Raw genomic sequence first — 57,671 nt, forward strand, 5'->3', positions numbered from 1 at the left:
TTAAATTATCATTATTACATCAAAAAAGCCATCCATTCCGCAGAACAGATAGCTTAATAATCCAGCTATACCAATTTAAATTGCAATTTAGGCAATTTTATTTATCAGTACTACTTGAAAAAGAACCACTATTCTTATCTTAAAACTATTTTAATTGACCGTTGATGATCGATACGAATTAATAACTTTTTCTTTGGAGTTCCAGAAAAAGACCTTAACAACACCATCAATTTTACTTTTGGGAACAAAACCATAATAGCGGCTATCGTTTGAATCTTTTCGATTATCGCCTAAAACAAAATATTCATTTTGCGGTACTTTGAAACTTTTTCCAGTCCCTAAAGTAACACCTTTGGCTTCACTTAACTGAGTTGATAAATGCAAGGTTCCCGAGGTTCTTTGTTTTTTAGTAATGTAACCCTGCGGCATCTTTTTACCATTAACATATAACTGACCATCATTACGATACTCAATCGTATCACCAGGCATACCGATGACTCTTTTAACATATTTCGTATTTTTTTGAATTGTTGGATTGTTGTGATCAATACCATATGCGTTAAAAACGACAACACTGTTGTGCTTGATTTTAGCAGGTTTTAAAAGCATTACCCGTTCATTGTTTTGCAAATTAGGATACATTGAAGTTCCATCTACTTTAACAAATCCAAACAAAAACTGCTTAACGACTAACGCAATCAATAGACCAACTATGACCGGTATTATCCAACTCATTATATTTTTAAAAGTTTGCAACCTTATCCCTCATTTTTTCATCATTTATTATATTATAACTTGAAAACTCTGCTTTTTAACGAATCTTCTGAACTTTCTCAGTTAAATTACTTTTCTTGGCATCAATTTTCTTTAAACTAATGAGATAAGTTGCAAATAGGCCACAAAATATTCCTTCATATAACAAAAACCAACCATTTTTCACATAAATAAATGGCATTAACATTGTTATCACATTTAAGCAGACTTTTATAAAAAATGGTCGCTGGTAAAAAAGAATTAAATTGCTGATCAGTGCAAGTACTCCAAAAGCAACTATTGCAATTGCTAAGAAAATAATTATGATAAAAATATCTGAACTATTGGCAATTTTTTCGGCTTGTTTTTCAGGAAACCCTTGATGAACATACAAGTTCACCATTATTCTAAAATAAGTGTCGTTTAAAACATATAATAATCCTGCTGCTCCAACGGCAATATTAAAGAAACGATTCACTAACTTCAACTCCCCTTTATTGAACTTTCGTGGTTGGTTCAACCGAATTATCGAAAGCTCAGATATTTACTAGAGAAATTATATACTAACTAAAAATAGAATAGTAACACTTATGCTTAAACTTTAAAAAAACTTCAGTAAAGCAATTAAATTATTAATTATCGGCCTCCATATGATAAATATTAAGTAAATATTGATGACTTAAAAGCTGTTCTTGACAATTATCATTGTCTTTTAAATTAATTTCATAAATATTGGTTGCTTTCGAGTTCAAGGTCGGCAAAATACGTCGCCAATCGATTCGCCCTTGACCAAGTGGTAAACTGTCATGTTTCAATCCCATTGAATCAACCAAATGGTAGTGGACAATAGAAGACTTCAAATTTTGCAATGAATCGATCAACTGTTCATTATTTCCCTGTAATTTTATAAAGCAATGACTAGTATCAAATGCCAGTCGATAATGATGATCAATAATTTCTTGTTCTTCGGCTTGCCCACCAAAATAAAAAATTGGTGAAATTGAATTTTCAAACATGATATGTTGTTGACCTAATTGGGCAAAATAATCTAATTTTTGAAAGACCTTTTCTCTAGCAATTGCCAAAGAGGGATATAAGTCAATCATTTTTTGGGTATGACGCAAATAAGAGCCATGAACTAAGGTTTGAACATTCAGATCAAATGAAAGCTGTAATAAATCATTTGTGCTTTTGTCAATAAATTTTACCAAATCAGGAAAAACCGTTTGTGGTGCAACTAGTTCGGTAAATTCTCCTTGATAACGCATTGGATGATGTAAAACAATCTTGGAAGTCGCAACTGCTTGAACTAACTGAATTGCCTCTTTTAGTCGCTTCAAGCCAGACTGGGTAAAATCATTTTCAGCTGTAAAAAATTCAAAGACTTCCGGTTTATATTGCAAACGATCATTTAGCTGATTAGGGATCGTTCCGCCCTTTAAACCAAGTTGCGGCCTTTTTATTTGCAAAGACACTTCTCTCACCTGCTTGATTAATTTAAATTCAAATAAAAACTGAGACGTTATAAAGCCTCAGTTTAATGATCCTGTTAATTATAATTTATCAATATCTTCCATCCAAGCTAAAGCAATTGCTTTTTCGCCAAGGTGGGTCCCAATCACTGGGCCAAAATAGCTAATATCAACTGGATATGCTGGATACTTTTCAGTTAATTTTTCCTGCCACTGGATAGCAGCCGGTTCATCATTGGCATGAATAACAATCAATCTTAAAGGATAATCAATTGTTTGCCGCTCGTTTTCGAATAACTCTTCAGCACGTTTAATAGCTTTTTTCATTGAGCGAACCTTTTCAAAGGCAACAATCTTATGTGAATGACGGTCAAAAGTTAATAATGGCTTAATTTTAAGTACACTTCCAATAAAAGCTGAAGCATTTGAAAGACGCCCGCCACGGACTAAGTTTTGTAAATCATCAACGATAAAAACTTCATTGGTCGTAGCACGTAATTGCTCAAGTTTTTTGATGACCGTATCTGGATCTAATCCTTGTTTAACCATTTTGGTAGCTGCTAAAACCAAATTTCCCATCACCATGACTGTGATTTGTGAATCAAAAGGAATTAACCGAGTATTTTTGACTTCTGCAGCGACTGTCTGCAGAGTTTGGACAAAACCAGAAATAGTACTTGCTAAATGAATACTAATAACAGCTTCATAGCCTTCATCACCTAATTTTTCATAAAAATTAATCAGCTCACCAATTGAAGGTTGGGAAGTACTCGGAAAAGATGAGGAAGCCTTTAACTTTTTGTAAAACTCATCACTAGTAATGTCGATACCTTCCTGATAAACTTGATTGTCAATAATTACAGGAATTGGAATAACCTTAATGTCATTTTCTTCAACCTGTTGTTTAGTTAAATATGCCGTACTGTCAGTGACAACAGCAATCTTCATAAATTTACACCCACTTTTACTAATACTGAATAAGCATAACATAAAAACAAAAATTCAACCACTTAGCGCCACCTTGGCTGGTTCAGTCTAATCGTTCTAAACTATGCGATAAACGATTTAACAAAATTTGCAACATATCTTGTTCTTCAACTGACCAATGACGAAAAAGCTGATCTGCAAACATCTTTAACTCAGTTTGCAGCTGTTGAACTGCACTTTCTCCTTTTTCAGTACTAACATAATTGATTTTTTTGCGCCCACCATGACTTTTGCCAGCTGTTAAATGGTCAATAAACTTTTTAGCTGAAAGCCTTGAAAGTTGACGACTCAGCGTTGATACATTTAATTGTGTTAGTTCTGCTAACTTTTCCTGAGTTTGATTACCATTGATTATTTTGATCAGCAACTGCCATTCGGCGATCGTCAGACCATAATTATGAACTATTTTCTTTAAAGCATCATAATACTGCTTTTGAATAACTAATAAGCTATCTAAACATGACCGCATAGAATCTCCCCATTTCAAGAAAACTGCTCTGTAGTGAAAAATGCATTATGCAAAATACATATTCATTATGAAATAAAAATTGAAGAATATCAATAGTTATGATTAATTTTGCGCTTTCAAACGATAAAATGTAAAATAAATGTTAGAACAAAAAATGAAAGAGGGTTGGCAAAGTAATGCCTTTTGATGGCCTTTTTACCCATGCAATGGTGAGTGAACTAAAGCAACATATTCTGCATGGTCGAATTACTAAGATTTCACAACCATATCCGAACGAAGTAATTATAACTTTGCGAGCTCAGCGACATAATTATCCACTTTTACTGTCAGCTCATCCAAATTACGCTCGCGTTCAAATTACCAAGATTCCTTATGATAACCCACCAGTTCCAACTAATTTTACTATGAAGTTGCGGAAATATCTTGATGGTGCGGTGTTATTGAATATTAGTCAGTTGGAAAATGATCGGGTAATCAATTTTGATTTAACGGCTCGCAATGAGCTCGGTGATGCCTTTGCACTGCGCCTTAGTGTTGAAATTATGGGGCGCCACAGCAATGTAATTTTGATTGATCCTCAGCAAAACAAAATTCTTGACGCCATTAAGCATATCGGACCCAGTCAAAATCGTTACCGGATGCTACTTCCGGGAGCTGAATATCTTGCTCCACCGCAACAAGACAAAAGCAATCCGTTTATTGAAGCAAGCAAAAATGGCCAATACCTAACTTTAGTCGCTAACTATCCTAATCGGGATGTTTTAGCCAAACAGTTGCAAATCACTTACCAAGGTTTTGGTCGTGAACACGCACTCTATTTTGCTGATCAGCTACATCAAGCTCAAAGCAACGCTGAACTCCAACAGATTTGGCAAAATTGCTTGCAGCAAGTCAATTGTCCAACGCCCGTCATTGTTAAAGATTCAAAAATTTTCTTTTCTTGCTTTGCTTATTCACCAAAATATGTAATTAAACAAATGTCTTCATTAAGTGAATTATTAGATGAATTTTATCAACAAAAAGCGACCCATGACCGGGTACATCAACTGGGCGGTCAGTTGATTGACGTAATTAAAAATCATTTGCATAAAGATCGCAAAAAAGCCAAGAAGTTAGCACAAGCTTTGCAGACTAGTCAGCAAGCTGACCAATATCGAATAAAAGGAGAAATCCTCACAACTTATCTTAATCAAGTTAAACGTGGCGAACAACAAATTGAATTACCAAATTATTATGATCAGCTAAAACCCTTGCAGATTCAATTAGCACCTAGCCTGTCTCCCGCTAAAAATGCTCAAAAGTACTTTAAAAAATATCAAAAACTAAAAAGCTCAGTTGCTTATGTGTCCAAACAATTAGACTTAACTAACGAGGAAATTGATTATCTGGAAGGAATTCAAACGCAAATTGAGTTAGCAAAGCCACAAGATCTGCCAGGAATTAAAACTGAACTGCAGGAACAGGGATATTTAAAACTACCGAAAAAAGAAAAAAAGCAGAAAAATCACCAATCGAAAAGTCAGCCAGAAAAGTTTTATGCATCTGACCAAACGCAGATCTTGGTTGGGAAAAATAATTTGCAAAATGACCAATTAACCTTAAAAACAGCCGCAAAATCTGACATTTGGCTGCATGCTAAAAATGTCCCTGGCTCACATGTGATCATTCACGCTTCTCAGCCTAGTCAAACCACTTTGCTTGAAGCAGCCAATTTGGCAGCCTATTTTTCAAAATCACGTGGATCAGCTACTGTCCCCGTTGATTATGTGATGGTAAAAAAAATTCGCAAACCAAACGGAGCGCGACCAGGCTTTGTAATTTATGAAGGACAAAAAACTTTATTTGTAACTCCTGATAAAGGATTAGTTGAAAAACTGCGAGAATTGAATAAGGATAATTAAAATAAGTTTTTTTGCATAATAAAATAAAAGATTGCTAGCTGAATTAACCAAATTTTCAACTAGCAATCTTTTTATTTAGTGATTGTCCTCTTGCTGCAGATCAATTAAATCAACATACGCAATTTTCCCTTGTGTTTCAGTGTCAACGACAAATGAACCATTTGAATAACGATCAGCTAATGAATGAGCAGCTAAGTTTAATTGGACTTTCTCATTTTGATCAGTCGTTATCAACCAAGCCTGATTTAAAGCGGCAACTGCTGCGAATTTTATCCGATGCGGATTTCGCTTTAATTCACGTAAGATTTGCACTCCGCGCCGTGCTCTGGAAGTTTCAGGGATTTCACTGACCTTCATGCGTTTAAAAGCTCCACGCTGAGTCAAAAGACCGATTGCTTGATCTTGAGTGACTAGCAAAACTGCGGCTAGGCAATCATCACGCAAATCCATTGCCTTAACTCCAGCAGCTTTAGCACCATTGATTGGTACCTCGGTTAATGGATAACGCAAACCATAACCCCTTTGTGAGCAGCAAAGAACTTCGAGAGCTGGTATTTTTTTAGCTGGTACATAATCAACCGTTATTAAACGATCATCCTGACCTTTTAACTTGATGGCAGTCATTGCCCGACTGCGATAAGTTCGTCCAGGTTTTAAATCCGTCAGACTAGTCAACTTAACTGCACCATTCGAAGTGGCCAATAAAAAGTAACCGGCAGTTTGCAAATTTTTAAATACCACTGCCTGCAAAATATTTTCGTTATTTGCCAAGCCAACTGTTTGTGACAAATGTTGACCCGTATCCTTCCATTTGGCATCAGGAATTTCATGAATCGGCCGATAAATCAGATTTCCATGATCGGTAAAAATCATTAAGTGATCAAGTGTATTGACCTTTTGTTGGAAAATAATTTGATCTTCTGCCTTCACCCCATTTTCTTGATCGCCAGATGCTGCAAATGAACGCAAAGAACTACGCTTCAGATAACCATCATGGCTGACTAAGACCATCACATCTTCGGCAGCCACCATCACTTCCGTATCGATTTGTAATTTTTCCACTTCTTCTTCAATCTTGGTTTTGCGCGTGGTTGCATATTCATGATCAATCGCTGTCAATTCTTTAATGATAACTTGATCGAGCTCATGCGGATCATGCAAGATTAATTGATAAGCCGTTATTTTTTGTTTCAAATCCGCGGCTTCTTGCTGCAAAGCGGTAACATCCGTATTGGTCAAGCGATATAATTGCAGCGAGACAATTGCTTCAGCCTGAGCAATTGTAAAACCATACTGGCTGACTAAATTGTCTTTGGCATCTTGTTTGTTTTGACTACTGCGGATCGTCTTGATTACTTGATCAAGAATTGACAAAGCCTTAATCAAACCAGCCACAATATGTGCTCGCTCTTGAGCTTTTTTTAAATCAAATTCTGTCCGGCGCGTGACCACTTGCTGTTGATGTTTTAAATAAGCACTTAAAATTTGTTTTAAACCGACTTGCTCAGGACGCTTATCATTAATGGCCACCATATTAAAGTTATAGGAAATTTGCAAGTCGGTATTTTTCAACAAATAATTCAAAATCCCTTGCGAATTTGCATTACGCTTAAGCTCGATTGCAATCCTTAATCCTTGACGGTCACTTTCATCACGAACTTCAGCAATTCCTTCAACTTTTTTGGTTAGTCGAACTTCATCGATTCGTTTAACTAGTTGCGCTTTATTAACTTCATACGGAATCTCCGTCACAATAATTTGTGAACGTCCACCTTTAAGATTCTCAAATTTCGTTTGAGCCCGGACAATAACTCTTCCACGACCAGTTCGGTACGCCTTAATGATCTCATCTTTTCCCTGCACAATTCCACCAGTTGGAAAATCTGGCCCCTTAACAAACTTCATTAAGTCGCGTAATTCAGCCGTTGGATGATTTAACAGATAGATCACGGCTTGAATTGTTTCATGCAAATTATGCGGCGGAATTTCAGTTGCGTAACCAGCCGAAATTCCAGTTGCACCATTAACTAGTAAATTAGGAAAACGAGCCGGTAAAACAGTTGGCTCTTCCTCAGTATCATCGAAATTCGGTACAAAATCGACTGTTTTTTTCTGGATATCACGCAACATTTCGGCAGCAATTTTACTCAAACGCGCCTCAGTATAACGCATGGCTGCTGGTGGATCGCCATCCATTGAGCCGTTATTGCCATGCATCTCAATCAGTGGCTCTCGTAGTTTCCAATTTTGACTTAAACGAACCATTGCTTCATAAATTGAACTATCACCATGGGGATGAAAGTTACCCATGACATTCCCGACTGATTTGGCTGATTTTCGGAAGACTTTATCGTAAGTATTGCCATCCTGATTCATAGCATACAAAATTCGGCGCTGAACCGGTTTTAAGCCATCACGAATATCTGGTAAAGCCCTTTCTTGAATAATGTATTTTGAATATCGACCGAAACGTTCTCCCATTACCGCTTCCAAAGAGAGTTCTTGAATCTTGCTTTCATCGGCTGCCATTAAGCTTGACCTCCTTGTTCTTGATCTTCATTTGGAATTCCATGTGCTCCTTCAACAACAGCATTGTCCAATAAACTGCCATCTTCTTCAAGAGTAAATTTAACATTTTCTTCGATCCAGCGTCTGCGTGGGGCCACTTTATCGCCCATTAATGTTGTGACTCGTTTTTCCGCAAGTGTGCCATCATCGATTCGAACTCTGACTAAGGTACGCGTAGTTGGATTCATCGTAGTTTCCCACAACTGGTCAGCATTCATTTCGCCGAGGCCCTTAAAGCGTTGCAAAGTATATCCTTGTTTTAGATCCTTTATTGCGTAATGCAATTCTTCATCAGTCCAAGCATATTTGATTAGAGTCTGCTTTTTTGCTTTCCGTTGAATTTTATATAACGGCGGCAACGCAATGTAGACCCGGCCGGCATCAATTAAAGGCCGCATATACTTGAAGAAAAAGGTCAACAGTAAAATTTGAATATGTGCTCCATCAGTATCCGCATCAGTCATGATAATGATTTTATCATAGTTAGCATCTTGCAAGTCAAAATCTGTCCCTACTCCGGCACCAATTGTATAAATCATCGTGCTGATTTCTTCGTTTTTTAAAATATCTGGCAATTTGGCTTTCTCGGTGTTTAAAACTTTTCCGCGTAATGGTAATATTGCCTGAAATTTGCGGTCTCGACCTTGCTTAGCAGATCCACCGGCTGAATCACCCTCGACCAAAAACAATTCATTGCGCTTGGCATTTTTGGATTGAGCTGGAGTCAATTTGCCAGACAGCAGTCGTTCTTTATGATGCTTTTTTTTACCTCCACGCGTTTCATCACGTGCTTTCCGAGCTGCTTCACGAGCTTCTCTGGCCTTTAAAGCTTTACGAACTAAGTCTTGAGCAAATTCACCATTTTCCAGTAAAAAGAAGCCCAATTTTTCACTGACCACATTGTCGACGATTGAACGAGCTTCTGGAGTACCTAATTTTTCTTTAGTTTGCCCTTCAAATTGTAGCAATTTCTCTGGAATTCTAATTGAGATAACAGCTGCCAATCCTTCACGAACATCGGAGCCTTCTAAATTTTTATCCTTTTCTTTTAGCAAGCCGATTTGTCGTGCATAATCATTAAAAGCTTTGGTCCAAGCTGACTTTAAACCAGCTTCATGAGTTCCGCCATCTTTGGTCCGGACATTATTGACAAAAGACATAATGTTTTCTGAATAACCGTCATTATACTGTGCGGCAACTTCAACTTCAACCTCGTCGCGGGTACCGTCAAAATACATAATTGGACCTAGAGTGTCCTTATCTTCATTCAAATATTGCACAAATTCCTTAATACCTTCTGCGTAAAGGAATTCATCTTCTTTGTCGCTACGCTCATCAGTCAAAGTGATTTTAACGCCCTTTAGCAGGAAGGCTGACTCACGTAGACGTTCTGCCAAAATATCATATTGATAATTCGTGGTCGAAAAAATCTTAGGATCTGGTTTAAAAGTAACCGTTGTCCCATTGGCAGCCTTAGTTTTACCAAGTTTCTTCAAAGTGCCTTGGGGTTGACCACCATTGGCAAAGTTTTCTTGATATGCAACTCCCTCACGAATTGTTTTAACTTTTAACCAGCTAGATAACGCATTGACGACACTCGCCCCGACTCCATGCAAACCGCCAGCAGTTTTATAACCACCCTGGCCAAATTTTCCACCAGCATGCAAAATTGTGAAAATCACTTCAACTGTTGGAATTCCTAAAGCGTGCATACCAGTTGGTAAGCCACGCCCATGATCAACTACTGTCACACTGCCATCCTGATGTAAAATAACCTTGATTTCTTTGCCAAAACCAGCTAAGGCTTCATCAACTGCATTATCCACAATTTCGTAAACCAGGTGGTGCAATCCTTTACTGTCGGTTGAACCGATGTACATTCCTGGACGTTTTCTAACAGCCTCTAGTCCCTTTAGTACCTGGATTGAGTCATCGTTATAATTGCTATTGTCCATCGTTCAAAGTCCTTTCCAATCATTTTTAACTACAGTTTAAATTCGTTAAAAAATCGTACTAACTTATTTATCATACCTTATTAGTTCTCAGAAAGTAAAGCGCATTATATTGGACTGTCGGTTTTTAAAAATAATTTTAAGTAGGAGTCCAGCAATTTAAGTGATAGAATATAATTTGATCAGTTCAAGGGAGGTTGAAACTTGGAACTTAAAATTGCAGGAATGCTGCTGATTGGATATTTGCTGGGGTCGATTCCTTCTGGCGTTTGGATTGGCAAAATTTTTTATGGCAAAGATATTCGTCAATACGGTAGTGGCAACATGGGAACAACGAATACCTTTCGGGTTCTCGGAAAAAAAGCCGGCATCATTGTTTTACTAATGGACATGCTAAAGGGGACACTAGCCGCCTGCCAACCATATCTTTTTGATGTTCGGATCAATGTTTTGATTATCGGCTGTGCGGCAGTTATCGGACATGTCTTCCCAATTTTTGCTCGTTTTAAAGGCGGCAAAGCTGTTGCAACCAGTGCTGGCATTCTGTTAGCTTACAATCCGTTTTTCTTTTTAATTGCTTGGATCATTTTCTTGACGGCTCTTTATTTAAGCAGCATGGTCAGTATTGCTAGTATGGTTGGCATGACCTTGATCACTTTATTATCTTTTTTTGTTTTTAAAGATAACATTTTGACCATCATTGCGCTTATTTTAACGATTTTTATTTTTTACCGTCACAAAGGCAATCTTAAGCGCATACGCGAAGGCAATGAAAATATTGTTCATTTTGGCCTTTATTATCAGCATTTAAAAAAACAGCATAAACTCTGAAATTGCTACGGGTTTAACTTTTAAATTTTTCTGTTGGTGACTATTTTGCAGCCGACCAAACAAAGAAGCTGAAACAAAATGTAATTGATCCGTTTAGGCCTTGTACCTAAATGGAACTTTTCAAAATACATTGAGTTTCAGCTTTTTTAGTTAGAAAATACTAATTGTAAATTTAGCAACAAATTCTTGTTGACTTGTTAATTGATGCAAGCCTCTTTTTTGAGTAAAATCACCCGTTGCTTGCCGATCATCAGCCAAACCCCACCAAGGCTCCAGACAAACAAAAGGAGCTTTAACCGGATAAGGTGACCAAATACCAACATAATCCGTAGCTGGAAGATCAAGCAAAACTCCATGTTGATGAGCACTTGTCGTTAATTCCAGAACAGTTTTTTGCTTTAGTTGATAAATCAAAGCATCATTTTTAAAAGCTTCATGTGAAAGTTTTAGACCAGCCATCCGATCCGTTTGGGCAGCCGCTGAATCTGTGTAATTGCCGACCAGCGGGATCTTTTGATAATTTCCAACTGGTTGAAACTCAACTAAATAATCATCAAAAGTTTCATCATCAGCCAAAGGAACAGTAAAGGCAGGATGTCCACCAATTGAAAACAGCATCTTTGGCTCAGCTGGGTTTTTGACCCGATAACTGACAGTTAAATGATTGGCGGTCAGTTGATAACTGATCTGCAAGTCAAAAGCAAAAGGATACACTTCTCTGGTTACCGCTGAATCTTGCAGACTAAAAGTTAGCCGATCCGCTTGTTGATCAATGACTGTAAAGTCCAAATCTCTAGCAAAACCGTGCTGATGCAGATGATAGCTTTGACCATTTAATTGGTATTGATCATCTTTCAATCGACCAACGATTGGGAATAAAATCGGTGCATGACGCCCCCAAAATTTGGGATCCGCCTGCCAAAGATACTGTTTTTGGCTTTTTTGATCGATCAAGCTCTGCAGTTCAGCGCCATGTTGACTGAAAACAGCCTTGATTTGATTATTTTCTAAACTCAGCAAATTAATTACTTCCCTTCAAAATTACAAAATATATTGAGTCAAATCTTTATCTTTAGCAATATCACCGATTTTTTGTTCAACATAAGCTTCAGTAATCGTAATTTCACCCATTTGCATATCTGGACCCTCATACAAAACGTCTTGCAACAAACGTTCCAAAATTGTATGCAAGCGCCGAGCACCGATGTTTTCATTTTCATGATTGACTTGATAAGCGATTTCAGCAATTTTATGAATGGCTTCAATTGTAAAGGTCACTTTAATATTATCAGTGCCGATCAAGGCAATATACTGCTTAACTAACGCATTATTCGGTTCAGTCAAAATTTTAACAAAATCATCAGTAGTTAACTCGTCAAGTTCAACTCTAATTGGGAAACGTCCTTGCAATTCGGCAATCAAATCACTCGGCTTGCTGTCTTGGAAAGCGCCAGAAGCAATAAACAAAATATGATCAGTTTTTACTAAACCATACTTAGTCTGGACCTGGGAACCCTCAACAATTGGTAAAATATCACGTTGTACTCCTTCACGTGAAACTTCACCGCTGTTCTTTTTAGCTTTTGAAGTAATCTTATCAATTTCGTCAATAAAGACGATTCCACTGTTTTCTGCCCGTTTAACTGCTCGTTCAGCGACATCGGCACTGTTGATCAATTCCTCAGCAATTTGACGAGCTAAAGTTTCTCGTGCTTGGGCAACCGTCATTGTCCGTTCAACCTTCCGTTTGGGTGTTAGAGCTGCCAAAGCATCGCCAACATCAATTCCCATCTGGCCTAACAAATTACTCTGATTAGAAAAGTTGTGGTTGGTATCGTCAACTTGAATTGTCACTTCACGATTTTCCAGCAAACCTTTTTTTAGTTGATCACTGACTGATAGTCGTTGATTGCGTACATCATCAGTCACATTTTCTTCAGCATTAGAATTTTCCAAAAAGTCCAAATTGCCCGATTGAATATTCCGCAACATTTGCATAAAGTTTTGCTGTGGCTGTTCTGATTGCTTTTTTTGTGCTGGAACGAGTATTTTGATCAATTTTTTATTTGCCTGTTGGACTGCCTGACCATGGATTCGATGATATTCTGCTTCTTTTTCCATTTTATAAGCAATATTTGCCAAATCACGAATCATTGATTCCACATCACGACCAACATAGCCAACCTCCGTGAACTTGGTAGCTTCAACTTTAACAAATGGTGCCGCGACAATTTTTGCCAAGCGCCGAGCGATTTCGGTCTTACCGACACCAGTTGGGCCAATCATCAAAACATTTTTCGGCGTTACTTCTTCTTGCATGGCTTTTGGCAATTGCAAACGTCGGTAGCGATTCCTTAAAGCAACCGCAATGGCTTTCTTAGCTTTGACCTGACCAATTACATAATTGTTTAATTCTTTAACGATTTCTTTGGGGGTTTTATCGATTGGATTCATTTTCGCTATCCTTTCTTTGATTAACTATAACTCTTCACCAATAATATGATGATTGGTAAAAATATCAATGTCAGCAGCAATTCCGATCGCACTTTTAGCAATCTCTAGTGCTGACATTTCACCAGCATGATCTTTTAGTGCTTTGGCTGCCGCTAAGGCAAAATTGCCACCGGAACCAATCGCCAAAATATCATCATCAGGAGTAATGACCTCGCCACTACCTGAAACCAACAATAAATCACTTTTATCCATAACGATCAACAAAGCTTCCAACTTTTGAAGTGCTTGATCACTGCGCCATTCTTGAGCTAATTCAACAGCCGCTCGTTGCAAATTGCCGCTATATTGTTCAAGCTTTTTTTCAAAACGTTCTTCCAAGTTGAATGCATCGGCAACACTACCAGCAAAACCAACTATCACTTGATCATGATAAATGCGCCGAACTTTGCGCGCTGTTCCTTTCATGATAACCTTTTCTCCCATTGTTACCTGGCCATCACCGGCCATAGCAGTGTGTCCGTTATGCCGGACAGCACAAATCGTTGTTGCATGAAATGATATGGTTGACATCTTTTTCCTCCTAAAAATGATTATGAACGTGGAAAATATTTTTGATAATCTTGTTGCAAATGCTCTTTGGTGACATGCGTATAAATTTGCGTTGTTGATAGACTGCTATGGCCTAAAAATTCCTGGACTGCCCGCAGATCAGCCCCGCGATTCAACAAATGAGTTGCAAAAGTATGCCTCAGTTCATGGGGATGGATCGTTGTCGTCAATGAGCTACGCTTGATGATCTGATTTAAAATATAAGTTATTCCGGCTGCTGTAATCGGATCGCCATGCTGATTAATAAAAACCGCTTGATGTTGCTTATGATATTTACTCATCAGCAATGAGCGAACTTGTTTTAAATAACGTTTTAATGCTTGTTCACAATAGCTGCCAAAAGGAACATAGCGATCTTTATTGCCTTTTCCATGCAGGAGCATGACCCTTAAATTAAAATCTACCTCCGTCACTTTCAAGCCAGTGCATTCACTGACCCGCATGCCAGTTGCATATAACGTTTCCAAAATTGCTCGATCACGAATATTAACCAAAGAATCACCTGCGACCGCCTTAAAAAGCTCTTGCATCTCTTTTTCATAAAAGAAGCGGGGCAGAGCACGGGGATGACGTTTTAGCTGAACATATGAAAATGGATTATCAACTACCTGTCCATTTTTTTGCAAAAAGCGATAAAACGATCGTAAACTTGAAATAATCCGTTCAATTGAAGTTGCTTGATAATGCTGATCATATAAAAAACTCATAAAAACATGGACATCCATGCGTTGCACAGCCGCTAAACTTGTTAGGCCGCCATTTTCTTTCAGGAACTTAATAAAAAGGTGCAGGTCATCAGTATATGCTTTTAAAGTTGCTGGGGAGTACTGCCGTTCAACTCGTAAATATTGTTGAAACTCTGCAATTAATTTTTCAGTCAATAGCAACACCTCGCTAACCGTAGAAAATACCTTGACCGACACTCAATAAACTTATTGTAGCATAGACTTTCGTTTCCAGAAATTAGATGAATTTAAAATTTAAATTAAATTAGCAATTTTTCTTTTAATCCCTGTTTCGATTATAGACCAAAAAGGCTGGGAAAAAGCTTCTCAACCTTTTGACAAATTTATTCTTGTTCAACGTAATCACAGTTGCTGCATTTGATTTGAACGTTATTTTTAGATTTTTTCTCGACCAGATAATGCTGACATTTTGGACAACTGCGACCAATTGGCTTATCCCACGAGACAAAATCACAATCGGGATAACGCGAGCAGCCATAAAAGATCCGATTTTTCTTTGATTTTCGTTCGATCACTTCACCTTGCTGGCATTTTGGACAAGTTACTCCAATATTTTTAACAATTGGCTTGGTATTGCGGCAATCTGGAAACCGACTGCAAGCATAAAACTTACCATAACGGCCTAGCTTGATCACCAACGGAGCCCCGCAAATATCACAGTTGATTCCAGCAGGTTCATCTTTAATTTTTACCTTAGCCATTTTATCTTGCGCTGTAGCAACTTCTTTGGAAAATGGCTGATAGAATTGGTCAATAACCTTGATCCATTGCTGCTTGCCTTCTTCGATTTCATCTAATTGGCCTTCCAAGTTAGCAGTGAACGTTACGTTCAAAATGTCAGGAAAACATTTTTCAATCATTGAATTAACAATTTCACCTAATTCAGTCGGTTCGAATTTCCGCGCTGTCAATTTAACGTAATATCTTTTTTGGATTGTACTTAAGGTTGGTGCATACGTTGATGGACGACCAACGCCATTTTCTTCTAACGTTTTGATCAAAGCTGCTTCCGTATACCGGGCTGGCGGCAAAGTAAAATGCTGATCTGGTTGATTGGTTATTAATTTGGCCGTTTGTCCTTTTTCTAAATCCGGCAGCTGATTATCCTTTCGCTTTGCGTCTGGATAAACGATTGTATAACCTGGAAATTTCATTTTTGAACCACGAGCCCGGTAAATAACTCCATTTTGTTCCAAAGTAACTGCCATTGTGTCATAAACAGCTGGTGTCATCTGACTAGCAACAAACCGTGACCAGATTAATGAATACAATCTATACTGATCACGAGTTAAATATTCCTTGATCGAATCTGGTGTTCGTTTGACTGAAGATGGTCGAATCGCTTCATGCGCGTCTTGAGCTCCTTCAGCCAATTTGCCTTTACGCGGCTTAACTGCTGCATATTCACTGCCATATGTTTCATGGATAAACTCTGCTGCTTCATGAACGGCAACATTTGAAATTCGAGTTGAGTCCGTCCGCATATAAGTGATCAACCCAACTGCTCCACCTCGGCCCAGACTTAAACCCTCATACAACTGTTGAGCAATCATCATTGTTTTTTGTGTTCTAAACTTCAAAGTATTGTTGGCTGCCTGTTGCATCGTACTGGTCGTAAATGGTAAAGCCGCAAAGCGCTGACGTTCTTTTCGATCGACCTTGGTAATTGCAAACAGTTGTTTTTGATCCAAACGAGCCAAAATTTGTTGAACATCAGCATTGTTTTTTAATTCCTGCTTCTTACCGTCGATACCATAATACTCTGCTGTAAATTGCTGGCGTTGGCTTTTGAATTTTGCTGAAATCGTCCAATATTCTTGTGGTTTGAAATTTCGAATTTCTTCTTCACGTTTAATGATCATATTTAGAGCAATTGACTGAACTCGACCAGCACTTAATCCCTTTTTGATTTTTGCCCAAAGTAACGGACTGATTGAATAACCAACCAAACGATCTAACACTCGTCGTGCTTGTTGGGCATCAACTAAATTCATATCGATTGAGCGCGGATGTTTAAAAGCACCTTTAACTGCATCTTTAGTAATTTCATTAAACACTACTCGATTATTATCATTTGGATCTAAGCCTAATAAATAAGACAAATGCCAAGCAATCGCTTCTCCCTCGCGGTCAGGATCGGCTGCTAGATAAACTTGACTAGCTTTTTTTGCTTCTTTGCGTAAATCTTTGATAACGCTGCCTTTGCCCCGAATTGAAATATAATGCGGTTCATAATTGTGATCTAAATCAACACCCATAGTACTTCTGGGTAAATCACGAACATGGCCTAAACTGGCCATTACCTTATAACTCGGACCTAAGTATTTTCCAATTGTTTTAGCCTTTGATGGTGATTCAACAATTACTAATTTTCGTTTTCGTTTTTTGGCTGTCGTTTTTTTAACTGCTTTTTTTTCGACGGTAGGCATAACCAGACTCCTTTTGTCGCAAATTTAAAAATCGGTAATCATGTTATGCTACATTTAGGCAGTTTGTCAAGTCTGAAGAAATTCTTCCCAAATATCTGCCGCAGATAAAGCCGGTCTGGCCCCAGCTGCAATCAATTCATTAGTCCCAACTGACAGCAATGAGTCAACTGGACCAGGAACCGCTAAAACATTACGATTTTCTTGCAAAGCTAAGTTAGCTGTGATCAAGCTGCCACTTTGATGACGAGCTTCAACGACTAATAAATTTTCAGCCAAACCTGCAATAATTCGGTTTCGTGCTGGAAAATGATAAGCCAAAGGTCCCTCATCACAACTATACTCACTAATTACTAAACACTGATTGGCAATTTGTTGCTGAAGCTCAAAATTTTCTCGGGGGTAATATCTTGCTAAACCTGTACCGATAATTGCAATTGTCGGGCAGCTAAATCGCAAACTTAACTGATGAACAAGTGAATCAACTCCAGCAGCCAAGCCACTAATCAAAACTACTTTTCGTTTCAGCAAGGGCAACAATAAATAATTGATAGCTCTTTTACCGTAACTTGAATTCTTTCGAGCGCCAACAACGGCTAACAAATACTTTTGTTGAACCAGATGCCAATTACCTTGAAAGAACAAAACAACCGGTGGATCATAAATTTCTTTTAATCTTGTTGGATAGGCTGCATCAAGCAAAGTAATAAAAGAACTCCTGCTTAAATTTCGATGTACCACTTGATAAGTAGCTGTTGAAAAAAGCTGTTTTAGCTGTGAGTTTGATAATTTCAGATCCGCTTTTAAAAAGCTTTGCAGATCCCATTTTTTAAAATTTCTTTGTAATAGCTTTTGAGCGGCTGCTTTGACAGTCTGTCGTGGAATTGCCGGACAGAGTCTTAAAAATAAAAGTAATTCTCTGGGTTCCAATCGATCACTTCCTTTGCTGATTAAATACGCAACAAAGGTTTGATTGAACTTTAATCGCTAAAATTTTTGGCAACTTTAGCAACTGGTGCAAAGCTTAAGCGATGAATTGGTGTAATTCCCTGATTTTTTAAGGCTGCCAAATGCTGAGCCGTACCATAACCAGCATTTTTGGCAAAGCCATAGCCAGGATAAATTTCATCATAAGATACCATCAAACGATCTCGCCAAACCTTAGCAACAATACTAGCAGCTGCCACACTGTTACTCTTAGCATCGGCTTTGATTAATTTGAGTTGCGGAATAGCTGTCTCAATTTGCATCGCATCAATAATTAATTGTTGTGGCTGAATCTTTAAATTTGCGACAGCCTTTTTCATTGCAATGCGAGTTGCCTGATAGATATTTAACTGATCAATTTGCCGATTATCAGCAATCCCTATTCCAACTGCTAAAGCTTCCGCTAAAATCTTGTGTGACAGTTTTTCTCGTAAGTGTGGACTAAGTTGCTTGGAGTCATTGACTTCTAGGATTGAAAAATCATGCGGCAAAATTACAGCCGCAGCGACGACTGGTCCAGCTAATGGCCCACGACCGACTTCATCAATCCCAGCTACCAACTGTTTGCCAGCTTGCCAAAATTTTTGCTCATAAACAAAACGCTGAGCAAATTTTTGCTGAACTGCCTGCTGTTTTTCTTGCAATCTACGAGCCTGCAGAACCAGTCTTTGAACACCAATTCGCGGATCTGCTGCTAAACTTGCTACTAATTCGGTTGAATAATGCTGTTTTAATTTGGCCTTGATCTGTTTAATTGTTAACTTATTAGCCATTATTAATGCCACTTTCAATTTCAGCTACTTTGTCTAGCGAATATCGACCTAACTTGCCTCGACGGCAATCAAAAATTATCCGTTGACTAGCCCGTTCATAATCATCTTTCATGCCTAAATTTTTAGTGATTTTTAGCAGCAGATCAGGCAAAGGCAAAGTTAAATCAGCTGGCACCAGGTGATAACGGTTCAATAAATTATTTGGTTGATCAGTTAAGAAAAAATTCAAAGCAAATAATGCAATATCATCAACAGCTACTAAGGCATCTTTGATAGCACCAGTTAATGCCAGTTTTTGACCAATTATTTGATTCTCAAATTTTGGCCATAAAATACCTGGCGTATCTAATAAATCGAGATTTTTCCCGGCTTTTAACCACTGCTGAGCTTTAGTTACACCTGGGCGATCACCAGTTTGTGCCGCTTTTTTCCCTACCAGATGATTCAGCAACGTTGATTTGCCAACATTTGGAATTCCCAAACATAATGCACGCATCCGTTTTCTTTGCAAGCCTTTTTTCTGTGCTGATTTGATCTTATCGGCTAAGAGCTGCTCAATTTTCTTTTCAAGCAGTTTAGGCTTTAAATTCAAACTGTCGATTGCAAGTGCTGGTTGTTGCTGTTGCTGATAGTAATTTAGCCAAGCTCGTGTTTCTTGTGGATCCGCTAAATCACTTTTGGTTAAAATTAATAAGCTTGGTTTATTAGCCAGTAATTCTCCAATTTGCGGATTGCGAGCAGATTCCGGCAAGCGCGCATCGGTCAACTCTAGCGCAATATCAACCAAGCGCAGATTTTCTTTAATCTGTCTGATGGCCTTTGCCATGTGACCTGGATACCACTGAATATTTTTCATGTTTAATTCCTTCCGTTTAACTAAAATTGATATAGCCACTTAAATTGATTTAAGGGCCAATAAACTAAGACAACCTTTCCTGTGACCCAACTCTTTTGAATTGGACCAATCGTACGAGAATCTTTGCTGATTCGACGATTGTCACCTAAAACAAAGTACTCATTGGCTGGGACCTTTTTAACGCCAATTAAACCCTTCAAAGAAAAATCCGAAGTGTAGTTCTCATTAGGATCAGCGGTTTCACTAGCAATAAAGAGTTCATTAATTTTTCGACCATTAATATACAAATGGTCATTATGATAATCTAAGCGATCTCCCGGGAGGCCAATAATTCGTTTAACATAGGTCACATTATTTGGAGTTTTAAAGATAACGATATCAAAGCGGCGTAGCTTATGTGGTAAGGTCACTAAAACTTCTTGCTTGGAATGCAGGGTCGGTTCCATAGAATTGCCCTCAATTTGCACAGGAATTAGTAAAAAAGATCGAACGAACAGAGCAATTAGGCCAGCCCAAAAAATCAGTGTCAGCCAATATCGCCACGGAAAATTCTTTTGCTTTTTTTGCTTTTCCAAAATGCCAACTCCTAAACAAAGTTCTGCTTGTTCTTTTTACGATTGTTACCCTCTCAAATATTATAACAATCATTTTTTGATCTAGCGACCTTTAAAAGCTTGATTTAAAAAAGTTGTGAAAATTTTAATTTCCACAACTCCTTTATTGATTATTATTTGACAGCTTCAATTGCTCGCTGATAAGCTGGATCATTTTTACTTAATTTAGTAGCAATCTTAGCTTCCAAAGCATTGACTGTTTTGGCATCTGCATTTCCAGAAACTGTCAGATTATTATCTTGCTGGAACTTTTTAACAGCTGTGGTCGTTTGATCGCTGTAATAACCATTTACATCACCTGGCTGATACCCCAGAGCTTGCAAGAGAGTCTGCAGCTTTTTAATTTGTTTTGAAACTTGTCCGTTTTGGTAAGTTTTTTTAGTATCAATCGCTGTCTGATAAGCATATTTTGGATAATCAACTTTAATGGTTGGTTGCAAACCTTTATGATTGATCCAATCGCCATCTGGAGTCAACCATTTGGCAATCGTCATCTTTAATTCAGTCTTATCACTGAACGGCAAGGTATTTTGAACTGTTCCTTTACCATAAGACTTAGTTCCAATCAATTTTGCCCCAGCAGATTGATTCAAAGCGGCTGAAAAGATCTCAGCTGCACTAGCACTGCCACTATTGATCAAGACAACTGTTTTTCCAGTAATTTTATAACCATTGTCAAACTTTGAACCAGCCTTATAAACTTGGGCGGCTCCAGTTCTTTGTTTGACTTGCAACAACGTTTTGCCATTCTTAACAAAAATCGATGACATCTTCAAAGCCTGATCCATCAATCCACCAGGATTATCACGCATATCAATAATAAATGATTTAGCACCTTTTTTCTGCAATTTTTTCAATTCAGCTTTAAATTCCTTAGCAGTATTTTCAGAAAAAGTTGAAACTTTAACATAACCAATTGTTGGCTGGTCTTTAACTAGATGACCACTGACTGTTTTGACTGGAATCGTATCACGAACTAAAGTCTTAGTGAAAGTTTCATTTCCTCGTTTGATCGTTAAGGTAACTTTTGTCCCTTTTTTGCCGCGAATTAAATTAACTGCTTTGCTAAGCGAATAGCCACTAATCTTTTTATCATTGATTTTTTCGATAATATCATTTGCCTTTAGACCGGCTTTTTTAGCTGGAGTCCCATCGATTGGTGAAATAATTTTGATCTGAGAACCACTCTTTTGAACTTCAGCACCGATGCCAGTGAAACTGCTGGAAATCGTATTATTAAGTGACTTAGTCTCTGACTTTGACATGTATTCAGAAAATGGATCACCCAATGCATCTACCATTCCATTGAGGGCACCATTAACCAACTTTTCTCGACTGACCTTCCGATAATAATTCTGATATAAAGCGGAATAAACCGTTCCAATTTTACCAAGTGAATTACTGGTTGCTTCAGCTGCTTGCAAACGTTGGTCCATATAGTAATAGACACCGCCAGATCCTAGTAGTAAACAGATTAAACTTGAAATAATGACTGTTGGCCAGCCAAACTTTTTAACTTTTTTTTGATTTTTCTTGAACATTCTCAGTTCTCCTTATGTTTTTATTGCATTTTTTCAAGGTAGCTTTCCCAAGCTTGATCAAAAATTGTCATTGAGGGCAAATAACTGCCATTTAACTCCAAATAATTGGAAATTTCCTGATAGTTTTGTGATTGTTTGGGAAAACTTTGGTCAAAAAAAGCATCATTAGCAAATTTTGCAATTGGTTCTGAACTATTGTCATTTCTTTCAGTCATTAAATACTGATAAAAGCTTTTACGAAACATTTTACCACCTTATTTTAATGGAATGTTGACCTTGAAAAGGAAGTTATTATTGCTCAAATCAATTTTTTTGGCGCGCACCGTCACTCCATGAAAGCCCTTGATTTGGCTTAAGTTTAGTCTAATTGTTTTGGCTTTGCTGTCAATCGTAACCCATTTGCCCAAGCGATAATTATTTTTAATGTAATTCAAAATAAATCCAGGTGGTGCATTTAAGGTTCCAATTGCGACTGATTTAGCATATAAAAGGATGTTGCCATCCGATGTAACGGTCGGCTCTGTATACAAAGAAAAAGAAACATTCTTTCCTAAAATCTTCGTTGTTCCTACTAAAATTGCTGCTTGATCAACATAAAACTTATATTTTAGTTTTTTATTTCTTTGCTGACGAGTCAAGTAGTAATTCATGACTGCGTTCAACTGCTTTTTATTTAATTGAACATCAACCGAGGTATGTTTGCCCAAGTTCTTGGTTGATTGAGAAACTTGTTGCTGCTCAACATTTTTTCCAGTCAATTGTTGGACTAAAAACAAACTACTTCCTAGAATTAAGGCGAGTAAAATGATAAAAGCCCATTTCCAATAATTATGTTTCTTCGAGTTTTTAGCAAAACTCCGACTCCTTTTTTTTAAATTATTATCCAAAATCAATCTCCTCTTCTTCCAAGCCAAGTTGTTTTATGTTTCATCATAGCAGTATAAAGTTTATCTGTCATATAACGATAACCCTTTAAATTAGGATGAAAGTGATCCTTTGGTGATAAATAACTATTTTTTTCCTTTTGATTATCGAGTACATGAGTTAAATCCTTATTATTTAAAACAGTGATATCAGTCACTGAATTTTTCTTAAGCTGTTTAGTTTTATGATAATATTGACCAGTAGACATTTTCTGGTCAATATTGATCAGATATGCATCTTTGGTTTGACCAACCACCTGCTTAGTAGCATTATTCCAAACGTTGGTATATTTTGTAAATTGATACATCGTTGGAAAGTAAACGTAAAACGGATTGTAAACTGAATAAACAAAAATCGGCGCCTTTGAATTGTACTGCCGAACAGTTTGCAATAATGATTTCAGCTTTTTCTGGTAAGTTTGCCGGGAACTGGTAACTGCTGAAGCAAGTTCCTGATCGGAAATGTTTGAAAAGCTTTTTTCTAAAACCTGCATCAAATCATTACCACCAACCGTCATGACAATCACATTAGCGTGCTTGATCTGTTGTTGAATCGCCGGCGTAGATTGTAAGCGATCTAATATTTGATCACTCCGATCACCCGCCTTGCCATAGTTGGAGGTCTGAACTTTAACATGCGGCAAAGTGTTCAGTTTTTCTTGAATTAAATGGACATAACCGCCTTGATCAGTCGTATCGCCAACTCCTTGAGTCAGCGAATCACCTAATCCAACCAGCTTAAGATGCCGAACTGAAACTTTTTTCACAGTTGAACTTTTGTTGGCAACTTGACTATTACTAGTTTTAGGCGTGATCGATTTTGATTGACTCAAGTAAAAAAACAATTGCCAAATTCCAAAGACCAGCAACGTGGCTAGAACCAAAGCTAAGCAGGATTTTAGAATTGATTTTATATTTTTCAAATTGCTTTCCTTTCTCTAGAATTTTATTTACCATGTTAGAATAATATTATCATAAAAAATGAACGTCGGTTAGTATAGCAAAAACTTTATTTTTAAAATAGAAATTGAGGCAATCTTAGTGAAAGTTTATTTTTTTAAAAAAGGTATTAATCATCAGTGGGTTTGGCTGGCATTTAGTCAAGGAATCTACTTAGCCGTCTTGATCAGCATTGGAATAATTTTACTGCTGAAAAGCCGTTTATCAATTTGGCTGCTTTGCGCTAGCAGTTTAATCTTAGGCTTTATTAGTTTGAATGGCATTTTTCAAATTCTCAATTACAGTCTAGCTAAAACTAGAGCAACAATTGTTTTTCAACGCTTAGCTACAATTAGTTTTTATCTATTAACTGGTAGTTTGCTATTTTACCCGACATTTTTATTGATTCCAAAGGTTCCCGGGAGTGGCTGGACTTTGTTTGGGATCGAACTTGCTTGGATAATAGCTGCAATTGTCTTAATAGCTGTCTTCAATTTGCGAGGCTCATTATTTTGGTCCTTAAGTGCTAGTTGGTTATTTTTATTAGCTTGCCTATTTACAACATTTCCTACTTGGTTGATCCTAATTGATGGACTATTACTGCAAATTGGAATATTTTTTAAGTGGCAGCAATGGCTTATAACTGGCGATTTGATCAGCAGTTTAACAGTTGCTTGCTTTTTGTTAATTTTTATGAGCTAAATCAAAAACGCCAAAGAATACTGATATTCTTCCCTGGCGTTGCTTTAACTTCAAATATTTACTCCCGCTGCTCAGTTCGACGACGATATAGTTTAAACTGATATGGATAACAATTTCGACTATTCATTTTTCCTTTTTTAGCCCAAACCAATTCAAAATTACCAGGAATTGGTGGCATTTTGACATCACCTGGAAAATCAGCCGCAATTTTGGTCACATATAACCAATTAACTTGATCGGCAAAAGCGGTAAATAAACTTGCACCACCAATTATAAAAAACAATTGGGAATTGTCCTGCAAAATTTTTTTCAGTTCTTGTTTAGTATGCACAATCGTTATTTGTGAATTTCCTGCATATTGCTGATCATATTTTTGATCATGCGTTAAAAGGTAATGGTGTCGTTGCGGTAACAGGCCTGGAAAACTCTCAAATGTTCGGCGACCCATAATGATTGGATGGTGGAGAGTTACTCGCTTAAAATGAGCCAAATCAGCTGGCAAATGCCAAGGTAATTTTCCCCGATAACCGATGTGATGCTGAACGTCTTCGGCCCAGATAAATGCTAACATTGCTCTAGTCCCCTTCTTGTTAGACAGCTACCGGTGCTTTGATTGCTGGAGCTGGTTGATAATTTTCAACTTTAATATCACTAACGTTAAATTCATCAATTTGTTGTTTATCAGGATTTAACCATAGTTTTGGTGCATCTTTTGGTTGCCGCTGCAACTGAATTTGTGCCTGTTGCAGATGATTCAAATATAAATGAGCATCACCCAGAGTATGAACAAATTCTCCAACTTGCAAACCAGTTTGTCGTGCAATTAAATGAGTTAATAAAGCATAACTGGCAATATTAAATGGCACACCTAAAAATGTATCTGCACTTCGTTGGTACAGCTGACAACTTAATTTACCTTCATTAACATAAAACTGAAATAATGTATGACAAGGAGGCAAGGCGCTTTGCGGAACATCTTCAGGATTCCACGCAGTAACGATCAAGCGCCTGGATGATGGTGTCTTGTTGATGCCATCGATCACATTTTGAATTTGATCAATCACTTGTCCATCACGCGTTTTCCAATGACGCCATTGAGCACCATAAACATCACCTAAATTCCCAAACTTTTCTGAAAATTGATCATCAGTTAAAATCCGCTGACAAAAAAGTTCTTTTTGTTTTAAGTACTCTCGTTTAAAATTTTCATCTTCCAACTGGCGCCGTCCAAAATCCGTCATATCAGGTCCATGATATGACGGACTGCTGATCCAATTTTTAAATGCCCATTCGTCCCAGATATGATTATGATGCTGCAATAAAAAACGAATATTGGTATCTCCACGCAAAAACCATAAAAGTTCACTTTTAATCAGTCCAAAAGCTACTTTCTTAGTCGTCAACAGTGGAAATCCTTGCTGCAGATCGAATCGCATTTGATAACCAAACAGACTCCGCGTACCGGTTCCTGTTCGGTCGTCTTTTTGGTGTCCGTACTCTAAAATATCTCTTAATAATTGCAAATAAGGGCCTTCAACGACCGTCATTATATTTGTCCTCCTTTGAAAAACTTAAGCAAATTGACTTAATTCGTCCCAGCGTTTCATTTTTTGGTCAATTTCTAAGTCTAATTGGTCAATTTGTTGCTGCAGATCAGCTAATTGACTAAAGTCATTCCCAGGAACTTGCGTCATTTCCTGCTTGAGTTTAGCCTTTTGTGACTCCAGTTGATCAATTTGCTCTTCTAGCTGACCATATTCGATTTTTTCAGCATAAGTCAACTTGATTTTCTTTTTTGAGACAACTTGTTCCTGTGCTTTAATCTTTTGCTTTGGCTGAGCTTTTTCTGTTTTATTGATCCTTGATTTTCTTTGCTTTAAATAGGCACTTAACATGCCTGTAAAGCGTTCCACCTGACCATTACCGGTAAAGATCAACAACTGTTCAGCAGTTTTATCAAGAAAGTAACGATCATGTGAAACTGTGATCACCGTACCTTGAAAATCCTCAAGATAGTCTTCGAGAATCGTTAAAGTCTGAATATCCAAATCATTTGTCGGCTCGTCCAACAACAATACATTAGGCTGTTGCATCAAGATTTTTAAAAGATATAATCGGCGCTGCTCACCACCAGAAAGTTTGCGGATCAGTACGCCATGCATATAACGTGGAAACAAAAAACGTTCAAGTAGCTGAACAACGCTTAAATGATTGCCATTTTTATCGGTTACTTGCTGAGCAGTCGCTTTCAAATAATCAATTACTCGTGTATCAGGAGGCAATTGAGCAAACTGTTGATGATAATAACCAACATTAACTGTTGGCCCAACAATCAACTCACCAGCATCAAGTGGCAATTGTTCAGCCAAAACATTCAGAAAACTGGTCTTTCCAGCTCCATTTGCACCAGTAATTCCAATTCTTTGGTCAGCTTGAATCAACAAGCTAAAGTCATTAATAATTGAATGTTTATCAATCTTTAAACAAGCATGTTTTAGTTCAATAACCTTTTTCCCTAATCTTTGTTGCCCAAGATTCAAATTAGCTTCAGTTTCCTCAGAGTGTTGCGAAACTCCAGCCTGCAACTGATTAAAGCGACTGATCCGTGCCTGTTGTTTGGTACTGCGAGCTTTAGCACCAGTTCTCATCCAAGCTAGTTCTTTTTTATACAATTGCTTTTGTTTATGTTCAAGTTCTGCTTTTCCAGCTACTCTTTCAGCTTTTTGACTAACATATGCTTGATAGTTACCTTCATAAATGTAGAGTTCACCATAATCTAGCTCTAAGATTTTTTGAGCAACATGATTGAGAAAGTAACGATCATGCGTCACTACCAATAACGCACCTTTGAAACCGGCTAAATATTCTTCCAACCAGTCAATTGAGGAAAAGTCCAAATGATTAGTCGGCTCATCTAAAATCAGCAAATCAGGATCTTGAATCAACACTTGAGCTAAGCCGACTCGTTTAACCTGTCCACCCGATAATTGACCAATTTTTTGATCAAGATCAGTGATTTTTAACTGAGTCAAAATTGTCTTGACTTGACTTTCAGCGTCCCAAGCAGCTAGTTGATTCATCCGTGCTTCTGCTGTTAAGTAATTCTGTTCTTTTTGCTGATCATTTGGATACTGACTATAAGCTCGCAAGGCTTGTTCATAATTTTGGGTGGCCTTAAAGATTGGTGCAGCTCCTTTAAAAATTGCGGTCATAATTGAATCCGCCACTTTCAGTTCGGGTTTTTGCTTTAAATATGCAATCCGATAGTCGTTAGGCTTGATCAAATCTCCCTGATCAGCCTGATCAACTCCCGCCAAGACGTTAAGCAGACTAGTCTTACCTGTTCCATTTACACCAATCAATCCTAAACGATCATGCTCGTTGATTATTAAGTTAAGATTTTCAAACAAGGTTTTTTCACCATATGTTTTACTTAAACTTTCAATTCGTAATGTCTGCAAATTACCACTCTTTCATTCCTTAAGAATTACTTCAAATTAGTTGCTTAGCTCGAGCCAATAAACTGTCTAATTGATTAGGCACCTTTTTCTCAACAACTTCAATTTCAAGCTGTTTTAAAATTTTACCTAATTTGGGGCCCGGTTTTAAATTAGAGTTTTTTAGTAAAATTCCACCATTAATTACCAACTCTTTGGTACTTTTAATTGGCAACTGCTGATAAATTTGTTGCAACTGAATTAAATCTAAATTGATTCCAAGCAAATTTGCAGCTTCGCCAGCTTGTTGAATGATCGGCCAACCAAACTGATAAAGCTCACTAGGTTTTAAGTCACGTTGTGTCAGCAACAATAGAACTTGTAAAATTTTTTTGGTTTCTTCAATCAACTGATTGGAGCTTTTCCAAGATTTCAAAAAGTTTCCCAGTTTGGACGGTGAAAAATTCGCCAAATAAGCAAATAATCCCCAAGCAGCTGCGGCTGTTTTGAAATTCAACTTCGGCAAGGTCAACATTCTCTGTAAAGGTACTTGATAATCTCTCATTTGTGGACAATATCGAAATAGTCCTGTTTGGATAAAGGGAGCTAAACCAAGCTGAACATCTTGACCTAGCAAAAGCTTTTGCCATTCTTCATGGATTCGTTCAACGGCAATTTTAAGCAACAATTCAGCATTTTGATCAATCGCTGCCAATGTTTGTGGTTCAATTTCAAAAGCCAGTTGACTAGCAAATCTGACGGTTCGCATCATTCTTAAAGCATCTTCATGAAACCGTTCAGCAGGAACCCCAACTGCACGAATGATTCCTGCACGCAAATCAGTTAAGCCATTAAATAAATCAATGACTTGACCAGCCGAGTCCATCGCCAAAGCATTGATCGTTAAATCACGCCGCTTTAAATCATCTTGCAATGATCTAACAAAGGTTACTTGGTCTGGGCGTCGAAAATCTTGATAACCTGATTCTGTCCTAAAAGTGGTAATTTCATAAGCAGCCGATTTAGCCAGTACAGTGACCGTCCCATGCTTAATTCCAGTATCAACCGTTCGAGAAAATATCGACTTAATCTCAGCTGGATAGGCACTGGTTGCAATATCAACATCATGCGGCTGTTTGCCTAACAACAAATCACGAACACTGCCACCAACAAAATAGGCTTCAAAACCTGCTGCTTGAATTTTGGTTAAAATTGGTAAAGCTTGCTGAAAAATGATCGGTAACTTTTCAACTATCATAGAAGATTCTCAAGTCCTACCAGCAGCTCATGCTGTTTGCTAATTTTGCTGACCGCCACTGCAACTCCCGACATGAATGAACTGCGATCAAAAGAATCCTGTCGAATAGTCAAAGCTTCACCTGGTCCACCAAATAAGACCTGCTCATGAGCTACATATCCTGGCAAACGAACACTGTGGATCCGCATGCCTTGATAATTAGCTCCCCGCGCTCCCGGCAATAATTCAGTTTCATTAGGATTTCCTTGATAGTGTTCAGAGCGAACTTCGGCAATCATTTTAGCAGTATTTAACGCTGTCCCACTCGGGGCGTCAAGCTTATTATCGTGATGCATTTCAATGATTTCAACATCTGGCAAATATTTAGCTGCTTGCTTTGCAAACTGCATTAATAAAACCGCTGAAATACCAAAATTCGGGGCAATCAAGCCACCGACTTGATTTTTTTTAGCTATCTGTTGTAATTGTGCAACTTGTTCATCCTTTAACCCAGTCGTTCCGACAACTGGTGAAATATGATGTTCTAAAGCAAATTTGACATTTTCAAAAACTGCTTTTGGCGAAGTAAAATCAATCCAAACCTCCACTTTTTGTGTATCAATGTTTGATAACTGGTGATAAGCTGGTACGTTAAGTTTTGAAAATTCACTAATTTCATTCAAATTTTTCTCAGTAGAACGGGGATCGTAAACTCCAACTAATTCAAAATCTGGGTGATCAAGCACCATTTCAACTGTTGTATGTCCCATGCGACCTTTAAAACCTGCAACTAGAATTTTTACCATAAGACCAACCTCTTTTTCAATCTTCTTTTAAAGTTTTCTTTTTCTATTCTAACAGATTTGCTGATTTTATTATAGTTACCAATTTAAAATGGATAGCATACCGAATCTGAATGTGTTATTATCTGATAGAATTCAATATTAAGGGGGCAATCATGTGGTTCAATCAAATGAAAGAATCCATTTTAAAAATTTCATCATGATCGCAGTTGGTAGCAGTTTATATGCTTTCGGCTTAGTAATGGTCAACATTGCTAATAATTTAGCAGAGGGCGGCGTAACTGGCATAACCCTTATTTTGCGTTACTGGTTCAGTATTGATCCAGCTATTTCAACTATTTTACTCAACATTCCATTAGTCATTATTGGCTATCGTTACCTAGGAAAAACGGCTTTAACATATACGATCTTTGGAATTTTTAGCTTATCTTTTTTTATTTGGCTTTGGCAACACGTTGATTTTTCAGTCAACATAGATCATGATTTATTTTTAGCTGGAATTTTAGCTGGACTGATTGGCGGCAGTGGTTCAGGAATCGTTTATCGGTTTGGCGGGACAACCGGTGGAACAGATATTGTTGCTCGAATCTTTGAAAAGCATCGTGGCGTTGCAATGGGCAAAACCCTGCTAACTTTTGATTGTGTTGTTTTAACTTTATCATTAAGCTATGTTAGTTTGCGAAAGATGATGTATACTCTTTTGGCTTCATATGTCTATTCAAAAGTCGTCAACTTTACCCTTGAAGGTGCTTATGCAGCACGGGGAGTAATCATTATCAGTAATCACCATCAAGAAATTGCCAAGGACATTATCAACGACTTAAAACGCGGTGTCAGCTATTTACAGGCAACCGGAGCTTACTCACAAGAACCGATCCAGGCAATCTACTGTGTCATCAGTCCCAATGAATTGATGGATCTGAAACATATTGTTGCTCGACATGATTCACATGCTTTTGTTTCAATTTTATCAGTTAATGAAGTGATCGGCGAGGGTTTCTCCTACGATGTAGCTAAGAAAAAGCTGATGCATTTGTAGGACGAAATTGCTGGTTTAATCGGATTTTATCGGTGGGCTTCAGTGCCTGAAAGTGCTGAAGTTTTATTTTTTGGAAAAGATGATCTATCATAAATGAAGGTTACTTTTAGAAAGGAAATGGTTTTAATGAAATATACGATTGATGTACCTATAGAACGTGACGGATTATGGTTGGACAGCAATTTGACTTATACCCAAGTTCCAGGCTGGTTAGGAAAAACAACCCGCGATTTAAAATTGTCAGTAATTAGACATTTTGCAAAAGCAGGTTCAAAAACGTTTCCCGTAATCTTTTGGTTTGCTGGTGGCGGTTGGATGGACACTGATCATAATATTTATTTACCCAATTTAGTTGACTTTGCCCGCAATGGATTTATCGTCGTTGGAGTCGAGTATCGTGACAGTAATAAAATTAATTTTCCAGGCCAATTGGAAGATGCCAAAGCTGCAATCCGTTACGTTCGAGCCAATGCTGATAAATTCCAGGCTAATCCAGAAAAATTCGTTGCCATGGGAGAATCAGCTGGTGGGCATCTAGCAAGCATGCTCGGTGTTACTAATGGTCAAAAAAGATTTGATATTGGAAATAACTTAAACGTTTCTAGTGATATCCAAGCAGCTATTCCTTGGTATGGTGTGGTTGACCCCTTAACTGCCAAACAAGGGAGTTCATCTGACGATTTTGATTTTGTTTACCGTAATTTATTGGGTGCAGAGCCCGAATCAGCTCCACAACTTGATCAACAAGCAAACCCTTTAACCTATATAAATCAACGGACAGTACCCTTTTTGATTTTACACGGCGATCAAGATGTTGTTGTTCCTGTTCAAGATAGTCAAAGACTGTATCAAAAATTAATTGATAACAAGGTCTTGGCTGATTTATATCAGATCAAAAATGCCGGTCATATGGATTTGAAATTTCTGCAGCCAACTGTTTTTAAAATTATTGCAGAGTTTCTAGCTAAGGTTCTTTGATTATTAAGCGCTGCGGTTTGGGCAGCGCTTGATTTTGTTTTGAATTTAAGTTAAGGTAAAAATGTACATTTAACAAAAAATGAGTTCAGCCCTTAGGAGGTAGCTTCCATTGAATTACCCACTGCAAAGTATTTTTGAAAATCATCTTTTTCAACAACAGTTAGCGGCCCAAACAGTTTTAAGTTATCGCCATGATTTAATTAACTTTTTTCGTTTTTTAGCAAGTAATGGTCGCCAGCCTACTGAGTTAAAGGCGATTACTGAAAGTGATTTACGAGCCTATTTTTTGGAATTAAAAAAAGCAGCTGATATCACAGCTGCAACTTATAATAAAGTTCTTTCTCATTTAAATCAATATTTTATTTTTTTGTTTCAAGCAAAACAAATTTCAACTTTACCAACACTAGGTCTTAAAAGCACTCCCGTTACCAGCAATCAACCAAATCAACTCTTTTGGAGTGATCAATTAGCTGAACTGCTAGCAAACCCTCAAATTAGTTTTTATGGACGTTTAACTCTTTTACTGACAGCGCATTTTTTTCAGTCAACAGAGTTCTTAGAAGCGGACTTTTACCAAATTTGGCAATTCGAAGCTTTAAATAACTTTGAGCGCCAATTTATGCAGCAATTCAAAGCTTTTCATCAACCACTCGCTAAAAATCAGATTTGCGAAGATCTATTTTTAAAAAGAAAAACGGATCATCATGCTCCACGTTTAACCCTGCCGGCCTTGCATAAATATTTGAAAAAAGATCAAAATTGGCTGCCATTTCCCTTTTCACCAAAAAATTTACGACGTGATGCCATTTTAAGCTTCTTGATTCGCCATCGCAATTTAACATCGCTTACCTGCTGTCGCAAGCTACACCTTGATTTAAAGTCCTTAAATTACTACCGTCTATTAAGCTATCAGCCACATGAAACCACAAGTTCTTAATTTAGAATGCTTCATTAAGTTCATTTTGCAAATCAAGCATCGTTAAATCATTCGGTTGAATCTTCAAATAATTAGCAACTGCCTTTCGAGCAAGTGGCAGATCTCCACCGCGTCTGGCTAGTAATGCCAACTCTTGCCAAAAATCTGTTTCTTGTTCAAAGTCTCTTTGAACAGAACGATAGCATTCAAGTGCTGGCTGATCGTTTTCCGAAGCGCTATATGCACGACCAAGATTCCAGACTAATTGTGAATCATTGCTCGTCTTGATAGCTTTTGTCAACAATTTGATATTTTCTTGATATTTTTTTTGAGTTTGTAAAAGATCACTTAATTCAATTAAAGCTGATAGATTATCCTCGTCAAATTTCAAGATCTGACGTAAATATTGTTCAGCTACAACTGGTTGTGACAGCTTCTGCGCCATTTTGCTAGCATGCAAATAAAGTTTACTGTTATATTGATCAACACGCAGGCCTTCTTGATCGATCAATAATGCTTGCTGCTGTTGCCCTTGTTGTTCATAAGCTTTAGCTAAATAAGGATACAAAGAAGTATAGTCCGGATTGGTTTCTCTTAACTTTTCGAAACTTTTAACTGCAGCTTCATAGCGTTTTAATTGAAGCTGCGTGAAGGCTAGCTCGAACAAAATGTCTGGATCTAAATCACGCTGATGAATCTGCTCAAGATAACCTAGCGCTTGCTCAAAATGACCAGTTTCAGCATAACAGACCCCTACTCGTTGAACTAAATTAACCTTAGCTAACTGCAACTGGCCCATTTTTAAAAGTTGCAGATAAAATGGTAATGCTGATCGGTAACGCTTAACATTGAAATATAGTTCCGCCAAACCAAAAATCACTGCTGATTCATGTGGAGCGATTCTTAAAGCTGTTAAAAGTTTTTGTTCACTGACCTCAAATAGGCCTTGTGTTTGATACAGGTCAGCTGCTACTAGTAACGAATTTAAGTAAGCTGGAGAATCAGGTCTTACCTGACTTAAATAAACCAAAGCTTGATCATCTTGCCCATTGTTGATAGCAATCTCTGCCAAGGCCGTCTTCAACTGATCTTCCTCAGGAAAACTTTTTAATAAACTTTGATAAATTTGCTTTGCCCAGTCAGAAAAACCTAATTGCTGTAACTCCTCAGCTAAATTAAATAAAAAATCCGGTTGATCATCTAAAAGCGCCAGTTGTAATTCTCGAGCAGCTAAATCAAAGTTGCCAAGCTTGATTTGCGTTAATGTTTTTTCAGAGTATGTCATTCTTATCCTCTTTTTAAGTCCAATAATTTTTAATCGATAAACAAAAAGCCGGAACACTAAATCTGTTCCGACTATTGGCGAATTGTTATGAGCTGTAAACTATTTAACAGCATCTTTCAGCGCTTTACCCGGTTTAAATGCCGGAACCTTGCTTGCAGGGATTTCAATTTCTGCACCAGTTTGTGGGTTACGGCCCTTACGAGCTGCACGATCACGAACTTCGAAATTACCAAATCCGATTAATTGAACTTTTTCGCCTTCTTTAAGTAGATCCTGGATCGTTTCCAGAACTGCATCAACAGCTGAAGTTGCATCTTTCTTTGTCAAACCAGTTTTAGTTGCAACTGTATCGATCAATTGTGCTTTGTTTGCCATGGTTTCACCTCCTCAGCTGAAGAATCCACAAATTAAGTTGTGGCTATGTGTCATTTCAAGTGAAATGACGAAACAATGACTAACAAATCATCATCTCTCTTAATAAGGTAGCATATAAACCCTAATATATCAAGGTTTATGACTCTCTTTTTAACACTTCAATTCTAAAAAAAATCTCATAAAGTTTTAAAATTTATTTTCAAAAATTATTTTGTTCAAAAGCACTTTCTATTGCCTTACTTTCGTTGTCGCTTGATCAAATGCACTGGTGTTCCTGTAAAGTCAAATGCCTCTCGCAGCTGATTTTGTAAATAACGTTCGTAAGAAAAATGCATCAAATCAGGATCGTTGACAAAAATTACAAAAGTCGGTGGTTTAACAGCCACTTGTGTCCCATAGTAAATTCTCAAACGTTTGCCATTCTCTGTTGGGGTTGGATTACGACCAACTGCGTCTAGCAAAACATCATTTAATACTGAAGATTTGATCCGCTGCTGCTGGTTGATTGAGACCTGTTTAATTAATTCCGGTAATTGACTTAAGCGTTGCTTAGTTTTAGCTGAAACAAACACGATTGGTGCATAGTCTAAGTACTGAAACTCTTGACGGATCAGTTTTTCAAACTCATTTAAAGTGTAGTTATCCTTTTTAATCAAATCCCATTTATTGACTAAAATAATGATACCTCGACCAGCTTCATGGGCATAACCAGCCACTTTCTTATCTTGCTCGCGAATACCCGTTTCAGCATCTAAAACAACTAAAACAACATCGGAACGATCAATTGCTCGCAATGCCCTTAACACTGAATATTTTTCCGTGCTTTCATAAACCTTACCCTTTTTTCTAATTCCTGCAGTATCGATCACGGTAAAACGTTCCTTATTCTCAGTTTCAAATGGTGTATCAATCGCATCACGAGTTGTTCCTTCAATTTTTGAAACAATAACTCGATTTTGTCCCAAAATGGCATTTACCAACGATGATTTACCGACATTTGGACGGCCAATCAAACTGAACTTAATACTTTGATCTAATTCCTGATGATTTTCTTTAGGAAATGCCTGACAAACCTTTTCCAACAAATCTCCAATTCCAATTCCATGAACTCCAGAAATCGGAATTGGGTCTCCAAAACCTAATGAGTAAAAATCATAAATGTCTGCACGCAATTCTGGATTATCAACTTTGTTTACAGCAACAATCACCGGTTTATCAGTTTGATAAAGAATTTGAGCAACTTTTTCATCAGCCTCAGTTACTCCCTCGCGAACACTTACAATCAAAACAATTACATCTGCTTCGTCAATCGCAATTTCCGCCTGTTCTTTGATTTGAGTCAAAAAAGGCTCATCTCCGATATCAATTCCGCCAGTGTCAATTAAGTTAAATTTCTGACCCAGCCATTCACTATGAGTATAGATGCGATCGCGGGTAACACCGGGAGTATCTTCAACAATTGAAATTCTTTCACCCGCTATTCGGTTAAAAATCGTCGACTTACCCACATTAGGCCGGCCAACAATTGCAACTACTGGATTACTCACTTACCGTTTCTCCTTTCATCAATGCTCAAAAAAACTGGCCCAAAAGAACAAATCTTTTGCACCAGTCAAAAATTTCTTCATCATCAAGAATTATTCTTGATCATCCTTATTTTTAAGTTCATTACCAACCAGATCACCTAAAGTGAACCCGGTACTTTCTTCAGGTTCATTGGCAACTGAAGACTCTGCTTTTTTAACTGCCGGTTTTTTAGTCTCACCAGCTACTGGTTTTTCTTCTAAAGCTTTAATTGATAAACCAAGCCGATGCTGCTCAGGATGAACACTCAAAACTTTGACCTTAATTTTTTCTCCAGAAGTTAAAACCTCATTTGGAGTTGCAATATGCTTATGTGAAATCTGTGAAATGTGTACCAAACCTTCAACACCAGGAAGAACTTCGACAAAAGCACCAAAACTGGTCAAACGTTTAACCGTTCCTTCAATAACATCACCCTCAGCAATCTTTTCACTGACCTGATCCCAAGGTTGTGGCAATGTTTGTTTAATAGACAATGAAACTCGTTCTTTATCAGGATCAACAGATAAAACTTTAACTTTAACTTCTTGCCCAACTTTTAAAACATCGCTTGGCTTGTCGACTCTCTCAAAAGCAATTTCTGAAACATGGACCAATCCATCAACTCCGCCTAAATCAACAAAAGCACCAAAGTTAGTTAGACGTGCTACCTTGCCTTCAACAACATCGCCAGCTGCTAATTTAGCTAACGTTTCAACCTTTTTAGCTTCACGCGCAGCCTTAACAATCTCTTTATGCGATAAAATTAAGCGATTCTCGCTTGGCTCAATTTCTATAATTTTCAACTCAAGTGTTTGGCCCTTAAACTGATTAAGATCCTCGACATAATGATCTTCAATCATTGAAGCCGGAATAAATCCACGAACACCTGCATCAACTACCAAGCCACCTTTAACAACTTGGGTAACAGGTGCTGAGATTGTTTCGCCAGCTTCATACTTTTTCTCAATTTCATCCCATACTTTGCGGGCTTCCAAACGACGTTGCGAAAGCAAATAGCTACCGCCCTCTTTATCTGAACCGATCTTTGAGATAACTACCAAATCAAAAACATCCCCAACTTTGATCTGGTTAGTAACATCCTCACCTGGTTTAACGCTTAATTCCTTAAACGGTACAACGCCTTCAACACCAGTTCCTTCGATTCCAACAATTACTTGTTTATCATCATCAAAAGCTAGAACCTCGCCTTTAACGACGTTTCCAATTTTTACTTCACTAACACTGTTTAGTGCTTCTAATAAATCTTTTTTCGAATCTGCTTCACTCATGGACCATGTCCTCCTTAACGACTAACTCTAAATACCATTTTAGCTGAAAATTGATTTAAAATCCAGTTAAAATACATTTTTCAAGCGCTTTTTACTTTTTTTTGATAATTTCCATGATTTTATCGACCACTTGATTGATCGATAAACTAGTTGTATCGACTAAAATTGCATCTTCTGCCTGCGTTAAAGGGGAAATTGCCCGTGATTCATCTTTCTTATCCCGCAAGGCAATTTCACTTTCTAGTTGCTGAAGATCCACCTTAAATCCCTTAGCCAGATCTTCACGATAGCGACGTAAAGCTCGTTCTTTAACACTCGCAACTAAGAATATTTTAACTTGCGCATTTGGCAAAACTGTGGTCCCAATATCTCGACCATCCATCACGATTCCACCATTGACTGCCAATCTCTGCTGTTTAGCAGTCAGTGCTTCGCGAACACTTATCTGGGCAGCAACAGTTGAAACATGTTTGCTAACGGTTGGTGTTCTAATTGCCTGGGTCACGTCTTCTTGATTAACCAAAACCTGTTGACCAGCTTTTTGCGGCACAAAACTAATTTCCAAATGACTTAATAATTGGGCCAACGCAGCATCATCGTCAAGAACAACTTTCTCTTTTAAGGCTGCCCAGGTTACTGCCCGGTACATTGCCCCAGTATCACAATAAATATAATTTAACTGACTAGCAATTTGCTTTGCAACGGTGCTCTTTCCAGCTGATGCCGGGCCATCAATTGCAATCTGTAACCTTGTTCTCATAAGACTAAAAATCTCCCTTAAATTAAACTCAATTATTTTACCCTAACTTTTTGACCAGGCGATAAAACAGATGAACTGGAAAGTCCTGGATTTAATTGCAAAAGTTCAGCTATCGTCAAGCCGTTGTTAGTTGCCACTCGATAAATTCCTTGACCAGACCCAACCGTTGCATAGACTGCACCTGAACTACTTGCTTCAACTGCCGAACTAGTTGAAGCTGATACTGCTGAACTCGAATCAGCTAAAGAAGTCCTGCTTTCTTCTGTTTTAGTTGAACTCGTTTCAGCACTAGACGTCTTAGTTGAACTTTCATTTGCAGCAACCGTCTGTGTACTACTTGAACTTGATCTTTTGTTGCTAGTTTGACCTTTGCTAGTCTTAGTTTTTTTATTTTTTTTAGCAGATGACTCAACTACGCCGACATTATTGTTATTATTGCTTGAAGTCTTATTAGCACTGTTTTGCGAAACGAAATAAAGTGCAACTGTCCCAATGATAACAACAATAAAGACAATTAATAATGACGTTGTTAAAACTGAATTATTTTTGATTTTTTTTCGGCTGGCAGTCCGTGAATAATTGCCATTTTCATCACGTTCATCATCAAAGCTGCGGTCCCAAGGCTTTGATTGCTGATCGTCATCCTTGTGATTCATCGTAAAGTCCCTCCTCGTGTTGTTTACCCTTTATTCTACCATAATTATTATTCCACCACTATATTAGTTTCCTGACCAATTCGCAAACAACTTCTTCAGCTGAGCTTTAAATGGAGTTAATTGTAGCACCCTTTTTTGAAAAATTGATTCTTTCTTTAACCCCAGTCGCTGCAATGGCAGATCATCTTCTGGCAGTTGGCAGCAATGTTGATCATGTTCCAGTTGACTAACATCCTCATCGAAGTAACTGCAAATAAATTTTCGCCGACATCCTTGACAAGCCAAATAAGCTTTCAAGACTGCTAACTTAGTATTCTTAGCTTGTCTTAAAGTTGCAAAAAATTTGATTAACTGAGCTGGCTGACTGCCCAGTCGCTGATAATAGGCCAATAACTGAAAGTTTTCTTCTTGAGTAGCTAAAACCCTTTGCAGTTTGGAATCCACAGAAAAAAAAGCTTTAATTTGTGATGTCGTTGGTAAAGTAGTTAAGCTTAATTGTCGCTGTAACCGAAAATCCTCGGGAGTATATAAGAGAATCGCAATGCTTTGTTGACCATCTCTACCCGCCCGGCCAATTTCCTGCAAATAAGCTGCTAAATCAGTTGGCAAATGGTAATGGATCACAAAACGAACATTTTTTTGATTAATTCCCATTCCAAAAGCACTCGTTGCACAAACAATCTCTAATTGCTGCTGCATAAACTGCTGCTGAACCGCAAATTTTTCTGCCTGCGTTAAATCAGCGTGATAGGCCGCCGCTGTTAAAGCCGTCTTTTCATTGATCAAATTCGCAATTTCTTCAGTTGCTTTACGACTATTGAAATAAATTAGGCCTGGTGTTTTAAGCTGATTGAGCAAGGAGAATAAAATTTGATTTTTCTGATCAATTGTTTTTGCTTCAAGAACTGAAAGATAAATATTAGGTCGATTAACAGAATAGCAAATAATTTTTGGCTTCGTTTCAATGAATAAACGGTGACCGATATCTTGTTTTACTTCACTAGTTGCGGTTGCTGTCAGAGCCAGCGTTAACGGATAGCTCAATTGTTGACGTAATTTACCTAGCTGTAAATAATCGGGTCGAAAGTCAGGTCCCCATTGCGAAATGCAATGCGCTTCATCAACAACGAATAAGCCCCAATCAACTTGCTTTAAAATTTGAACAGTTTGAATTTGCATGGCCATTTCTGGTGAAACAAAAACAAACCGATAATTAGCTAAATGCTCTAGTGCAAACTCTCTGTCCGATCGCTCCAGCTGTGAGTTCAAAGCGATCACTCGCTTTTCACCTAAAAATTTAAGTTCTTTGACCTGATCTTGCATTAATGAAATTAGGGGAGAAATAATTAAAACTGGACGATGCACTAACCAGCCATACATTTGATAGCATAAAGACTTGCCAGTCCCCGTTGGAAGGATCGCCAGCGTCATTTGTTTCGCTAGTAGCGCTTTCAAGGTCTCTCGTTGACCAGGCTTAAACTTTGAATATCCAAATAAATCTCTTAAAGCGGCACTTAACTTTTGATCATTCATCTATTGACTTACCTTGCTGTCTGATTTTTGTTTGTTGAATCTGGTACAGCCGAAAAGAAAAGAAATCAATTTCTCTTGGCTCAATAATTTGATAATCCCAAGTACTCGGAGCTCCTGATAATGATTCTTTCATAAATGTCAGCTGTTGCGGCACTAACAACTGCTGATAAGGGAAATTCTGACAAAAAATTGCTGCCATTAATAAATGTTCGCGAATCGTATTTATCTTTAAATGCCGTTCAACGGCAATTTTTTTGCTTGATTCTCCATTTAAAAAACGCTGATAAGTTTGCGCACAACTAGTTGGCAAAGGACTTTTTTGAAACAAACTAACTAATGCCTGCCATGGCTCACTTTGTTTACTCAAAAAAACAGCAAAGCGTAAGGCAAGATCTTCATGTAAAATTTTTAGATCTGTCACTGTCCATTTAGTTTGCTTAGCAATTTGTGTATAAGTTTGCCCAGCTACTTGATGGCCAGCAAAAAAATTGAGAAACACATCAGCCTGCTGAGCCGGTAGATTCTCTAAAAAAACATTTAATAGTTGTGGCAAATCAGTTTGTAATCTTTGATGATCAAAATGTCGCCACCACTTTTTGAACCAGCATTGAATCTGTGGCGAAGTTGCGATGACATAATAGTGCTGATTGTGATAGGACATTTCCGAAAAAGTCTGCACAACCAAAGGCAACATCTGTAACCAAGCTCGACAATTTAAGCGTTGCACTAATTGTGGTGCCTTGCGCCAATAATGTTCTGCTAAAAAGGTGGCTAAACATTGTTGACCAGCTTGCGTAAGACACAACTGCTGATCATCAATTTGCTGCAACCAGTTGTGTTGTTTTAAAATGGCTATCTGTTGATTAAAAACCACATTTTCAATTCGTGGATCAACTCCCAGCCAATCCAGCATTTGATAGCTCAAGCCCCAAAAAAGATTCGAGACCGTTTTTTTATTTGTCAAAACTTGGCGAATAACATTTGGACGCCGCGGTTGATCAATTGAAAAAAAATAAAGCAACCGGTTTGCAAGCATTATTAAAATCTCCCTGGCTTGAATTAATCTTCTAAAATAAGTATACGCTGAAATGGCTGAAACCTGCAAAAAGTAAAGCAACTATTTAAAATTATTTTTGATAATCAAACTCCTTAGCAACTTTCCCAAACTAGTGGCAAACAAAAAAGCCCAAGAAATCGACATCTTGAGCTTAATCATTGATCATTAACGGGTAATCAATGAATGATCATTTAACCAGTACCTTAACTTACTAAAAACTAACCAAAAGGCTATGCTTAACGAGACTCCCTTGATCAAATTAAAAGGAATGACCCCAAATAAGATCAGTTGGTTCAGCGGTAAAGACAACTTCATTCCCAACACGCTCATATAAAGCGGGGTGATTATCAGCCAATTGCCCAACGACAAAAAGAAAGTCAAACTTAACGTAGCTACAACAATCGACAGTAAAACTTTTTTACCCTTTAAGAAGTGTTCTGACTGAACAATTTGATACATTGGCAAACAAAAAGCCAGGGTTGCTAAAAAACTCGTCGAAACGCCAATCAAATTGCTAATTGACGGACCAGAAATCAAGAAGTAAAGCACCGAGCGAATCAAAGCTATTTCAATTCCCCCGAACGGTCCCAATAAAAACATTCCTAACAAAACTGGCAGATCAGAAAAATCAACCTTCATGTACGGAACAATTGGAATCACTGCAAAAGATAAAAACATTAACAAATAAGAAATCGCCGCCAAACAAGCAGCTAAAACATACTTTCGTGCTACAGAAACAACCATCTCAATGACCTCCGAATCGAGTTCATCTTCACGGTGCTTACTTAAAAATAAAAACTCTGCTGATCAAGGGATTGATCAACAGAGTTTATTTAATCTACCGTTAAATAAGCCCTATCTTCTTTATCCAGACTATACTGTCGGCACTGGAATCACACCAGTTCAACTACATAAAGATGTAGGTCGCGGCCTATTACCGCCGGTCGGGAGTTTCACCCTGCCCCTGAAGATAAACTACTTTTTAAATTTTTTACTCACTAAGTGTATCACAAAAAATCACACTCAGCAACCTTACTTAACTAATTTTTTTAATTGCTCAACTTCATGGTGACTTAACTGCCGATATTGACCGGGCCTTAAACCAGTTAGGTCTAAAAAGCTGTAATTTTGCCGCTTCAATTTAATAACTGGATGGCCAATTGCTGCAAACATCTTTTTGACTTGATGATTACGACCTTCATGGATCGTCAATAACCAGAGAGAAGTTTGTTTGGCCAAATTAACTGAAAACTTCTTTACTTTTGCAGATGAGGTCTTTCTGCCATCAATAATCACCCCACCACTTAATTTTTTAAGTTCTTCATTTGAAGGAATCCCCTTAATCTTTGCCAGATATGTTTTCTCAATTTTAAATTTTGGATGCATTAAATGATTAGCCAAGTCGCCATCGTTCGTCAGTAACAAAATTCCCGAGGTATCATAGTCTAAACGACCAATTGGATAAATTCGTTCCCTTACTTCAGGAAAATAGTCAGTCACAACTTTACGGCCTTTATTATCGCTGACCGCCGAAATTACCCCACGCGGTTTATAGAATAAATAATAATCTTTCTTTTGCTGCTCAATCACCCGACCATCAACTTGAATTAAATCTGCAGGTGTTACTTTGGTTCCTAACTCAGTTACAATCTTCCCATTAATTTTGACCTTTCCAGCCTTAATTAATTTTTCAGCTGCCCGGCGGGAAGCGATTCCTGCCTGAGCGATGACTTTTTGTAAACGTTCTTTAGTCAAAGTTTTCTTCCTTTTCTTTATTTTCTAATTTATTGTTAAATAACTCTAACAAATCATCGGCTTCCAAAGGCAGATCAAGTTGTTCCGCCTGCGGAAACGGTGGTAATTCATCTAAAGACTTTAAGCCAAAATGATTCAAAAAACTTTCAGTTGTCACATAAACATTTGGTCGACCAGGAACATTTAATCTGCCTTGTTTCTGAATAAGTTCTAACAGTTGCAAGCGTTTCAGAGACCCACTTGAACTTGTTCCCCGAATCTCCTCAATTTGCACCCGCGTAACTGGCTGGCGATAAGCAACTATCGCTAGCGTTTCCATTGCTGCTCGTGAAAGTGAAGCCGTATTAGGAGCAGCAAAATAAGCCCGCAACAAGGGAGCAAAAGATTTTTTAGTCACTAATCGAGCCTTTTCATGATTAAGCAAAACAAACAGACCTGCATCAGGATCCGCAGCGTATTTTTGTTGCAGAAGTTCCAGTTGTGAATAAATTGCTGGCCTCATAATACCTGTCAACTCGGCCAGCTCGCTAATCTCAATACCCTGATCACCACTAACAAATAAGAGTACCTCAATTTTTGCTAAATTAGATTCCATAATCAGCTCTCCTTAATTTGATCGGTCCTAGATCAAATTGTTGAATAACTTCAATTTTATGGCGTTTAATCAGTTCCAACAAAGCTAAAAAAGAAGTTACCAACTGTTCGATAACTATCTTTTGAGGATCAAATAATTTTCGAAAATCGACCCAACCCGATCGATTTGTAAGTAATTCTTCAATTCGACTGATTTCCTGATCGATCGTAAAATTTTCTGTTTTGACTTGTCGCGTTCGCTGCAGTTCTTTTTGTTGCTGGCGGCGAAGCAAAACTTGACCATAATATCGTTCTAATTTCGACAAACTTATCTGTTTCGGCAAAACTTGATCGACGGTCATTGGCGGTTCAGTTGCAGGCCGATTATAATATGCTTGCCGTTTTTGAGCCAACTTTTGCAATTGATCTGCAGCTAATTGAAAACATTGATGAGCAATCAGTTGATCAACTAATTCCTGACGTGGATCAACAACATCAGCTGCCGAATCTTGCAGATCTTCGTGTTTTGGTAGGAGCATCTGACTTTTAATACTCAATAAAGTAGCCGCCATCACAAAATATTCGCCAGCAATTTTAAGCGACGCAGTTTGCATTTGATTTAAATAAGCTAAATACTGCGAGGTAATTTCGGAAATCTTAATGTCATAAATGTCCATTTTATTTTGCTTAATTAAATGCAGCAACAAATCCAATGGCCCCTCAAAACTTGTTAGTTTCAAAGTAGGCTGTAATGATTCTTCTTTAAATTTCTGCATGACGTTGTTCCCATTTAGTTATCAGACTCGCTGTTTCCATACTTCCCATAACTTTTCGTTCAGGATAAAGTTGAACTAAAGCATCCAGCATTTGAAAACTGATTCCTTCCTGACGATTGGCTGGAGAAACCGAAATATGCCTGACCATTAGGATTTCTTCACTAACCTCGACTCCTAAAACACCGACAAAATCACCATGATCATTTTTCCATAAAAAAAGAACGCGGTTTTCATCTTCACAATACCAATTAAACTCAGCTTTCAAGTGTGAAATTTCTTTTAGATCTGGAATAAAAGACAACAGACCCATTGCAATTTTCTCATAGTCATTTTTATATTTATAAAGCATTTTAGACCTCCTATGGTCAACTTTCAGCTAAATCGTAAGTTCGCAAATACTTTACCATAATTTAAGAAATGAAACAAATTTTCTAAGCACGAGGATGAAATTGCTGGTAGATCCGCTGAAGCCTCTTTTTTGAAAGATGAGTATAAATCTGAGTTGTCGAGATATCTGCATGTCCCAAGAGTTCTTGAACAACCCGCAAATCTGCACCATTTTCTAAAATATGTGTTGCAAAAGAATGCCGCAAAGTATGCGGAGTAACATCTTTATCAATTCCTGCTTGCAAAACAGTTTGCTTTAAATTTTTCCAAATACCTTGTCTAGTCAGCTGTTTTCCATGAAAGTTTAAAAAAACATAACTCGATATTTGGCGTTTCAAAAGTTGTGGACGAACCACAGCTAGATATTTTGTCAACCATTTGACTGCCTGGGAGCCAATTGGAATAATCCGTTCCTTTTGCCCTTTTCCCAATGTTTGAATCAAACCCAGGTCTAAATGCAAATCGGATAATTTCAAATTGACTAATTCACTAACTCGTAAACCCGTTGCATACATGACTTCTAAAATTGCCCGATCACGCATACCTAATGGTTTATTAGTATCAGGAACCTGTAAAAGCCGTTCAATTTCTGCTAACGACAAAACTGCTGGGAGATGATACTGGCTTTTGGGAGTATCGATCAACAGCATTGGATCATGTTCAAGCAAGTTTTCTTGAACTAGATACTGAAAAAATTTACGTAAACTAGTTATCATTCGTGTGATTGAACTTGGACTTTTCGCAACTTCCATTTCAGTTTGCAAAAAAGCTAAAATCTGATTGCGAGTCACTTGCTTAAAAGTTGTAACTGATCCTTTTTGTAAATAATTTTCAAATTGTTTTAAATCGTTGCCATAGCTGACGATCGTGTTATCAGCTAAATCACGTTCAACTTTTAAATAACGCAAATAATCATTTAAAATATCACTAATTGTTGCTCACCTAATTTCAAAAAGCTCAAAGATTATCTTTTGTTTGCTGCTCTTTAGCTAAACAATCCTGACAAATCCCCATCAAAGTTAAACGATGATCCAACACTTTAAAACCAAAGCGCTCCCATACTTGTTTTTCAACATCAATTAACAGATCTTCATGAATTTCTTGAACTTTGCCGCATTTTTGACAGAGAAGATGATGGTGAAAATGACCATTATCACTTGTTCGTAAATCGTAACGTGTCATACCATCTTCAAAAGTAACACGGTTAACAATCTTCAATTCAGCTAGAACTTCTAATGTCCGATAAACTGTCGCTAACCCGATTTCCGGTTCATCTTCTTTAACCAAAGCAAACAGTTCTTCTGCGGATAGGTGGCGCGTATGATTTTTCAAAAGCGTCTTAACAGTTGCTTTGCGCTGTGGTGTCAACTTCAAGCCGGCTTGGTGAAGACTTGTTTCGATTCGTCCAAGTTCATCAGTCAATAAAGACAAAGTTATCACTTCTTTCCTGCACTTATTTTAATCAGGCTTTTAAAAACAGTTTACCATCTTTTTCAGTCACTAAACCATTTTTCATTAAGTGACCAATTGCTCGTTTGAAGCGTCCTTTACTAATTCCAAAATGTTCATTGATCTCTTGTGGCGAACTTTGATCACTAAACGGCAAAACTCCATTTTGATGCTGCAAGACACTTAAAAGCATAGCAGCATCATCACCGATTGCTTCATAAGCTCGTGGTTTCAACGATAAGTTTAAAATTCCATCAGGTCGAACTCCAATAACTCGAGCTTTAAGGATCTCACCTAAACGTGGTTCCTGATCGCGTTGAGTTGGGTGAATAAATCCTAAATAAAAATCTCTAGTGATTACCAAGGTCCCAGCTAATTTTAAACGATAAACGGTTGCTTCGACGTCTTGATTCATCATTGCTGGCAAAGCTTTAACGGAAATTTGCTGAAAAATTTCTGTTGTCGCTAATGTTCCCCACAAACGTCCTTTTTGATCAACTTTTAAAGCAATCATCAACTGGTCACCTGTTTTAGGCCACAATTGATGTAATTCCGGCAATTCATCCAAAGAAACCGCAATATCTTTATTCTCTAGACCAATATCGACAAAAACACCCAGATCACGTTTGACGGAAACTACCTTACCAAAAGCATAACGTCCCACACCAACTTGGGGAATCTGAGTCGTCATCTGCAACTGATGCTTTTCATTTTCATAAACCAAGCCACGAATCTCGGCTCCTTTTTTTAAAGCAACTGTCAATTCTTGTTTGGCAACTCGTAAAGTTTGGGCTTGTGCCTGGACAAAATACGAATCCTGATTTTGATCGATCATTTTAGCGATCACTATTTGTCCAATTAAATTACTAACCATTATGGTGTTTCCTCCGATTTTTAATTCAAGTTAAGTTGTAAAACTGAAAAAATGCAATAAGCGATCCCAGAAGCAATTACCGGTCCAGCAGCAACGCCTTGTAAAGCCACAACTCCGATGATCGTACCCAACAATAAAGCAACTGTTATTTGTGGCGAAGTAGCTAATAATGAAATTCCATGTTTTGATAAAACTGCTACTAAAATACCGCAACCGATTGCGATCCAGCCAGCCGGACTTTGAAAAACCTGTAGCAGATCACTAAAAGAGATCCGGCCAACAGCAATCGGAATTAAAATCGCAATTGAAATAATCGTTACTCCCCAGTTGATCCCCTGTTTTTCAATCAAGATCATTAATTTACCTGTTAGTGGCAAAAACTTCAAAGCCATTACGACTAAAATTGCAAAAATCAACGAAGTATTTTTTGCCAGTAATGCAATTATTAAGATCAATCCTAAAAAAAGCCAACTCTCCATTTTGTCACCTCATCATTCATTTTAACTGATATTACTCAGAAAAGCTATCTGACCTTAGTAAACAAAAAAGCCGGATCATTACTGATCCAGCTTTAATTAATTTATTTCGTTAAATCAAAACTTAAAGTGCGTTTGAAGCCCCACGGTAAACAATTCCACGACGTGAATCAACTGTGATAACTTCACCGTTCTTAATTGTCTGCGTAGCATCTTTAGCACCCACAACAACTGGGATTCCCATTGAGATCCCGACAACTGCTGCATGGGAAGTTAAGCCACCATTTTCAACAACTAAGGCGCTAGCTTTTTCAATTGCCGGCAAATAATCTTTGTCAGTTGTCTTGGTTACTAAAACGGCACCTTCAACAGCTTTTTCATTTGCTTCAGCAGCAGAAGTTGCAACAACTGCTTTACCAATAACTGTTTCATCACCAACACCTTGGCCCGAAACCAGCTTGGTACCAATTAATTGAATCTTCATCAAGTTAGTTGTTCCTTTTTCACCAACGGGAACACCAGCAGTAATCAAGATCAAATCGCCTTCTTTAGCAAAGCCTTCTTCTTTAGCTTTTTCCGTTGCCAAAGTAAACATTTCATCAGTTGATGCTGGAGCATCAGCAACAACTGGATAAACACCCCAGTTAACTGTCAAACCGCGACGTGTCCGATCATCAAAAGTAACTGCCAAAATATCAGCATCTGGACGATATTTTGAAATCATCCGAGCAGTATGACCAGACTTGGTTGCAGCAACAATCGTTTTAATTCCCAAATTATCAGCAGCTTCAGCGACTGCTCGACCAATCGCTTCAGTAACATCTGTCTTATCAAAATCGTTGATTGAGAAGCGACGATGTTCACGCAAAGCATTTTCAGCTTTAACATCGATGCGAGCCATTGTAGCAACTGATTCGACTGGATAATCACCATTAGCACTTTCACCTGAAAGCATTGTTGCATCAGTACCATCAAATACTGCATTAGCAACATCAGAGGCTTCAGCACGTGTTGGACGTGGATGCTCTTGCATCGAATCAAGCATTTGTGTAGCAGTGATAACTGGTTTACCTATAGCATTGCATTTCTTGATCAATGATTTTTGAACCAACGGAACATTTTCAGCTGGAATTTCAACACCCATATCACCACGGGCAACCATCAAACCATCTGAAACTTTAATGATCTCATCAAAGTTGTCGATACCTTCTTGTGATTCGATTTTCGGAAAGATTTGAACATGTTCCATGTGTTTCTCTTCAAGTAATTCACGAATATCAAGAACATCTTGTGGCTTACGAACAAAGCTGGCAGCGATATAGTTAATTTCGTGATCCAAACCAAAGCGAATATCATCTGAATCTTTCTTGGTAATTCCTGGCAAATTGATAGCAACACCCGGTGCATTAACACCTTTACGTGAACCAAGAACACCTTCATTTTGAACTTTGCAGACAAGTTCATTATTTTCACGATCAATCTTTTCAACTTGCATATCAATCAAGCCATCATCAAATAAAACATGACCGCCTTCGTGAACATCATCAATCAAACCTGGATAGGTAACAGCAATCTTTTCATGAGTTCCCTCAATTGAAGCATCCATTGAGATCCGTACTTCATCACCAATATGGAATTTAATGTTACCATCTTTTTGAACCGTAGTCCGGATTTCGGCACCTTTCGTATCAAGCATGATACCAACAATCTTGCCGGTAATTTTTTCAGCTTGATGAACTAAATTCAAACGTGCCAAATGTTCCTCGTGATCCCCATGTGAAAAGTTGAAACGAAAAACATTTGCTCCGGCTTCAATTAATTTGACAATTGTATCCAAATCAGAACTGGCTGGTCCAAGTGTACTTACAATCTTGGTTTTCTTCATGAATAAAATCTCTCCTTATAAAGTTTTTTAAAGATGACTTTTATGTCAATTCTTTACAGAAATTAAAGCAAAACTAAAAGCGCAACCGTTTGTTAACATCTTGCAAAGAAACATCGGTGATATGCTTATGATTTTCCAATGTATCAATGATGTCAGTTGCGACTAATTGATTATTGCGAATGCCGATTGCTAAACCGCCCTTACCTTCCAAGAGTAATTTAATGGCGTAGTCACCAAAACGACTAGCTAAAACTCGATCTTTAGCAGTTGGTTGGCCACCACGTTGAATATGACCTAAAGTAATTGCCCGGCTATCAAATTCTCCGTATTGATCAAGCTGTTTTTTAAAGTCTGCCGCAGACATTACACCTTCTGCGATAACGATCAAAGCATGATCTTTACCATTTTTCCGATTTTCTTTGATTTTTTCAGCAATTGCCTGAATATCATAATCACGTTCTGGAATAACGATCGCGTCTGCACCGGCAGATACACCAGCCCATAAAGCAATGTCTCCAGCACCACGACCCATAACTTCAACAACAAAAACCCGTTGATGAGAAGTTGCAGTATCATTAATCCGATCAAGAGCTTCAACCGCTGTGTTTACCGCTGTATCAAACCCAATCGTAAAATCAGTGCCTGGGATATCATTATCAATTGTCCCTGGAATACCAACTGAATTGAAACCATGTTGAGTCAAACGTTCAGCGCCATGGTATGAGCCATCTCCGCCGATTACAACTAAAGCATCGATCCCAAATTTTTTGAGTTGTTCGATACCCTTTAGCTGAGTTTTTTCTTCAGCAAATTCTGGAAAACGAGCTGAATACAAAATTGTACCACCCCGAGCAATGATCCCGTCCATTTTGATTGAATTCAGTTGATGAATATCACCAGCTACCAAGCCTGCAAAACCATAATTAATTCCATAGGCCTCCAATCCAGCCGACATTGCTGAACGAGCAATTGCACGAATTGCTGCGTTCATGCCAGATGAATCACCGCCGCTTGTTAAAATTCCTATGCGTTTCATTTTTTCACCCCGTGTAAATTTAATGGAACAACACATTCTCCACCGATAATATTAACACTTTTGTAATTACTTGTCTTGTAAATTTGGAAATTAAATTCAGTTTATCACAATATATTTTCAATTATTTTCATTTTTTACGACAACATTTTCTGAACCGATCAGTTGACTGATTTTTTTAGTTAATTGCAAGCTATCATTCAGCCAATAACGTTCCGACAAAACAATTTTTTTGTGGGTAGCCACCTCATAAATGATCACTGGATTAGTGCCTGGATTTTTTTTCATTAATTGCCATAATAATTGCTTTTTTTCTGCTGAAACTCCAGCTGACAATCGAATAAAAAAAATTCTTTTCATTTTTGTTTTCAAAGTTGCTGCCAAACTTAATTTAACGGCAATGATCTGCCGTCGCTGTTGATGCTCATCAACTTTGCCAGTTATTAAATAAACCTGTTCTGGAATTAAACTCGCTAATTGACGAAAAAGATTTGGAAAAATTGTTACTTCTAATTGGCCAGATTGATCTTCGCCACTTAAAAATGCCATTTGTTCACCTTTTTTTGTACGAATCTCTTTGATTTTTTTGACATACAATAAAACTTTGACTACCTGATTTGACCGCAACTGACTGACTAACGAAACTCCCTCGATTTCTGCCAGCTGCCGATATTGCTCAACTGGATGGGCTGATAAAAAAGTCCCTAAATATTCAACTTCCTTAGTGATTTTTTCACTAACTGTGAAATCGGGAACTTTCTCAATTTTAGGAGCCAGGACTGTCAGAAGTTCGACATTATTACCGCTTAGAAGAATATTATCCAGAATTTTTGACAAATTATGGATCAAGGTCGCTCGATTAAAGCCAAAGCCATCACAAGCCCCGCTATAAATCAAAGGTTGCAGGCTTTCACTTTTTAAGTACTTGACTGGCATCCGCTGCAAGAAATCTTGAAAGCTTTGATATTTACCATTTTTTCGTTCTTTTAAGATCGTCCAAACAAAATCACGACGTAATTGGCGGATTGAACCTAAACCAAACAGAATTTTCTGGTTTACCAAGCTGAAGCCAAATTGACTTCGGTTAATATTGGGTGATAAAACTTGAAGTTTCAACTGCCGAGCTTCCAAAACATATGCTCGAGTTTTTTCATGATCACCACTGACAGAGTCTAACAAGGCCGCCAAGAAAGCCGCTGGATAATGGCACTTCAAATAAGCTAGCTCAAAAGCCATTTTTGTGTAAGCAACTGCATGTGATCGATTAAAACCATAGTTGGCAAAATGTTCAATATATTCATAAACTTGCGTTGCCAATTGCTTTGAATAACCCTTTTGTTTAGCTCCCTTGATAAACTTTTCTTTTAAGTCTGAGATTTGGGCAGCTTTTTTTTTGCTCATGGCCCGTCGCAGCAGATCAGCTTGTCCTAATGAAAAACCTCCCATCACTGAAGCAACTTGCATGACTTGTTCCTGATAAACCAAAATTCCATAGGTTTTCTGTAAAATTGGTCTTAACGAATCAGCTGGATAGGTAATTGGCTCTTGCTGATGTTTGCGGGCAATAAAATGACCGATATTCTCCATTGGGCCAGGTCGAAATAAGGCATTAACCGCTGTTAGGTCTTCAAAGGATTCCGGTTGCAGCTGACGTAAAACATTACGGATTCCAGCCGATTCAAACTGAAAGATTCCATTAGTCCGAGCTTGCTTAAAAAGCTGTAAGGTTTGCGGATCCGCTAATGAAATCTGCCGTAAGTCAAACTTTGGATCAAAATCTTTTTTAACAAAATTCAAAGTTTGGTCTAAAACACTAAGATTACGCAAACCTAAAAAATCAAATTTCAACAGTCCAATCTGCTCAACAAAATCCTTGGTATACTGTGTCAACTGCATCCCATCACTGCCAACTTGTAATGGCACTAAATCAGCTAACTGCTGATCGCTTAAAATTACTCCGGCCGCATGAATGGAAAAGTGACGTGGTAAGCCTTCTAACGCACAGGCAGTTTTGAAAATTAATTGATTTTTTTCACTAATTGCTACCTGGTCGCGCAATTTTGGTGATTTTTTCCACGCATCTTTCAATTTGATTTTCAATTCATGAGGAATCAAGCGACTCCAAGTATTCATTTCAAATTGACTGGCTCCTAAAACTCGCCCAACATCGCGTAAAGCTTGGCGTGCTCCTAAAGTCCCAAAAGTAATGATTTGGGCAACGTGTTCTTGACCATACCGTTTTTGCAAATAAGCAATCACTTCTTGACGACGGGTGTCAGGCAGATCCAAATCAATATCTGGCATCTGAGCTCGTTCTTCATTAAGAAAACGTTCAAATAATAAATCATATTTTAATGGATCGACATCGGTAATTGCCAAAGCAAAAGCCACCAAAGAACCCGCTGCCGAACCCCGGCCCGGTCCAATAACGATTTTAGCTCGATGTGCAAAATTCGTCACATCCCAAACAATCAAAAAATAATCATCGAACCCCATTCGTTTGATCACTTGCAATTCATGCTCTAAGCGCTGTGCATAAACTGCTTGACGTGGATTACTTACTTCGATTTTTCTTTTTGCCAATCCTTGCTGACAAAGCTGTTTTAAATAACTAGCTGCTGTTTGACCAGTCGGCGTTGGATAATGGGGTAAATGCGGGCGTGAAAATGATAACTGAAATGATACATTTTGGCAAAGTTGTTCCAATTTTTGCAACTGTGGCTGCATCCCAGCCGTTCGATAAGTTTGAGCAACCTCATCAGCCGGCCGTAACCACTCTTTGACAGCTGGCTTTTGCAATTGCTCAGCCGGCTGTAACTTTACTCCCTGATCAATAGCCCTTAAAACTTGAAGATAAGTTTGATCGGCTGGATTTAAATATTTGACCGGCTCCAAAGCAATCGTTTCCATTTCCAGCTGGTCGGCCAAAGCCAATAGTTCTACTTTGATGTTTTGATCCAGTTGCGGACTGATACCGATTAACAAATTTTTAGGCAAAACAAGCTGCCGCCACTGAGTTAAATACTTTTTGGCGCTGACTTGATCATTTTGTTTAAGGGCTGAATTTGCTGCAGAATTCAGCGGCATTATAACATAAAGATCCTCCAAAAAACTTGCTAGCTGATCTAGCGAAAACTCTGCTTCATTGTTAGCTATCAGACGATTTTTGAGTGTCGAAATTTTCATCAAATTTTGATAACCATGATTATTCTGAGCTAGCAAAATAATTTCATTGCTACTCGTTAATTGAAGTGTTAAGCCAATCAATGGTTTGATTTTTGCCTGTTGACAAAGCTGATAAAATTTAGCTGCTCCATATAAAACATTTCGATCTGTCAAAGCAACCGCTTGGTAACCCCGTTTTTTGGCAGTTGCCACTAAATCTTCCAGTCTCAAAGGGCTTTGAAGCAAGCTATAACAACTAATGGTTTGCAAAATTCCTTGCAAAATTTTCACCCCGTTTCTCCGTTATTATAACAAGTCAGCACTAAAAAACAAAAACATTTTGAACTGTTCTAACAAATTTTGATGCCAATCAGTAATTTTTATGCTAAACTACTGTTGTACTGTGAGGTGTTAAAAATGGCAAAACAACTCGTTACTTTGTTTTGGGGTTTCATCTATGGTGAAGTTATCGGCTACATTGGCTCAGCTTTGACTGGTGCAACCTTTTCACCTTTAGCTGATGGGTTGACTGCGATGGTCATTGGCTTTGTATTAGTAAATGTCTTAAATTCCTTTATCAAGGATCCCACAGCTGATAAACGCTAAAACATGAAAAAAGAGCTTGGAAAATTTCCAAGTTCTTTTTTATTTTATTCAGTTACCAGCGGTTGGGTCGTAAACATCAACTGCTTTTCAGCATCTAAGTCAACCGTTACAATTGAATGCGGCTTAATTTTGCCAGCAATCAATTTCTTGGCAAGCGGAGTTTCGACCTCTTCGGTGATATACCGTTGCAGTGGTCGTGCTCCATAAGCTGGATCATAGCCTTGTTGGGCGATCCATTTCTTGGCTGCTGGTGAAGTTGCTAACCTAATTTCTTGATCTTCCAGCCGTTTCGACAACTGGGCAATGAATTTGTCAACGATTTTTTCAATTGCCGCTAAGTTCAATGGCGTGAACATAATAATATCATCGATCCGGTTTAAAAACTCGGGTTTAAAATGGCGCCGCGCTAACTTCATAACCGTCTGCTTGGTCTCAGGCGAAATTTCACTATTTTTAACTTGTTCCAACAGAATATCTGAACCCAAATTAGAGGTCATGATAATGATTGTATTCTTAAAATCGACTGTTCTTCCTTGACCATCTGTTAAACGACCATCATCGAAGACCTGCAATAAAATATTGAAAACATCCGGATGAGCTTTTTCGACCTCATCCAGCAAGACAATTGTGTAAGGATTTCTGCGCACGGCTTCGGTCAATTGACCGCCTTCTTCATAACCAACATAACCAGGAGCAGCCCCAACTAAACGAGAAACTGACTGTTTTTCCATATATTCACTCATATCGATCCGCACCATGTGTTTTTCTGAATCGAATAAGTTTTCAGCTAAGGCTTTGGCTAATTCAGTTTTACCAACACCAGTCGGACCCAAGAACAAAAATGTCCCCAAAGGCTGATCTGGATCCTGTAAACCAGCCCGTGCCCGCAAAACTGCATTGGCTACTGCATCAACTGCTTCATCTTGGCCAATTACCCGCTGATGCAAAGCTTGCGGAAGCTTCAGTAATTTTTCGCGTTCACTTTCAACTAGCTTAGCAACTGGAATCCCAGTTGAGCGGCTAACTACTTGAGCAATTTCATTTTCAGTGACTGATTCTTCAACTAGCCAGTTATCAGGACGTTTTGCTGCTTCTAAGTCTTGCAGTTCTTTTTCTAACTTCGGAATCGTACCATGCTGTAACTTAGCAGCTTTTTCTAAATCATAAGAATTCTCAGCTGTTTCTAGATCATGCCGCGCCTGATCCAGCTGACTCTTTTTGTCACTTATTTGTTTGATGTCTTGTTTTTCGTTTTCCCATTGCATCTTCAAAGCACTAACTTTTTCACGGGTTTCCGCCAGCTCAGTTTGCAATTCACCTAACCGTTTCTTTGAAGCTGCATCGGTTTCCTTTTTTAAAGCAGCTTCTTCAACTTCTTGGCGCATTAATTGCCGCGTTGCCTCATCCAATTCAGTTGGCATTGAATTCATCTCAACTCGGATCGTAGCACAAGCTTCATCAATCAAATCAATCGCCTTATCAGGTAAAAAGCGGTCAATAACATAACGGTTTGATAAATTTGCTGCAGCAACCAATGCATTGTCATGGATCCGCACACCATGATGGATTTCAAAGCGTTCTTTCAAGCCCCGCAAAATCGAAATTGTGTCTTCCACACTCGGTTCTTGCACCAGAACCCGTTGGAAACGCCGCGCCAAAGCCTTATCTTTTTCAAGATATTCTCGATATTCATCCAAAGTAGTAGCACCAATCAAGTGTAATTCACCCCGTGCAAGCATTGGCTTCAATAAGTTGCCAGCATCCAAACTGCCTTCTGCCTTACCGGCCCCGACAATATTGTGAACTTCATCGATGAACAGTAAAATTTGTCCAGCACTTTTCTTAACAGCTTTTAAAACTGCTTTTAAACGTTCTTCGAATTCACCTCGATATTTAGCGCCAGCAATCAAAGAACCCATGTCAAGGGAAAAAATCGTTTTATCTTTCAAGTTGTCCGGGACATCCCGACGGACGATCCTTTGGGCTAGTCCTTCAACAATCGCTGTTTTACCAACTCCCGGTTCACCAATCAAGATTGGATTATTCTTTGTCTTCCGTGACAAAATTCGGATTACATCCCTGATTTCTTCATCTCGTCCAATGATTGGATCAACTTTGTTATTGCGAACTTCTTTAACTAAATCGACACCATATTTTTCCAAAGCTTGATACTGTGTTTCTTGATTCTTGGAAGTCACGCGTTCTCCTCCTCGTATTTTTTCGACAACTTGTGCTAATTTTCGATAGGTTAATCCCTGGCGTTTAAGGTAGATCGTCAATGGATTATTAGTTAATTTCATCAAAGCTAAAATCAAGGTATCCAGAGCCAGATAATCATCATTTTGCTGTTTTCTTAGTTCATCTGCCTCTTGAAGTAAACGATACATCGCTGAACTAAGTGTTTGTCCATATTGAACTGAACCTTCCACCACCGAAATTTCATCCAATAATTGGTCGAGCTGATTTTCCAAAGCTTCGAGATCCACTTGTGCACGTTTAAACAGATCTGCTCCAAATTCGCCGGGTTGGATCAAAAATTTAAATAAATGTGGAATGTCGATTTCTTGATGATGCCGTGTTTGCGCAATCTGTTGAGCTTGAGCGATTGCTTCTTGCACCGCTGAAGTCATTTTATTATCTTCCATCTCAATTTCCTTTCTAGAATCCATCACTTAAAAATTGGTCAAATTAAATTTAACAAGTCCATTATAATCCAAACACACGTTCGTTTTAACTGTTTTGCTTGGCGATTAGTTGAATAGTTTTCAAAATAACCGCCACGGCTTGCTGCATAGTTTGAAGCGAAATAAACTCAAAACGTGAATGCATATTTTCGCCACCAGCAAATAAATTGGGTGTCGGCAAACCCATAAATGAAATCTTTGAGCCATCTGTGCCCCCGCGAACTGGAAAAATCACCGGCTTGATCTGCAAATCTTCCATTGCTTTTTTAGCCAGTTCCACAACCATTAGATCTTTTTCAATCACTTCACGCATATTGTAGTATTGATCCTGTAGGTCAATGATAACGCGTTTTTGCCCATATTCAGCATTCAGCAAACGTGCAACTTGTCGTAATAAATCTTTTCGCGCTTCAAATTTATCCCGATCATGATCACGGATAATATAAGTCATGCTAGCCTGATCGACCGTTCCAGTCAGCTGCAGTAAATGGAAAAATCCCTGGCGACCGGAAGTCTTTTCTGGAACCTCATCACTTGGCAGCTGTGCATGAAAATCAAACGCTAATTGCAATGC

Annotated in this window: 54 protein-coding genes and 1 riboswitch (1 of these 55 running past the window's edge); of the genes, 7 read left to right on the forward strand and 47 right to left on the reverse strand. The window is 38.0% G+C overall.

The features are described 5' to 3' along the window. Nucleotides 1–150: 150 nt before the first annotated feature. The 5 genes from lepB (KH893_RS04415) to KH893_RS04435 form a co-directional block, all read right to left on the reverse strand. Nucleotides 151–756: a signal peptidase I gene (gene lepB / locus KH893_RS04415; RefSeq protein ID WP_281164938.1), complete on the reverse strand. Its 606-nt coding sequence runs from the start codon at nt 754–756 to the stop codon at nt 151–153. Between the two features lie 55 nt (nt 757–811). Then, complete coding sequence (locus KH893_RS04420; RefSeq protein ID WP_281164939.1) at nt 812–1,231, reverse strand: hypothetical protein; 420 nt, start codon at nt 1,229–1,231, stop codon at nt 812–814. Nucleotides 1,232–1,385: 154 nt separating this feature from the next. After that, the gene (locus tag KH893_RS04425; protein ID WP_281164940.1) at nt 1,386–2,228 is read right to left on the reverse strand and encodes a TIM barrel protein; all 843 of its coding nucleotides are present in this window, start codon (nt 2,226–2,228) and stop codon (nt 1,386–1,388) included. Between the two features lie 78 nt (nt 2,229–2,306). Further along, complete coding sequence (locus KH893_RS04430; protein WP_281164941.1) at nt 2,307–3,173, reverse strand: DegV family protein; 867 nt, start codon at nt 3,171–3,173, stop codon at nt 2,307–2,309. Between the two features lie 82 nt (nt 3,174–3,255). Next, nucleotides 3,256–3,681: a MarR family winged helix-turn-helix transcriptional regulator gene (locus KH893_RS04435; RefSeq protein WP_281164942.1), complete on the reverse strand. Its 426-nt coding sequence runs from the start codon at nt 3,679–3,681 to the stop codon at nt 3,256–3,258. Between the two features lie 176 nt (nt 3,682–3,857). Between KH893_RS04435 and KH893_RS04440 the strand changes: the two genes are divergently transcribed. After that, on the forward strand, nt 3,858–5,582 hold the full coding sequence (locus tag KH893_RS04440; RefSeq protein WP_281164943.1) for an NFACT RNA binding domain-containing protein: 1,725 nt from the start codon (nt 3,858–3,860) through the stop codon (nt 5,580–5,582). A 75-nt stretch (nt 5,583–5,657) separates the two neighbouring features. Here the strand turns inward: KH893_RS04440 and parC are convergent, their stop codons facing one another. Both parC and parE read right to left on the reverse strand, forming a co-directional pair. Continuing rightward, nucleotides 5,658–8,111: a DNA topoisomerase IV subunit A gene (parC, locus tag KH893_RS04445; protein WP_281164944.1), complete on the reverse strand. Its 2,454-nt coding sequence runs from the start codon at nt 8,109–8,111 to the stop codon at nt 5,658–5,660. After that, nucleotides 8,111–10,105: a DNA topoisomerase IV subunit B gene (parE, locus tag KH893_RS04450; RefSeq protein ID WP_281164945.1), complete on the reverse strand. Its 1,995-nt coding sequence runs from the start codon at nt 10,103–10,105 to the stop codon at nt 8,111–8,113. Before parE ends, parC begins: the two co-directional genes overlap by 1 nt. 201 nt (nt 10,106–10,306) lie before the next feature. Here parE and plsY point away from each other — a divergent pair, with 201 nt between their 5' ends. Further along, nucleotides 10,307–10,933: a glycerol-3-phosphate 1-O-acyltransferase PlsY gene (gene plsY / locus KH893_RS04455; protein WP_281164946.1), complete on the forward strand. Its 627-nt coding sequence runs from the start codon at nt 10,307–10,309 to the stop codon at nt 10,931–10,933. Between the two features lie 150 nt (nt 10,934–11,083). Here plsY and KH893_RS04460 read toward each other — a convergent pair whose 3' ends face one another. From KH893_RS04460 to KH893_RS04520, 13 genes are all read right to left on the reverse strand, one after another. After that, nucleotides 11,084–11,953, reverse strand: coding sequence for an aldose 1-epimerase family protein (locus KH893_RS04460; RefSeq protein WP_281164947.1), 870 nt, complete (start codon nt 11,951–11,953; stop codon nt 11,084–11,086). A gap of 21 nt (nt 11,954–11,974) precedes the next feature. Further along, nucleotides 11,975–13,387, reverse strand: a complete 1,413-nt coding sequence (hslU, locus tag KH893_RS04465) for an ATP-dependent protease ATPase subunit HslU (protein WP_281164948.1) — start codon at nt 13,385–13,387, stop codon at nt 11,975–11,977. Nucleotides 13,388–13,411: 24 nt separating this feature from the next. Then, complete coding sequence (gene hslV / locus KH893_RS04470; protein WP_281164949.1) at nt 13,412–13,957, reverse strand: ATP-dependent protease subunit HslV; 546 nt, start codon at nt 13,955–13,957, stop codon at nt 13,412–13,414. A gap of 20 nt (nt 13,958–13,977) precedes the next feature. After that, nucleotides 13,978–14,877: a tyrosine recombinase XerC gene (xerC, locus tag KH893_RS04475; RefSeq protein ID WP_281164950.1), complete on the reverse strand. Its 900-nt coding sequence runs from the start codon at nt 14,875–14,877 to the stop codon at nt 13,978–13,980. 188 nt (nt 14,878–15,065) lie between these two features. Next, on the reverse strand, nt 15,066–17,171 hold the full coding sequence (gene topA / locus KH893_RS04480; protein WP_281164951.1) for a type I DNA topoisomerase: 2,106 nt from the start codon (nt 17,169–17,171) through the stop codon (nt 15,066–15,068). Between the two features lie 66 nt (nt 17,172–17,237). Continuing rightward, entirely contained in the window at nt 17,238–18,098 is an 861-nt protein-coding gene (dprA, locus tag KH893_RS04485) for a DNA-processing protein DprA (protein ID WP_281164952.1), read from the reverse strand. Between the two features lie 50 nt (nt 18,099–18,148). Beyond that, the gene (locus KH893_RS04490; protein WP_281164953.1) at nt 18,149–18,928 is read right to left on the reverse strand and encodes a ribonuclease HII; all 780 of its coding nucleotides are present in this window, start codon (nt 18,926–18,928) and stop codon (nt 18,149–18,151) included. Then, nucleotides 18,921–19,784: a ribosome biogenesis GTPase YlqF gene (ylqF, locus tag KH893_RS04495; protein WP_281164954.1), complete on the reverse strand. Its 864-nt coding sequence runs from the start codon at nt 19,782–19,784 to the stop codon at nt 18,921–18,923. Before ylqF ends, KH893_RS04490 begins: the two co-directional genes overlap by 8 nt. 20 nt (nt 19,785–19,804) lie before the next feature. Continuing rightward, entirely contained in the window at nt 19,805–20,359 is a 555-nt protein-coding gene (gene lepB, locus KH893_RS04500; RefSeq protein ID WP_281164955.1) for a signal peptidase I, read from the reverse strand. Nucleotides 20,360–20,511: 152 nt separating this feature from the next. Then, entirely contained in the window at nt 20,512–21,939 is a 1,428-nt protein-coding gene (locus tag KH893_RS04505; protein WP_281164956.1) for a S41 family peptidase, read from the reverse strand. Between the two features lie 20 nt (nt 21,940–21,959). Beyond that, on the reverse strand, nt 21,960–22,184 hold the full coding sequence (locus tag KH893_RS04510; RefSeq protein WP_010579956.1) for a YozE family protein: 225 nt from the start codon (nt 22,182–22,184) through the stop codon (nt 21,960–21,962). A gap of 9 nt (nt 22,185–22,193) precedes the next feature. Next, nucleotides 22,194–22,826: a YpmS family protein gene (locus KH893_RS04515; protein WP_281164958.1), complete on the reverse strand. Its 633-nt coding sequence runs from the start codon at nt 22,824–22,826 to the stop codon at nt 22,194–22,196. Nucleotides 22,827–22,828: 2 nt separating this feature from the next. Next, nucleotides 22,829–23,785 (reverse strand): SGNH/GDSL hydrolase family protein, encoded by a 957-nt coding sequence (locus tag KH893_RS04520; RefSeq protein ID WP_281164959.1) that lies wholly within the window; start codon nt 23,783–23,785, stop codon nt 22,829–22,831. Between the two features lie 118 nt (nt 23,786–23,903). Here KH893_RS04520 and KH893_RS04525 point away from each other — a divergent pair, with 118 nt between their 5' ends. Further along, nucleotides 23,904–24,503, forward strand: a complete 600-nt coding sequence (locus KH893_RS04525) for a hypothetical protein (protein ID WP_281164960.1) — start codon at nt 23,904–23,906, stop codon at nt 24,501–24,503. A gap of 58 nt (nt 24,504–24,561) precedes the next feature. Here the strand turns inward: KH893_RS04525 and KH893_RS04530 are convergent, their stop codons facing one another. From KH893_RS04530 to dapB, 5 genes are read right to left on the reverse strand one after another with little or no spacing between them, the layout of a single operon-like run. Next, entirely contained in the window at nt 24,562–25,074 is a 513-nt protein-coding gene (locus tag KH893_RS04530; protein ID WP_281164961.1) for a dihydrofolate reductase, read from the reverse strand. Nucleotides 25,075–25,093: 19 nt separating this feature from the next. Next, nucleotides 25,094–26,050, reverse strand: coding sequence for a thymidylate synthase (locus KH893_RS04535; protein ID WP_281164962.1), 957 nt, complete (start codon nt 26,048–26,050; stop codon nt 25,094–25,096). 24 nt (nt 26,051–26,074) lie between these two features. Next, on the reverse strand, nt 26,075–27,964 hold the full coding sequence (locus tag KH893_RS04540) for an ABC-F family ATP-binding cassette domain-containing protein (protein ID WP_281164963.1): 1,890 nt from the start codon (nt 27,962–27,964) through the stop codon (nt 26,075–26,077). Between the two features lie 31 nt (nt 27,965–27,995). Then, nucleotides 27,996–29,198 (reverse strand): CCA tRNA nucleotidyltransferase, encoded by a 1,203-nt coding sequence (locus tag KH893_RS04545; protein WP_281164964.1) that lies wholly within the window; start codon nt 29,196–29,198, stop codon nt 27,996–27,998. Continuing rightward, the gene (dapB, locus tag KH893_RS04550; RefSeq protein ID WP_281164965.1) at nt 29,195–29,983 is read right to left on the reverse strand and encodes a 4-hydroxy-tetrahydrodipicolinate reductase; all 789 of its coding nucleotides are present in this window, start codon (nt 29,981–29,983) and stop codon (nt 29,195–29,197) included. The genes KH893_RS04545 and dapB overlap by 4 nt, the downstream gene beginning before the upstream one ends. 154 nt (nt 29,984–30,137) lie before the next feature. Between dapB and KH893_RS04555 the strand changes: the two genes are divergently transcribed. The 3 genes from KH893_RS04555 to KH893_RS04565 all read left to right on the forward strand — a co-directional run bounded on the left by KH893_RS04555 (nt 30,138) and on the right by KH893_RS04565 (nt 32,934). Next, a complete protein-coding gene (locus tag KH893_RS04555; protein WP_281164966.1) occupies nt 30,138–31,019 on the forward strand; it encodes a YitT family protein in 882 nt (293 codons plus the stop codon). 126 nt (nt 31,020–31,145) lie between these two features. Next, complete coding sequence (locus KH893_RS04560; RefSeq protein ID WP_281164967.1) at nt 31,146–31,997, forward strand: alpha/beta hydrolase; 852 nt, start codon at nt 31,146–31,148, stop codon at nt 31,995–31,997. A gap of 109 nt (nt 31,998–32,106) precedes the next feature. Further along, entirely contained in the window at nt 32,107–32,934 is an 828-nt protein-coding gene (locus KH893_RS04565) for a site-specific integrase (RefSeq protein WP_281164968.1), read from the forward strand. A gap of 1 nt (nt 32,935) precedes the next feature. Here the strand turns inward: KH893_RS04565 and KH893_RS04570 are convergent, their stop codons facing one another. The 20 genes from KH893_RS04570 to dnaE all read right to left on the reverse strand — a co-directional run bounded on the left by KH893_RS04570 (nt 32,936) and on the right by dnaE (nt 54,098). After that, a complete protein-coding gene (locus tag KH893_RS04570; protein ID WP_281164969.1) occupies nt 32,936–34,198 on the reverse strand; it encodes a tetratricopeptide repeat protein in 1,263 nt (420 codons plus the stop codon). Nucleotides 34,199–34,297: 99 nt separating this feature from the next. Then, entirely contained in the window at nt 34,298–34,573 is a 276-nt protein-coding gene (locus KH893_RS04575) for an HU family DNA-binding protein (protein ID WP_281164970.1), read from the reverse strand. A 236-nt stretch (nt 34,574–34,809) separates the two neighbouring features. Next, the gene (gene der / locus KH893_RS04580; protein ID WP_281164971.1) at nt 34,810–36,120 is read right to left on the reverse strand and encodes a ribosome biogenesis GTPase Der; all 1,311 of its coding nucleotides are present in this window, start codon (nt 36,118–36,120) and stop codon (nt 34,810–34,812) included. Between the two features lie 90 nt (nt 36,121–36,210). Continuing rightward, a complete protein-coding gene (gene rpsA / locus KH893_RS04585; RefSeq protein ID WP_281164972.1) occupies nt 36,211–37,428 on the reverse strand; it encodes a 30S ribosomal protein S1 in 1,218 nt (405 codons plus the stop codon). A 91-nt stretch (nt 37,429–37,519) separates the two neighbouring features. Then, nucleotides 37,520–38,188, reverse strand: coding sequence for a (d)CMP kinase (cmk, locus tag KH893_RS04590; RefSeq protein ID WP_281164973.1), 669 nt, complete (start codon nt 38,186–38,188; stop codon nt 37,520–37,522). A gap of 32 nt (nt 38,189–38,220) precedes the next feature. After that, nucleotides 38,221–38,844: a LysM peptidoglycan-binding domain-containing protein gene (locus KH893_RS04595; RefSeq protein WP_281164974.1), complete on the reverse strand. Its 624-nt coding sequence runs from the start codon at nt 38,842–38,844 to the stop codon at nt 38,221–38,223. 63 nt (nt 38,845–38,907) lie between these two features. Continuing rightward, nucleotides 38,908–40,377 (reverse strand): RecQ family ATP-dependent DNA helicase, encoded by a 1,470-nt coding sequence (locus KH893_RS04600; RefSeq protein ID WP_281164975.1) that lies wholly within the window; start codon nt 40,375–40,377, stop codon nt 38,908–38,910. Further along, the gene (locus tag KH893_RS04605) at nt 40,370–41,413 is read right to left on the reverse strand and encodes a helix-turn-helix domain-containing protein (RefSeq protein WP_281164976.1); all 1,044 of its coding nucleotides are present in this window, start codon (nt 41,411–41,413) and stop codon (nt 40,370–40,372) included. Before KH893_RS04605 ends, KH893_RS04600 begins: the two co-directional genes overlap by 8 nt. Before the next feature lie 186 nt (nt 41,414–41,599). Beyond that, nucleotides 41,600–42,178, reverse strand: coding sequence for an ECF transporter S component (locus KH893_RS04610; protein ID WP_281164977.1), 579 nt, complete (start codon nt 42,176–42,178; stop codon nt 41,600–41,602). 109 nt (nt 42,179–42,287) lie between these two features. After that, nucleotides 42,288–42,410: riboswitch (FMN riboswitch) on the reverse strand. 56 nt (nt 42,411–42,466) lie between these two features. Continuing rightward, on the reverse strand, nt 42,467–43,189 hold the full coding sequence (locus KH893_RS04615; RefSeq protein WP_281164978.1) for a pseudouridine synthase: 723 nt from the start codon (nt 43,187–43,189) through the stop codon (nt 42,467–42,469). Then, nucleotides 43,182–43,784 (reverse strand): SMC-Scp complex subunit ScpB, encoded by a 603-nt coding sequence (gene scpB / locus KH893_RS04620; protein ID WP_281164979.1) that lies wholly within the window; start codon nt 43,782–43,784, stop codon nt 43,182–43,184. The genes KH893_RS04615 and scpB overlap by 8 nt, the downstream gene beginning before the upstream one ends. Then, nucleotides 43,774–44,538 carry a segregation and condensation protein A gene (locus KH893_RS04625; RefSeq protein ID WP_281164980.1) on the reverse strand — a complete coding sequence of 255 codons (765 nt, stop codon included), beginning with the start codon at nt 44,536–44,538 and terminating at the stop codon, nt 43,774–43,776. The genes scpB and KH893_RS04625 overlap by 11 nt, the downstream gene beginning before the upstream one ends. After that, on the reverse strand, nt 44,525–44,887 hold the full coding sequence (locus KH893_RS04630; RefSeq protein WP_281164981.1) for a GNAT family N-acetyltransferase: 363 nt from the start codon (nt 44,885–44,887) through the stop codon (nt 44,525–44,527). Before KH893_RS04630 ends, KH893_RS04625 begins: the two co-directional genes overlap by 14 nt. Nucleotides 44,888–44,969: 82 nt before the next feature. Beyond that, entirely contained in the window at nt 44,970–45,857 is an 888-nt protein-coding gene (gene xerD, locus KH893_RS04635) for a site-specific tyrosine recombinase XerD (protein ID WP_281165085.1), read from the reverse strand. A gap of 25 nt (nt 45,858–45,882) precedes the next feature. Next, entirely contained in the window at nt 45,883–46,356 is a 474-nt protein-coding gene (fur, locus tag KH893_RS04640; protein ID WP_282564707.1) for a ferric iron uptake transcriptional regulator, read from the reverse strand. 31 nt (nt 46,357–46,387) lie between these two features. Further along, nucleotides 46,388–47,248, reverse strand: a complete 861-nt coding sequence (locus tag KH893_RS04645) for a CvfB family protein (RefSeq protein WP_281164982.1) — start codon at nt 47,246–47,248, stop codon at nt 46,388–46,390. Between the two features lie 20 nt (nt 47,249–47,268). Further along, the gene (locus KH893_RS04650) at nt 47,269–47,727 is read right to left on the reverse strand and encodes a DUF441 domain-containing protein (protein WP_281164983.1); all 459 of its coding nucleotides are present in this window, start codon (nt 47,725–47,727) and stop codon (nt 47,269–47,271) included. Between the two features lie 121 nt (nt 47,728–47,848). Then, nucleotides 47,849–49,609, reverse strand: coding sequence for a pyruvate kinase (pyk, locus tag KH893_RS04655; protein ID WP_281164984.1), 1,761 nt, complete (start codon nt 49,607–49,609; stop codon nt 47,849–47,851). Nucleotides 49,610–49,682: 73 nt separating this feature from the next. Next, nucleotides 49,683–50,645, reverse strand: coding sequence for a 6-phosphofructokinase (gene pfkA / locus KH893_RS04660; RefSeq protein ID WP_281164985.1), 963 nt, complete (start codon nt 50,643–50,645; stop codon nt 49,683–49,685). 117 nt (nt 50,646–50,762) lie between these two features. Next, the gene (dnaE, locus tag KH893_RS04665; RefSeq protein WP_427859843.1) at nt 50,763–54,098 is read right to left on the reverse strand and encodes a DNA polymerase III subunit alpha; all 3,336 of its coding nucleotides are present in this window, start codon (nt 54,096–54,098) and stop codon (nt 50,763–50,765) included. A gap of 126 nt (nt 54,099–54,224) precedes the next feature. Between dnaE and KH893_RS04670 the strand changes: the two genes are divergently transcribed. Beyond that, complete coding sequence (locus KH893_RS04670; protein ID WP_281164986.1) at nt 54,225–54,413, forward strand: YjzD family protein; 189 nt, start codon at nt 54,225–54,227, stop codon at nt 54,411–54,413. Between the two features lie 44 nt (nt 54,414–54,457). On the opposite strand, the gene clpB is transcribed toward KH893_RS04670, so the two are convergent. Beyond that, nucleotides 54,458–57,058 (reverse strand): ATP-dependent chaperone ClpB, encoded by a 2,601-nt coding sequence (gene clpB, locus KH893_RS04675; RefSeq protein ID WP_281164987.1) that lies wholly within the window; start codon nt 57,056–57,058, stop codon nt 54,458–54,460. 85 nt (nt 57,059–57,143) lie between these two features. Beyond that, nucleotides 57,144–57,671, reverse strand: partial view of a peptidase T gene (gene pepT / locus KH893_RS04680; RefSeq protein WP_281164988.1) — the final stretch only. It continues 720 nt past the right edge of the window; the window shows 528 of its 1,248 coding nt (coding positions 721–1,248); the start codon falls outside the window, past its right edge — the gene reads right to left on this strand; its stop codon occupies nt 57,144–57,146.

This window comes from Liquorilactobacillus sicerae (assembly GCF_029916425.1).
In the GTDB taxonomy this organism is placed as follows: domain Bacteria; phylum Bacillota; class Bacilli; order Lactobacillales; family Lactobacillaceae; genus Liquorilactobacillus; species Liquorilactobacillus sicerae.

Coding starts and splice junctions, on each gene's coding strand:
- KH893_RS04430 (WP_281164941.1), bottom strand. CDS start 3,173: ATGAAGATTGCTGTTGTCACTGACAGTACGGCATATTTAACTAAACAA.
- KH893_RS04435 (WP_281164942.1), bottom strand. CDS start 3,681: ATGCGGTCATGTTTAGATAGCTTATTAGTTATTCAAAAGCAGTATTAT.
- KH893_RS04440 (WP_281164943.1), top strand. CDS start 3,858: ATGCCTTTTGATGGCCTTTTTACCCATGCAATGGTGAGTGAACTAAAG.
- parC (WP_281164944.1), bottom strand. CDS start 8,111: ATGGCAGCCGATGAAAGCAAGATTCAAGAACTCTCTTTGGAAGCGGTA.
- parE (WP_281164945.1), bottom strand. CDS start 10,105: ATGGACAATAGCAATTATAACGATGACTCAATCCAGGTACTAAAGGGA.
- hslU (WP_281164948.1), bottom strand. CDS start 13,387: ATGAATCCAATCGATAAAACCCCCAAAGAAATCGTTAAAGAATTAAAC.
- hslV (WP_281164949.1), bottom strand. CDS start 13,957: ATGTCAACCATATCATTTCATGCAACAACGATTTGTGCTGTCCGGCAT.
- topA (WP_281164951.1), bottom strand. CDS start 17,171: ATGCCTACCGTCGAAAAAAAAGCAGTTAAAAAAACGACAGCCAAAAAA.
- KH893_RS04490 (WP_281164953.1), bottom strand. CDS start 18,928: ATGGCTAATAAGTTAACAATTAAACAGATCAAGGCCAAATTAAAACAG.
- ylqF (WP_281164954.1), bottom strand. CDS start 19,784: ATGAAAAATATTCAGTGGTATCCAGGTCACATGGCAAAGGCCATCAGA.
- KH893_RS04505 (WP_281164956.1), bottom strand. CDS start 21,939: ATGTTCAAGAAAAATCAAAAAAAAGTTAAAAAGTTTGGCTGGCCAACA.
- KH893_RS04510 (WP_010579956.1), bottom strand. CDS start 22,184: ATGTTTCGTAAAAGCTTTTATCAGTATTTAATGACTGAAAGAAATGAC.
- KH893_RS04530 (WP_281164961.1), bottom strand. CDS start 25,074: ATGTTAGCATTTATCTGGGCCGAAGACGTTCAGCATCACATCGGTTAT.
- KH893_RS04535 (WP_281164962.1), bottom strand. CDS start 26,050: ATGACGGTCGTTGAAGGCCCTTATTTGCAATTATTAAGAGATATTTTA.
- KH893_RS04545 (WP_281164964.1), bottom strand. CDS start 29,198: ATGATAGTTGAAAAGTTACCGATCATTTTTCAGCAAGCTTTACCAATT.
- dapB (WP_281164965.1), bottom strand. CDS start 29,983: ATGGTAAAAATTCTAGTTGCAGGTTTTAAAGGTCGCATGGGACATACA.
- KH893_RS04560 (WP_281164967.1), top strand. CDS start 31,146: ATGAAATATACGATTGATGTACCTATAGAACGTGACGGATTATGGTTG.
- KH893_RS04570 (WP_281164969.1), bottom strand. CDS start 34,198: ATGACATACTCTGAAAAAACATTAACGCAAATCAAGCTTGGCAACTTT.
- KH893_RS04575 (WP_281164970.1), bottom strand. CDS start 34,573: ATGGCAAACAAAGCACAATTGATCGATACAGTTGCAACTAAAACTGGT.
- rpsA (WP_281164972.1), bottom strand. CDS start 37,428: ATGAGTGAAGCAGATTCGAAAAAAGATTTATTAGAAGCACTAAACAGT.
- cmk (WP_281164973.1), bottom strand. CDS start 38,188: ATGAGAACAAGGTTACAGATTGCAATTGATGGCCCGGCATCAGCTGGA.
- KH893_RS04595 (WP_281164974.1), bottom strand. CDS start 38,844: ATGAATCACAAGGATGACGATCAGCAATCAAAGCCTTGGGACCGCAGC.
- KH893_RS04600 (WP_281164975.1), bottom strand. CDS start 40,377: ATGAATGATCAAAAGTTAAGTGCCGCTTTAAGAGATTTATTTGGATAT.
- KH893_RS04605 (WP_281164976.1), bottom strand. CDS start 41,413: ATGCTTGCAAACCGGTTGCTTTATTTTTTTTCAATTGATCAACCGCGG.
- KH893_RS04610 (WP_281164977.1), bottom strand. CDS start 42,178: ATGGTTGTTTCTGTAGCACGAAAGTATGTTTTAGCTGCTTGTTTGGCG.
- scpB (WP_281164979.1), bottom strand. CDS start 43,784: ATGGAATCTAATTTAGCAAAAATTGAGGTACTCTTATTTGTTAGTGGT.
- KH893_RS04625 (WP_281164980.1), bottom strand. CDS start 44,538: ATGCAGAAATTTAAAGAAGAATCATTACAGCCTACTTTGAAACTAACA.
- KH893_RS04630 (WP_281164981.1), bottom strand. CDS start 44,887: ATGCTTTATAAATATAAAAATGACTATGAGAAAATTGCAATGGGTCTG.
- KH893_RS04645 (WP_281164982.1), bottom strand. CDS start 47,248: ATGGTTAGTAATTTAATTGGACAAATAGTGATCGCTAAAATGATCGAT.
- KH893_RS04650 (WP_281164983.1), bottom strand. CDS start 47,727: ATGGAGAGTTGGCTTTTTTTAGGATTGATCTTAATAATTGCATTACTG.
- pyk (WP_281164984.1), bottom strand. CDS start 49,609: ATGAAGAAAACCAAGATTGTAAGTACACTTGGACCAGCCAGTTCTGAT.
- pfkA (WP_281164985.1), bottom strand. CDS start 50,645: ATGAAACGCATAGGAATTTTAACAAGCGGCGGTGATTCATCTGGCATG.
- KH893_RS04670 (WP_281164986.1), top strand. CDS start 54,225: ATGGCAAAACAACTCGTTACTTTGTTTTGGGGTTTCATCTATGGTGAA.
- clpB (WP_281164987.1), bottom strand. CDS start 57,058: ATGGAAGATAATAAAATGACTTCAGCGGTGCAAGAAGCAATCGCTCAA.